Origin of the sequence: Methanobrevibacter intestini, from assembly GCF_047402955.1 — an archaeon.
Lineage (GTDB): Archaea > Methanobacteriota > Methanobacteria > Methanobacteriales > Methanobacteriaceae > Methanocatella > Methanocatella intestini.
Map to the genome: position 1 here is coordinate 1,894,886 of NZ_CP187956.1, position 57,671 is coordinate 1,952,556.

The 57,671-nt window shown below is 29.4% G+C and carries 45 protein-coding genes and 1 pseudogene (2 of these 46 running past the window's edge); 31 read left to right on the forward strand and 15 right to left on the reverse strand.

The annotated features are described in order from the left end of the window. A protein-coding gene (locus ACMC9J_RS08920; RefSeq protein WP_019264025.1) for a YhgE/Pip domain-containing protein crosses the window boundary here: on the forward strand, window positions 1–119 show its 3' portion. The gene continues 1,147 nt to the left of window position 1, outside the view; the window shows 119 of its 1,266 coding nt (coding positions 1,148–1,266); its start codon lies off the left edge, out of view; it ends in the stop codon at window positions 117–119. A 34-nt stretch (window positions 120–153) separates the two neighbouring features. On the opposite strand, the gene ACMC9J_RS08925 is transcribed toward ACMC9J_RS08920, so the two are convergent. From ACMC9J_RS08925 to ACMC9J_RS08945, 5 genes are all read right to left on the reverse strand, one after another. Then, a complete protein-coding gene (locus tag ACMC9J_RS08925) occupies window positions 154–765 on the reverse strand; it encodes an Ig-like domain repeat protein (RefSeq protein ID WP_427003270.1) in 612 nt (203 codons plus the stop codon). A gap of 85 nt (window positions 766–850) precedes the next feature. Then, window positions 851–2,227, reverse strand: a complete 1,377-nt coding sequence (locus ACMC9J_RS08930; RefSeq protein WP_427003271.1) for a 2,3-diphosphoglycerate synthetase — start codon at window positions 2,225–2,227, stop codon at window positions 851–853. Window positions 2,228–2,318: 91 nt separating this feature from the next. After that, entirely contained in the window at window positions 2,319–2,606 is a 288-nt protein-coding gene (locus ACMC9J_RS08935) for a UPF0058 family protein (RefSeq protein ID WP_019264022.1), read from the reverse strand. 131 nt (window positions 2,607–2,737) lie between these two features. Further along, on the reverse strand, window positions 2,738–3,517 hold the full coding sequence (locus tag ACMC9J_RS08940) for a pyrroline-5-carboxylate reductase family protein (RefSeq protein ID WP_250416247.1): 780 nt from the start codon (window positions 3,515–3,517) through the stop codon (window positions 2,738–2,740). 5 nt (window positions 3,518–3,522) lie between these two features. After that, the gene (locus ACMC9J_RS08945) at window positions 3,523–4,239 is read right to left on the reverse strand and encodes a UPF0280 family protein (protein ID WP_427003272.1); all 717 of its coding nucleotides are present in this window, start codon (window positions 4,237–4,239) and stop codon (window positions 3,523–3,525) included. A gap of 116 nt (window positions 4,240–4,355) precedes the next feature. On the opposite strand from ACMC9J_RS08945, the gene comA reads away from it, so the two are divergent. From comA to hdrA, 5 genes are read left to right on the forward strand one after another with little or no spacing between them, the layout of a single operon-like run. After that, on the forward strand, window positions 4,356–5,126 hold the full coding sequence (gene comA, locus ACMC9J_RS08950) for a phosphosulfolactate synthase (RefSeq protein ID WP_019266137.1): 771 nt from the start codon (window positions 4,356–4,358) through the stop codon (window positions 5,124–5,126). A gap of 32 nt (window positions 5,127–5,158) precedes the next feature. After that, a complete protein-coding gene (locus tag ACMC9J_RS08955) occupies window positions 5,159–6,406 on the forward strand; it encodes a methanogenesis marker 16 metalloprotein (RefSeq protein ID WP_427003273.1) in 1,248 nt (415 codons plus the stop codon). A gap of 15 nt (window positions 6,407–6,421) precedes the next feature. Then, entirely contained in the window at window positions 6,422–7,030 is a 609-nt protein-coding gene (hdrC, locus tag ACMC9J_RS08960; RefSeq protein ID WP_019264017.1) for a ferredoxin:CoB-CoM heterodisulfide reductase subunit HdrC, read from the forward strand. Next, entirely contained in the window at window positions 7,011–7,952 is a 942-nt protein-coding gene (gene hdrB, locus ACMC9J_RS08965) for a ferredoxin:CoB-CoM heterodisulfide reductase subunit HdrB (protein WP_427003274.1), read from the forward strand. The genes hdrC and hdrB overlap by 20 nt, the downstream gene beginning before the upstream one ends. Then, window positions 7,952–10,258: a ferredoxin:CoB-CoM heterodisulfide reductase subunit HdrA gene (gene hdrA, locus ACMC9J_RS08970; RefSeq protein WP_019264015.1), complete on the forward strand. Its 2,307-nt coding sequence runs from the start codon at window positions 7,952–7,954 to the stop codon at window positions 10,256–10,258. Before hdrB ends, hdrA begins: the two co-directional genes overlap by 1 nt. An 11-nt stretch (window positions 10,259–10,269) precedes the next feature. Here the strand turns inward: hdrA and comE are convergent, their stop codons facing one another. Both comE and comD read right to left on the reverse strand, forming a co-directional pair. Continuing rightward, entirely contained in the window at window positions 10,270–10,806 is a 537-nt protein-coding gene (gene comE / locus ACMC9J_RS08975; protein ID WP_250416243.1) for a sulfopyruvate decarboxylase subunit beta, read from the reverse strand. A gap of 4 nt (window positions 10,807–10,810) precedes the next feature. Beyond that, entirely contained in the window at window positions 10,811–11,308 is a 498-nt protein-coding gene (comD, locus tag ACMC9J_RS08980; protein WP_019264013.1) for a sulfopyruvate decarboxylase subunit alpha, read from the reverse strand. A gap of 65 nt (window positions 11,309–11,373) precedes the next feature. Between comD and cofH the strand changes: the two genes are divergently transcribed. From cofH to ACMC9J_RS08995, 3 genes are read left to right on the forward strand one after another with little or no spacing between them, the layout of a single operon-like run. After that, window positions 11,374–12,606 carry a 5-amino-6-(D-ribitylamino)uracil--L-tyrosine 4-hydroxyphenyl transferase CofH gene (gene cofH / locus ACMC9J_RS08985; RefSeq protein WP_019264012.1) on the forward strand — a complete coding sequence of 411 codons (1,233 nt, stop codon included), beginning with the start codon at window positions 11,374–11,376 and terminating at the stop codon, window positions 12,604–12,606. Window positions 12,607–12,624: 18 nt separating this feature from the next. Continuing rightward, on the forward strand, window positions 12,625–13,293 hold the full coding sequence (locus ACMC9J_RS08990) for a diacylglycerol/polyprenol kinase family protein (protein WP_019266130.1): 669 nt from the start codon (window positions 12,625–12,627) through the stop codon (window positions 13,291–13,293). 3 nt (window positions 13,294–13,296) lie between these two features. Next, window positions 13,297–13,857, forward strand: coding sequence for a thymidylate kinase (locus tag ACMC9J_RS08995; RefSeq protein WP_019264010.1), 561 nt, complete (start codon window positions 13,297–13,299; stop codon window positions 13,855–13,857). Here the strand turns inward: ACMC9J_RS08995 and ACMC9J_RS09000 are convergent. Then, window positions 13,852–14,109, reverse strand: coding sequence for a hypothetical protein (locus tag ACMC9J_RS09000; protein ID WP_019264009.1), 258 nt, complete (start codon window positions 14,107–14,109; stop codon window positions 13,852–13,854). The genes ACMC9J_RS08995 and ACMC9J_RS09000 overlap by 6 nt on opposite strands. A gap of 5 nt (window positions 14,110–14,114) precedes the next feature. Then, a complete protein-coding gene (gene priS / locus ACMC9J_RS09005; protein WP_019266128.1) occupies window positions 14,115–15,089 on the reverse strand; it encodes a DNA primase catalytic subunit PriS in 975 nt (324 codons plus the stop codon). A gap of 101 nt (window positions 15,090–15,190) precedes the next feature. On the opposite strand from priS, the gene ACMC9J_RS09010 reads away from it, so the two are divergent. Then, entirely contained in the window at window positions 15,191–15,709 is a 519-nt protein-coding gene (locus ACMC9J_RS09010; protein WP_019264006.1) for a hypothetical protein, read from the forward strand. Here the strand turns inward: ACMC9J_RS09010 and priL are convergent. Continuing rightward, entirely contained in the window at window positions 15,706–17,031 is a 1,326-nt protein-coding gene (priL, locus tag ACMC9J_RS09015) for a DNA primase large subunit PriL (RefSeq protein WP_427003275.1), read from the reverse strand. The genes ACMC9J_RS09010 and priL overlap by 4 nt on opposite strands. A gap of 129 nt (window positions 17,032–17,160) precedes the next feature. Here priL and ACMC9J_RS09020 point away from each other — a divergent pair, with 129 nt between their 5' ends. Both ACMC9J_RS09020 and ACMC9J_RS09025 read left to right on the forward strand, forming a co-directional pair. Then, entirely contained in the window at window positions 17,161–18,777 is a 1,617-nt protein-coding gene (locus tag ACMC9J_RS09020; RefSeq protein WP_427003276.1) for an exonuclease SbcC, read from the forward strand. A 95-nt stretch (window positions 18,778–18,872) separates the two neighbouring features. Further along, window positions 18,873–20,501, forward strand: coding sequence for a hypothetical protein (locus ACMC9J_RS09025; RefSeq protein WP_427003277.1), 1,629 nt, complete (start codon window positions 18,873–18,875; stop codon window positions 20,499–20,501). Here the strand turns inward: ACMC9J_RS09025 and ACMC9J_RS09030 are convergent. After that, window positions 20,498–21,061 (reverse strand): zinc ribbon domain-containing protein, encoded by a 564-nt coding sequence (locus tag ACMC9J_RS09030; protein ID WP_303999098.1) that lies wholly within the window; start codon window positions 21,059–21,061, stop codon window positions 20,498–20,500. The two genes, ACMC9J_RS09025 and ACMC9J_RS09030, sit on opposite strands and share 4 nt — an antisense overlap. A 282-nt stretch (window positions 21,062–21,343) precedes the next feature. Here ACMC9J_RS09030 and metG point away from each other — a divergent pair, with 282 nt between their 5' ends. The 4 genes from metG to ACMC9J_RS09050 all read left to right on the forward strand — a co-directional run bounded on the left by metG (window position 21,344) and on the right by ACMC9J_RS09050 (window position 25,792). Then, window positions 21,344–23,326, forward strand: coding sequence for a methionine--tRNA ligase (metG, locus tag ACMC9J_RS09035; protein WP_427003278.1), 1,983 nt, complete (start codon window positions 21,344–21,346; stop codon window positions 23,324–23,326). 24 nt (window positions 23,327–23,350) lie between these two features. Further along, window positions 23,351–24,928: a DUF530 domain-containing protein gene (locus ACMC9J_RS09040; RefSeq protein ID WP_427003279.1), complete on the forward strand. Its 1,578-nt coding sequence runs from the start codon at window positions 23,351–23,353 to the stop codon at window positions 24,926–24,928. Window positions 24,929–24,933: 5 nt separating this feature from the next. After that, complete coding sequence (locus ACMC9J_RS09045; protein WP_094516459.1) at window positions 24,934–25,404, forward strand: hypothetical protein; 471 nt, start codon at window positions 24,934–24,936, stop codon at window positions 25,402–25,404. 256 nt (window positions 25,405–25,660) lie between these two features. Next, a complete protein-coding gene (locus ACMC9J_RS09050; RefSeq protein ID WP_256468734.1) occupies window positions 25,661–25,792 on the forward strand; it encodes a hypothetical protein in 132 nt (43 codons plus the stop codon). 279 nt (window positions 25,793–26,071) lie between these two features. On the opposite strand, the pseudogene ACMC9J_RS09055 reads toward ACMC9J_RS09050, so the two are convergent. Continuing rightward, window positions 26,072–26,947: pseudogene (locus ACMC9J_RS09055) on the reverse strand (hypothetical protein). 270 nt (window positions 26,948–27,217) lie between these two features. Between ACMC9J_RS09055 and ACMC9J_RS09060 the strand changes: the two are divergent. Continuing rightward, window positions 27,218–28,234 carry an MraY family glycosyltransferase gene (locus tag ACMC9J_RS09060; protein ID WP_019266118.1) on the forward strand — a complete coding sequence of 339 codons (1,017 nt, stop codon included), beginning with the start codon at window positions 27,218–27,220 and terminating at the stop codon, window positions 28,232–28,234. A 5-nt stretch (window positions 28,235–28,239) separates the two neighbouring features. After that, window positions 28,240–28,911 (forward strand): 2,5-diamino-6-(ribosylamino)-4(3H)-pyrimidinone 5'-phosphate reductase, encoded by a 672-nt coding sequence (locus tag ACMC9J_RS09065; RefSeq protein WP_019266117.1) that lies wholly within the window; start codon window positions 28,240–28,242, stop codon window positions 28,909–28,911. A gap of 25 nt (window positions 28,912–28,936) precedes the next feature. On the opposite strand, the gene ACMC9J_RS09070 is transcribed toward ACMC9J_RS09065, so the two are convergent. Together ACMC9J_RS09070 and ACMC9J_RS09075 are read right to left on the reverse strand one after the other, a co-directional pair. Then, complete coding sequence (locus ACMC9J_RS09070; RefSeq protein ID WP_019267465.1) at window positions 28,937–29,404, reverse strand: DUF2115 family protein; 468 nt, start codon at window positions 29,402–29,404, stop codon at window positions 28,937–28,939. Further along, window positions 29,401–30,066, reverse strand: coding sequence for a histidinol phosphate phosphatase domain-containing protein (locus ACMC9J_RS09075; RefSeq protein ID WP_019266115.1), 666 nt, complete (start codon window positions 30,064–30,066; stop codon window positions 29,401–29,403). The genes ACMC9J_RS09070 and ACMC9J_RS09075 overlap by 4 nt, the downstream gene beginning before the upstream one ends. A 143-nt stretch (window positions 30,067–30,209) precedes the next feature. On the opposite strand from ACMC9J_RS09075, the gene ACMC9J_RS09080 reads away from it, so the two are divergent. The 11 genes from ACMC9J_RS09080 to ACMC9J_RS09130 all read left to right on the forward strand — a co-directional run bounded on the left by ACMC9J_RS09080 (window position 30,210) and on the right by ACMC9J_RS09130 (window position 46,724). Then, window positions 30,210–30,716: a flavodoxin gene (locus tag ACMC9J_RS09080; RefSeq protein WP_427003280.1), complete on the forward strand. Its 507-nt coding sequence runs from the start codon at window positions 30,210–30,212 to the stop codon at window positions 30,714–30,716. Window positions 30,717–30,939: 223 nt separating this feature from the next. Beyond that, window positions 30,940–32,127 (forward strand): ATP-binding protein, encoded by a 1,188-nt coding sequence (locus ACMC9J_RS09085; protein ID WP_019263991.1) that lies wholly within the window; start codon window positions 30,940–30,942, stop codon window positions 32,125–32,127. 26 nt (window positions 32,128–32,153) lie between these two features. After that, window positions 32,154–33,008: a pantoate kinase gene (locus tag ACMC9J_RS09090; protein ID WP_427003281.1), complete on the forward strand. Its 855-nt coding sequence runs from the start codon at window positions 32,154–32,156 to the stop codon at window positions 33,006–33,008. Then, window positions 32,995–33,534: a class I SAM-dependent methyltransferase gene (locus tag ACMC9J_RS09095; RefSeq protein ID WP_427003282.1), complete on the forward strand. Its 540-nt coding sequence runs from the start codon at window positions 32,995–32,997 to the stop codon at window positions 33,532–33,534. Before ACMC9J_RS09090 ends, ACMC9J_RS09095 begins: the two co-directional genes overlap by 14 nt. 36 nt (window positions 33,535–33,570) lie before the next feature. Further along, complete coding sequence (locus ACMC9J_RS09100) at window positions 33,571–36,558, forward strand: ATP-dependent DNA helicase (protein ID WP_427003283.1); 2,988 nt, start codon at window positions 33,571–33,573, stop codon at window positions 36,556–36,558. 335 nt (window positions 36,559–36,893) lie between these two features. After that, entirely contained in the window at window positions 36,894–37,649 is a 756-nt protein-coding gene (locus ACMC9J_RS09105; protein ID WP_011953652.1) for a hypothetical protein, read from the forward strand. Window positions 37,650–37,804: 155 nt separating this feature from the next. Then, the gene (locus ACMC9J_RS09110; RefSeq protein WP_019263986.1) at window positions 37,805–38,599 is read left to right on the forward strand and encodes a 2-amino-3,7-dideoxy-D-threo-hept-6-ulosonate synthase; all 795 of its coding nucleotides are present in this window, start codon (window positions 37,805–37,807) and stop codon (window positions 38,597–38,599) included. 33 nt (window positions 38,600–38,632) lie between these two features. Then, window positions 38,633–39,739, forward strand: coding sequence for a 3-dehydroquinate synthase II (locus tag ACMC9J_RS09115; RefSeq protein ID WP_019265810.1), 1,107 nt, complete (start codon window positions 38,633–38,635; stop codon window positions 39,737–39,739). A gap of 10 nt (window positions 39,740–39,749) precedes the next feature. Next, window positions 39,750–40,307, forward strand: coding sequence for an RNA 2',3'-cyclic phosphodiesterase (gene thpR / locus ACMC9J_RS09120; RefSeq protein WP_019268858.1), 558 nt, complete (start codon window positions 39,750–39,752; stop codon window positions 40,305–40,307). A gap of 4 nt (window positions 40,308–40,311) precedes the next feature. Then, window positions 40,312–41,682, forward strand: a complete 1,371-nt coding sequence (gene cca, locus ACMC9J_RS09125; protein WP_427003284.1) for a CCA tRNA nucleotidyltransferase — start codon at window positions 40,312–40,314, stop codon at window positions 41,680–41,682. Between the two features lie 191 nt (window positions 41,683–41,873). Next, complete coding sequence (locus ACMC9J_RS09130) at window positions 41,874–46,724, forward strand: Ig-like domain-containing protein (protein ID WP_427003285.1); 4,851 nt, start codon at window positions 41,874–41,876, stop codon at window positions 46,722–46,724. Between the two features lie 249 nt (window positions 46,725–46,973). Here ACMC9J_RS09130 and ACMC9J_RS09135 read toward each other — a convergent pair whose 3' ends face one another. Then, complete coding sequence (locus tag ACMC9J_RS09135) at window positions 46,974–48,506, reverse strand: IS1182 family transposase (protein WP_177812762.1); 1,533 nt, start codon at window positions 48,504–48,506, stop codon at window positions 46,974–46,976. Window positions 48,507–48,566: 60 nt separating this feature from the next. Between ACMC9J_RS09135 and ACMC9J_RS09140 the strand changes: the two genes are divergently transcribed. Beyond that, entirely contained in the window at window positions 48,567–48,983 is a 417-nt protein-coding gene (locus ACMC9J_RS09140; RefSeq protein ID WP_427003286.1) for a helix-turn-helix domain-containing protein, read from the forward strand. 247 nt (window positions 48,984–49,230) lie between these two features. Then, window positions 49,231–57,671 carry the 5' portion of a beta strand repeat-containing protein gene (locus ACMC9J_RS09145; RefSeq protein WP_427003287.1) on the forward strand. 253 nt of this gene lie beyond the right edge of the window, so 8,441 of the gene's 8,694 nt are visible here — the first part of the coding sequence; its start codon is at window positions 49,231–49,233; the stop codon falls past the right edge of the window.

The following is a 57,671-nucleotide window of genomic DNA, read 5'->3' on the forward strand; positions in this document are numbered from 1 at the left end:
TTTATGCAATGATTGGAATGATTATTGGAACATTGATTGTAACAATTATTATTAAAGAAAAATTCGATAAAGTAGCTAATAAATTTGAACAGGCATTAAAAGACTCAGGATTATTCTAATTCCTGAGCTTTATTTTTTTTAAATCTTAAATTTTTATGTATGGTAACATCCTGCATTATAATCATATGGAACATATGCTCCCATATCATTTCCTTCATCATCCATACCTGGAATATAGTGCCATCCTTTAGCAGCTGCTTCTTCACGACTAACTCCTAAACAATCATAATCAGGTCCATATCCAGTTTTATACGAATATCCGTCTTCACTCATTATGCTTTCAGTTTTATCGCTGGAACTACTTTCACTATTACTTAATGATGTGGTTTGGTCAGATATTGTTAATGATTGTGTAGTTTCACTTTTGGAATATTTGTCGTTCCCGTTGTAAATGACTTTTACGGTGTATTGTCCGGCACTGATTCTGTTAAGTTGCAGCACGCCATTGCCCATTTCATCAGTTGTTACTTGTTGATTCTTTTCATTTTCAATTATTATATCTACTTTTTGATCAGCTATGGGATTTCCATTTGAATCTTTTAGTGTAATTGAAATTGTGTCTCCATTTTTTAAAGTATCCTTGCTTATAATATTTATTTCACTGGATTCCTTTCCAAAATTAGTCATTAATGTTATTAGTGTTAAAAGTAGGATAACAACAATTATTAACAGTATGACGATAAGTTTCTTCTTATCTTTTTTCATTTCATTTCCTCAATTATTTTAGTATTAATATATTGTATTAAAGAGGTTATAAATTTAGTTGTAAAAAAAGTAAAAAATAAAGAAATTAATCTTTATTAAAATCTTTGATAGCTTCATCAACTATTTCTAAAACGGATTTGGATAAATCAGGATATTTGTAATTTATTGGAACTGGTATATTGTCACAGTATACCACATCTAAACCAGCTTTTATTGAGTCTTTAGTAGCTACATCAACAGCAGCTGCCTTAAGTTCAGTAAGCATTATATCTGCTTCATCCATGTGTTTTTCTATGTCTTTTTTCAAAAGAGGTCTGTTGGATAAGTGTGGGGTGGTTCCAATGATTTCACAGTTATAATTGGTTTCCAGATAGTCAACTAATTCATGTTCAATACTTTTTGGAGCAGTTGTAGCAAACAGCACTTTTTTACCGGAAATATCTGCTAACGGTTTTGGTCTAAATACAGTTGAGATTACTTTTGCTTTTGGATTTATCTCTTTTATAAAGTGTTCAATGTATTCTCTTTTTTCTTCATTGCACATTGGTTCTTCACACATTGTTAAAATAATTAAATCACCAAGACCAATTCTATAAGGTCCAAAATAATCTATAATATTGTTTAATGGTTGATTTGCACCGATAAGTACAATATTTTTATCTGTTTTAATTGGAGGAATTGCTGCTCCACTACCTTCAAATATAGCAAATTTAGAATCTACCTGATTAGCTAATTTCGCTCCTTTTTTCATATTGGTTAAAAAGACTTCACCTGCCATTCCACCTCCACAACGTCTGCAGCCTATTGTTAAGATTCTGCTCATTAAAGCATCTTCCCAGTGATCACTAGCTGCATGAACTCCTTTTTCAGACTGTTCCAATAAAAATTCAGGGGTTATTTCAAGCTGTTCTCCGTGAACTATTTCCGGTTCTTGAGGCCCGCCTCTTCCCATGGCTATTACACATGGTTCATATCCGTTTTTATCAATTAATCTGGATACAAATCCTGAAACTGCTGTTTTTCCTATTCTTTTTCCAGTTCCGATTATTTTTATTGAAGGTTTTTCCATTATTTCATATTGTGTAACTGGATCAAATTTAAAATCAGGACCCTGATAACTTATCCCTTGTGCAAGTGTTTTACAAGCTATTTTAAATCGTTTAGGATAATCCAGGATAGGTTCATCACTTAAATCCATCACAGCATCTACATCATATTTTTTAATCATTTCTACAATAATATCATAGGGAATATCATCATTTTTTGCAAATTGCACTGGAACACCTAAAACTTCAGAATATGATTCTTCAGAGTCATCTCTTAATTTTTCAGTTCCTCCAATGAAAACAGCAGCTACTATGTCGATATGTTCTAAGTTATTTAAAACATCGATTGATTCTTGGGTGACAGGAAGGTAATGTTCTCCGTCAACTAAACAGAGCATTTTACTAGTACTTTTCATATTAATCACTTTGGATTTTTTTGATTAATTAGTATTATGGTAAGTAATAGTATTAAAAATATTTGAATTTAAAAAAAGAAGAAAATGGGATTTAATCCATTTTTATATCATTTTGAGACCTTTTAACAAGATCTGCTAAAGAGTTACATACATTGTCCGGTATTGAATTTTTATCTTTTTCGTTTATTACCTGTGCAATTATTTTACAGAGAACAAAAATAGCATGTTTGTGTTCTGCTTTTGTTTTATGGATGTGGTGAGGGCTTATTTTAAGGGATATGTATTCGCTACAATCGTTTTTTATTTGATCGTTTTCTGCTAAATATTTTAAAATATAAACTAAAAATTGATGTAATTGTATCATTTCATCTTTGTACATATGTATCTGACCTATTATCTATAATTATATAATTAATTAAGAATTTAAGTAAATTATTTAAATGAAATAAATAATTAGTTTTTAATTATTTATATTATATTATCATTAATCTTATTTAAATATTGCATTGACTATAATAAGTTACATATTAACCTTTTATAAATGGCAGGTAAGTCTTCATCTAAAACATCCAATCCTTTTTGTGTTATTCCGTTTTTTGTTGCAACTTTGTTAATTAATTCATCAGGTGAGTAAATATCTTCATTTAATATGTATGTTGTACTGTTTAATGTTTCTGCAAGTATTTTAAACGTTTCTTCTTTTGACAGATTGCATCTCTCTTCAAGTTTGTTTGCAAAAAGGTCTAAACTAAGAGCTATAAATGCAGGCATACAGCTGGCAGCTATTGTAGCTATTTCCAAATCAAGAGTATTGTCAACAACTTTTATATGGCTGAATTTTGAAAATAGGTCTTCAACAAAATCTTTATTTTCCGCAGAAACATTTTCATCATGCATAATAATGGAAACACCTTTTTTGGGATTGTTTTTATCGTATGTTGATGATATTGTTGGAATGACACAGCTTAAACCGTTATCTTCAAATTTTAAATCTATTCCTGCACAGGTATGTATAATTTGAGTATCTTTATTTAGGTGTGGTTTTATTTGCTCTAAAACATTTATCAAATCGGAGGTTTTTACTGAAATTATTATTTTTTCGCAGTTTCTTGCAACTTCTGTATTATCATCTGTAACTGATATGTGGGGGTCAGTATCTTTCAGGTGATTTATTTTAGAAAGTGTTCTATTTGCAATGTAGAGTTTATTTAAATTATAAAAATCATGATTGATTATGTTTTGACTGATAAGCTCTCCAATATTTCCATATCCAATAATTCCGAGGTTCATATATTTCACATCTTAACATTAAATTCTTCAGTTTCAACAATTTTTGGCAGTTTTCCAACAGTTCCTACATTATCCTGAGAAATAATTAAAACTCCATCAAATAACTCTTTATAGTTTTCACTAGCTTCAAGAGCATTTGATACTTTATCTTCACTATTTTGTCCAACAACTTCATTAGCTATTCTGGTAGCCAGTCCGTCAGCTATTGATGCCTTTTTACTTAGTACTGTAACACTGTCTGATTGACCAAAGCTTATTGAGTGTCCAATTTTACCTGATGATGTGCAGATTCCAAGAGGTGTTTTTCTTGCTTTTAATTTAAATCCAATTTTATTTCCTAATATGGGGTTATTTGAGTAAATGCCACATACTGCTTGTTTACTGTTTATAATAGCTATGTCTCCTCCATTTTCAACAATAGAATATTCTGATTTTCTGGAAATTAAATAATCAAGAGACATTTCAGATATGCATCCGGCAACACAGGCCATAGGACCTACATCACAGTAACTTGAAGCAGTATACATTCTTTTTATTATTTCACTTAAATTCTCTTCACCAGGACTGACCGGTTCCAGAGATAATTGAAAATCTTTATTTTTAGCTATATGATGTTCCAGTTCTTTTCTTAGTTTTAATATGTAATTTTTCAGGTTACTGTTTTTTAAATCAGTTGTTAATCTGATATGGGTCTGATTTAAATCAATATGTTGGAATTCCATAATAGTATTTTATTTAATTATTTTCTTTTATAACTATTGTTAGTGGATAAGTTAAAAAGTATGTAAGTTAATATACTATTAAACTAATAAATAAAAATTATAACAGATGTGATATATTGAAATCTTTTAATTTTTTACTTAAAAAAAGAGAAGAAAAACCAAGAAAAAAAGGTATAACAATGGTTCTAGACAAAGGTTTAGGATTGGAAACTGCTGAAAGTTTAATGAATATCTCTGGAGATTATGTAGATTACTTAAAATTTGGATGGGGAACATCAATTGTACATGAACAGGATATAATCAAAGATAAGGTTGCTATGTATAAATCTCATAACATAACTCCATATACAGGCGGAACTCTTTTTGAATTAGCATATATGAATGATAAATTAGAAGAATTTTTCCAGGAAGCTCATGACTTAGGTTTTGAGGCTATTGAAGTATCTGACGGGTCAACAACAATATCCCATGATAAAAAATTAGAATGTATAGAATCAGCTAAAAAAGACGGTTTTGAAGTATTGTCTGAAGTGGGTAAAAAAGATCCTGGATTAGATAAGGAACTGTCTTTAGATGAAAGAATAGATTATATGCAAAATGAATTGGAATCTGGGTCATCATTAATCATTGTAGAAGCAAGAGAAGGTGGAAAAAACATTGGAATTTATGATAAATCAGGAAATGCAAAAGAAGATGAAATAGATTATATTTTAGATAATTTCGATGGAAATAAAATCCTTTGGGAAGCTCCAAACAAAGACCAGCAAGTATTTTTCATTTTAAAACTTGGAAATGATGTTAATTTAGGTAATGTGTCAACTGATGATATTACTTCCCTTGAAACCTTAAGAAGAGGTTTGAGAGGAGATACCGTAGGAAAAATTTAAACCGTAGGAAAGTTTAAAAGAAGGTATTTAACTTGAAAGAGAGAACAATTGACCAGATTAATAAAAAAATTGAAAATAATGAAGCCAACATATACACAGCAGAAGAGTTCAAAAAACTTATAAAAGAAGATAATGCTCCATGCTTTGAAGAAGTGGATGTAGTAACTACTGGAACATGTGGAGTTATGAGCGGTACTGCAGCTATCTTTAACTTTACAGTATCAAAGCCAGGAGTATTTATGAGGGCAAAAAACATTTATTTAAATGGTGTTCCGGCAAATATCGGCCCATGTCCTAATGAATGGTTAGGTTCTGTAGATTTAATTCTTCATGGAACTTCAAAATCACTAGAAGACCCATCATATGGTGGAGGATTCTTACTGAAAGATATTCTTGAAGGAAAAGATATTGACATTAAAGTTGAAGCAATTAATGGGGATATTATAGAATCAACAACAAACATTGATGAAATTACAAGAGCACAAATGATTGGAACACGTATGGCGTTTAAGAATTACACTGCATTTGTAAATCCATCTGCTGAACCTGTTTCATCAATATTTTCAGCTATTCCTCTGGAAGGAAACTTGAAAGGATTGACATTTTCAGGATGTGGAGATTTAAATCCACTTCAAAATGATCCGAATAATTTAATAATTGGGAATGGAACTAGAGTATTATTAAATGGTGCTGAAGCTATTGTTTTAGGGCAAGGAACAAGAAGTTCACCTGAAAAACCAAATTTAATGGTTTCAGGAAATCTTAAAGATATGGAAGCAAATTATGTTGGAGGATTTAAAACAGGTGAAGGCGGAGAAGTTTATGATACACTGGCTATTCCAATTCCAGTTTTAAACGAAGAAATATACAATAATTTATTAATTAAAAATAGTGATATTCCGTTAACTGTAGCTGATATTAAAGGCCGTCATTTACCTTTAACACAAACTAACTATGGTGCAATGTGGGATAACCATGAGCTAAGACCAAAATATGTCTCAGATAACTGTAATTGTGATATTTGTACAGTTGAGGAAGTATGTCCGACAAATGCTTTTAAAAATAAAAAACTGGATTTATCTAAGTGTTTTGGTTGTGGAATGTGTGTACATTATTGTAAAAACAATAGCTTTACAATGGATGCGGGTAATATTGATTTGGAAATAGAAGGCAAAAAACATAATGTTCCAATTATTTGCAGGCAGTCAGATGCCTTAAGAGCTAATAAATTATCTTTAAAATTGAAGAAAATGATTAAAAATCAGGAATTTAAATTATAATCGAGGTTATGAAATATGCATACTCAAAAAATCAATGAAACACCTCTTGATTTTGCTGAAGCTATAAAAGAAGATATTAAAAGTTCAAAAGATGAAGGTGTTTTAAAATGTGTTCAGTGTGGAATGTGTACATCAACATGTCCTGCAGCACGTCATTCTAATTATAATCCTCGTGAAATAATGGAGAGAGTCTTTGAAGGAGATGAAACGCTTCTGGAAGATGAAGATTTATGGAAATGCTTTTATTGTTATACATGTCATAGTACATGTCCTGTTGGAAACAGTGTCTGTGAAGTTAATCAGATTATTAAGCAATTTGCCATATCAAAAGGAATTGCATATGAACAGTTATATGATTATTTAGGATTTGCAGATAGCTACTTTAATGCAGCTATTGGTGCAATCCCATCTAATTTTTATGAAGAAATCAGCGAAGATGTAGAAGGCTGGTGGGACTTTAGACAGCATTTAAATGAAATTAGAGATGAATTAGGTTTAGGTCCTGTTTCACCACCTCAGGAAGTTGTTGATGAAGTTTCTTTAATTTTAACTAACACGGGCTTTAAAGATAGAATGGATAAAATAAGAAAATCAAAGGGGGGTAATGATGAAACAGGTTCCTGATAAGAATATTCTTTTGTTTAAAAGTTGTCTTGTAAGTGTTGAATATCCTGGAATAGAATCATCTACCAAATTTGTTTTTGATAAAATTGGCATAGATTATGAGATTTCAGATAAACAAACCTGCTGTACAGGTCTTGGACATTACTCTGATGTTTTTGACCAGTTTACAACAACAGCTATTGGAGCACGCAACTTTAAAGTAGCAAGTAATTTAAACAGGCCAAATCTAGTAATGATGTGTGCAACATGCTATGCAATTAATAAAAAAGTAGCTAATATTTTAAATAAAAAAGATAATGTTAGAGATAAGGTAAATGATGTTTTTGATAAATCAGATTTGAAAAATCTAAAATATGAAAAGGGTGATGTTGATTCATCTAAAAATATTTTTCATGTAGTGGATATCTTATATAGCAAACGTGATGAAATCTCTAAAAATATTAAATATGACTTAAGTGATTATACAATAGCTACTCATCATGGCTGCCATTATTGTAAAGTTCATTATGATGATACAATAGGTGGAGTAAGGGATCCTAATATCATTGATGACATAATAGAAGCATGCGGATGTAAAACAATTGGATGGTATGATCATAAACGTCAAACCTGTGGAAGCGGATTCAGACAGAGATACTCCAATAAAGACATTTCTATGGAGGTAACTGAAGATAAATTGCACTCCATAAAAGATGACGGCGTGGAAATTTTAGTTCATTTATGTCCGAATTGTCATGTTCAGTTTGACAGATATCAGAACTTAATATCTGAAAAATGTGGTGAAGAATTTAATACTATTCATTTAAACGTAGCTCAGTTTGTGGCTATTGCAATGGGTGGTGACTTTAATAAGGTTATAGGTGTAAAAGCACATACTGTACCAGTAGATTCAGTCATTAAGGATTTAAGGGAGGTTGACTAATGCCTGAAGATTTAAAAGTGGGAGTTTTCATCTGTGAATGCGGAGGAAATATTTCAGATACTGTAGATATTCAAAAAGTTAAAGATTCGCTAAATGTGGAAGTTGTAGAACAGTTTGTAAATTTATGTTCTTTAAATGGGAGAAAAATCATTAGGGATGCAATTTTTGAACATCATTTGGACCGTGTTGTAATTGCAGCATGTTCTCCAATAAGTCATGAAAAAACTTTTCAGGATTATGTTCAACCGTTAAATCCTTATTTGATGGACATGGCAAATATTCGTGAACAATGTTCATGGGTTCATAAAGATAATGATAAAGCAACTAAAAAAGCTATAACTCTTATTAATGCTTCTATAGAAAAAGTAAAAAAATCAGATGCCGTTAATCCGATTTACTGTCAAACACCAAGTGAAGTAGCAGTGATTGGTGGTGGAATAGCGGGTATGAATGCTGCATTGTCACTAGCTAAACAGGGAACAAAAGTAACTATTATAGAGCAGTCTCCATCTATCGGAGGACACATGGCTAAAATAGGAAAAGTTTTCTCTCCTGTAAAAATAGCTGAAGAATGTGGAATGTGTCTGTTAAATCCTATATTGAATGAAGTTGTTTGGAATGAAAATATTGAGATTATAACAAATGCAAAGGTCGTTGAAGCAGAAAGAAGAGCAGGAACTTATAATCTGATTGTTGAGAAATCTCCAAGATATGTAGATACAGAAAAATGTATTGCATGCGGAAACTGTGCGGAAGTTTGTGAAGTGGAAGTTCCCGATGATTGGAATGACGGATTATCTAATAGAAAAGCTATTTATCGTCCTTTTGGACAGTCCTATCCTGAAGCATATGTTGTAGATATGGAACATTGTGACAGGTGTGGAGATTGTAAAAGACAATGCAGTATGAATGCTATTCGTTTTAAAGTAAAACCTGAAAAGATTCCTGTTTCTGTAGGTTCTATTATTATAGCTACTGGACACAAACTCTTTGATCCGGACTTAAGACCAGAATATGGATATTCAAGATACGACGATGTTATAACTCAAAGTGAATTAGGTCGTATTACAGGAGTAAACGGTCCGACTAAAGGTAAATTAGTAAAATCAAATGGGGAAGTTCCAAAAAGAGTGGTCATGATACAGTGTGTTGGATCCAGAGATGAAAAACCGGACGGGCATTTGTATTGTTCCAAGGTATGTTGCAGTGTTGCTTTGAAAAATGCAAATATTATAAAACACAAACATCCTGAAACAGATGTTGTTATCTGTTATACAGATATGAGAACTCCAAGCATGTATGAAAAGTATTATAAACATACTCAGGCCAATGGAGTAAGATTCATACGTGGAAGACCTGGAGAAGTTGTTAAAAGAAATGGTAACTTTATTGTTCGTGTTGAAGACACTCTTAAAAGGGAATTTTCAGAAATTGAAGCGGATATGGTTGTATTATCTACAGCTATGGAACCTTCTGAAGGTACTAAGGAGATTGCAAAAATCCTGAATGTCGGCACTACTGAAGATGAATTCATTAAAGAGGCACATCCAAAAATCAAACCTGTAACAACTGATATTCAGGGAACTTTTGTTTGTGGAACAGCACAGGACCCAAAAGATATTACAGAATCAATTATGCAAGCTACTGCAGCTGCTTCTAAAGTATCTGAGTATAATTATGGTGGAATAGAAATTGAACCATTCATTGCAGAAATTGATGAAGAAAAATGTATTGTATGTGGTGAATGTGTTGAACGCTGTAAATTCAAATCAATGAGCATTCAGGATGATAAAATCTACATTGACCCAATGAGCTGTACTGGATGTGGAAAATGTTTAGTCGGATGTAAGCAGTTTGCGATTACAGTTAATGGTAATATTGATGAAAAGATAAAAGCTACAATTGATGGGGTATTAGCTAAAAAAGCACCTGGAGAACGTATGATTTTAGTTTTCCTTGATAATATAGGTTATACTGCAGCAGATAATATTGGAGTTAACAGGTTATCCTATCCTGAATCTATTCATATTATTAAAGTACTTTCTGTAAATCGTGTAAGACCTCGTCATATTAAACATGCTCTTGAAAATGGTGCTGACGGAATATTCATTGGTGAATTCCCTGGAGATTTAATGTATGATGAAGTTGAAAGGAAAATAGAAAAAGTCAAAGAAAGAATTAGTGAAGTTAATCAAAATCCGGATAGAATAACATTCTCAAAAGTTTATATTCCATATTATTCCGGATTGGCAAATAAGTTAAATGATTTTGATAAGAAAATTAAGGAATTAAATGAGTCTGAATAGATTCATTTAATTTATATACTTTTCATAAACCTTTTTTTAATTTCTATTGGTGTTAAATCGATAATTGGTGCTGATGAATTTCCAGGTTCTGTATTGAAGCAGATAAAGTTACATTCATTGTTGTTTATTATTTCTTTTAAGTCTATTTCTTCATAATTGTAACAGTTTTTGATACCAACACTTTTAGCCATTTCTTTTAGGTCTAAATGTTTTGCATAAGTTTCCTGATTTCCTGTTGAACCATATGCTTCATTATTAATAACAATCCATGTTAAATTACACGGATTTTGAGCAAAAATAGTAATTACTGATCCTAAATTCATTAAAAATGATCCGTCACCGTCTATAATAACAATCTTTTTATTAGGTTTAGCCAGTGCAAGACCGAGACCTATTGAGGAAACAAGTCCCATAGAACCAATCATGTAAAAGTTTTCATTTCTATCATCTATGTCGTATAATTCTCTTGAAGGAAATCCGATATTGCATAATACTAATTCATTATCGATTGCACCCATTATTTTTGCAATTGCATTTCTTCTTTTCATCAAATCACCAATATTTAATTTCTAATAATACAGATACAGGTTTGCCTTCTTCAATAGACAATTTCCATGCATTTTTAACATCTTCATATGCTGTTTCAGGATTGGTTGGTTCAAAGAAATGGAAATCCATAGCATTTAATAATCTTGGTGTGGATTCTCCCATTGGTATTTGTCCACAGATAGTTTCACCTTCAGTTCCTCTATGGCTAATGATTATTACTAATGGAAATTTATATAACTCTGTTAATGATTTAAGTGCATTAATAGAGTTTCCAAGTCCTGAATTTTGCATTAATATGGCAGGTTTGCGACCGCCCATATATGCTCCTGCACAAATGCCTATTCCTTCTTCTTCTCTTGTAACTGGAACATGCATGATTTCTTCATCTTCATCAACCATTTCCAATAGTTTACTTAAGTTAACACAAGGAACACTAACAACAAAATCAATTTCAGCATCTTTTAATCCGTTATAAATAGCTTCAGTACTATTCATATTCATCCTCTTTATAGTTTTTAATATGTAATGTTGTATTGTTCAATTATATAATTATTTTGGATAAAATATTGAATGAACTTACTATATTTTTATTATGTTTAATTTTCATATGGAAAGATATTTATTTAATTAAGTTATTATATTATTTTATGTTTGATAAACTACCTATATCTTCTAAAACAGAAAAGATTTTAACTAATTCTCTTGATGAACCAATTTCTGTTGAAGATGCAAACTATTTAATAAATATTAAAGGGTCTGACTTGTATCCTTTACTTGCAACTGCTGATTATCTCAGGCAAGAAATTGTTGGAAACAACGTTACATTTATTAATAATTGTAATATTAACTTCACAAATATCTGTACTGTAAGATGTGGTTTCTGTGCATTTGGTAAAGATGCAGATGACCCTGATGCCTATATTTTAGATGATGAAGCTATATTAAAAAAGGCTCAGGGTGCTGTTGACAAAGGAGCACATGAGTTTTGTGTCATGGGAGGAGTTTTACCTGATGCAGATGTTGAATATTATGAACATTTGCTTCAATTATTAAAAGGGGAATTTCCGAATACTTTAATTCATGGTTTTTCACCAACTATGATTAAAGATGCAAGTGTTGTATCAGGCATAAGTGTTGCAGAAGCATTTGAAAGGCTTAAAAGTGCAGGTTTGGATACATTACCTGGAACTGCTGCAGAAATCTTAACTGACAGATCCAGAGAATTGATTTGTCCTGAAAAGGTAACAACACAGGAATGGATTGATATTGTAAAAACAGCTCATGAAGTTGGAATTTCAGGTTCAGCTACAATTATGTATGGGCATGTAGAAACTCCTGAAGAACGTGTAGAACATATTGACATTATCAGAAAAATTCAACAGGAAACTCATGGTTTTACAGAATTTATTCCAATGACATTTATGCATGAGTATTCTCCAATCTTTTTAGAAGGTCAGCAAAACTTAGGAGCTACAGGTACTGAAGATTTAAAATTATATGCAGTAGCTAGATTAATGCTTAAAGATTTAATTCCAAATATTCAGGTATCCTGGGTAAAAATGGGTTTCAGATTTGCACAGGTATCTTTAACAGCTGGAGCAAATGATTTAGGTGGAACTTTAGGAGGAGATGAATTGTCTGAAGCTTCCGGAGCGCCAGATGGAGTTGAAGCATCTATTGATACTTTAAGTAATATGGTTAAGGATTTAGGTAGGAATCCTATCGAGAGAAATTCAAAATACACAGAATTTTATCCAATTGAATCTAAAAGTTCTGATGTGAAAATAGTATCAAAATAAAGTTTTAAAAGGGATAACATGAATATGACAGATATAGGATTATTGGTTTTAGTATATATTTATGTTATCATAATTTTTGTTATTTCAGAGAAGTTTTTAAAAGATAAACCTTCATTTTCCCGCCGTTTTGTTCATATTATGGTAGGAAATTGCATTTTCGTAATGCCTTTTTTCAATGACCCTTATACGATGGTATGGTTTTTAACACTTCCGATTACAATAGCTGCATTTTTATTGACTAAATATTCTCCAATTAAAATTAAAAGCGGAGTTACAGATGCAGGTCATGCTTTAGGTTTAGTTTACTATGCAGGAATATGGACATTTTTAATATTTTTACTTCCTGATAAATTATGGATAGTAGGAGTAGCTATTGGAGCTATGGTTTATGGAGACGGTTTTGCATCTTTAATAGGTCAAAAATATGGAAAACATCATTTTAACTTAACAGGTGATGTAAAATCTGTGGAAGGCTCAATTACCATGTTTATAATGGTTTGTATAATGTGCAGTGCTGTATTTTTAGTTTATGGTGCAATTGGCTATAACATTCCAAATTATAATTTTGCATTTGTGGTATTCATAAGTTTAATAGCTACCGTTTGTGAAGCTGTTACTCCAAAAGGTTTGGATAATTTAAGTGTTTCATCTGTTAGTGCTGTTTTATATTATATTTTAATGGTGTGATTTATGGACAAATTCATAGTTATAGACGGTTTGGACGGTGCCGGAAAAGACACACAGGTTAAATTGCTGGCTGAAATGTATGAAAAACAGGGAAAAAATGTTGTTGTACGTTCTCACCCATGTAAGGATAATAAATATGGTATAAAATCAAAGGAAGCACTTTTAAAAACTGGTAAAATTAATCATTTAAAAGCTACAGTTTATTTTGGATTAGATGCAATCAGATCTCTTCGCAAATATTATTATAATGATAATATTGATGTTTTAATCTTTTCAAGATATATTATGGCAGTTGTTTATCTTCCAAATGTTATTAATGTAATTATTTATAAATTTGTTTCATTTATTCTTCCAACATCAGAGTATATGTTTTTCCTGGATGTAAGTCCTGAAGAATCTTTAAAAAGAATTGATAATCGTAGTGAAGATACTGAAATGTTTGAAAATATGGAAGAACTTAAAAAAGCCAGATTTAAGTCAAAAAAAGTTACTTATGAATGGAATATTATAAATGCAGACAATAGTGTAGCTGAAGTTAATAATGAAATAAAAGAAAAACTATAATACTTCTTTTATTCCTTCAATGGTGTGAATCATTATAGAATTAAGGTTTTCTAAGTTAATTGAACTGATAGGAATATTTTGATTGTCTTCATTCATAAATAAAAGCTCTTTATCCATAAATATAATCCAATTTACTTTATGAAGTACCACTCCATTGATTATTAATTCGCTGTATTGTGGTATAAAACTATTTTCATTTATTTCCTTAAAATAAGGATTTTTACGAAAGATATCTTTTAATACTTTATCCATAAAACTTATTCTCCTCTTTCTTCAACAAATTTAGGAACAGCATCTTGCAGTGGGTCAAATGTTTCCCTATTTTTAACTTCCATACATTTCATACTTACTTTAGAATGAAGTGATGATGGGAGCCTTAATATTCTTTTTAAATCAATAGATACTTTAGCATCAATTGTAGATAAATTAACTCTTGCCATAGCTTCTGTTAAATTTTTATATCTTCTAGGGCCGATATCTCTTTTAAAATATCCCCAGTTATCATTATCTAAATGATGTCTGTATTTTATAATGTCTTTCATTAGTTTGGGATTGATTTCATCTAATTCCTCATTACCTACTAAATGCTGAATATTATATTTTAATTTATCAGTAAAAATTTTTGAGTATCCGATAGGAATGCTGAAATGTTCAAAATTAAAGCTTTTATTGGATATGTCAGGATTAAAAAAGTTGGATTTAGGAACTTCTGCACCGGCTGCATATTTTAAAACTTCTGATCGTAATTCGCTTCCGGAAGTCATCATTTCTTCATCAAGAATTCTAATATGATATCCTCTTCCTGAGTAAACTAAATGAATATTATTTAAACCTAAATCGTCTTGAAGTGTATCAATTAATGAATTGACAATTTCTAAAGCCTGTCCCAAACAGACTTCACAAACACCGTCACACTGACAGGTTCTGATTGGAATATCTTTAGCATCAACATCAAAAATATATTCTGCTTTCTGCCAGTCTTCCCTTCTTCTTGGATTATTATAGAAAGCTACAGAGATATAAGCTGCAAAAGGAGCTTTATATCTTAAAAATTTCTTTAAAGACTCTCTGCCTCTAAATACTTTATATCTATCATTAGGTCCTTTTCCATTATGGTCAAAACCAAACTCTCTTTTCTTTAAATCTTTAAGAATAAAGTCAGGCAAGTCTTTAGTGGACCATTCCTCACGGTAATACTGCCTTCTTTCTTTAAGTGTAGCTTTAGAAAACATAATAATCAGATATATTATGATTATTATTTTAAAGTATTTAATAATAGTTATGGTGTGCAAATGCACAGTATTATATAATAAATTTAACTATAATTCATATTATGAATGATGAAGTAAGAGAAGTAATTGGTGTTGAACATTTAAAAACAGTTTTATCCACTTTAACCCCTGAAGATATTGTTAAACATGCTTATAAAGAATGGTATCCTTGCCAAAGAACAGGGCATACTATTTTAAACCTTGAAAATGGAAAAATATATGGTTTGGGGATAGAATTAAATCAGTTGCCTCTTGTTGATACTGTTTATATAGAACTGTATTCTATTGATTGGGAAGAAGATCCCATTGAAGTTGAAGAGCTGTTTTCACCTCAGGAGTATGAAGAATACCTGGAATTTAAAGATGATGAAGTTTGTGAATACACTCCGGATATTGTTTCTGATTTTTGTCAAAAAAAGGGTATTGATGAAAATGAACGTAAAATTGGTCTTTTAGCTTATAAATTTGAAAAAAATGAACAGAGCAACTACAATCAATGGGAATCAAAAATTTTAAATAAATATTATGATGTTATTATGGATGATTATAATCCGTTTAAACAGATGGATAATGATTTTTAATCTTTTTTATTATCAATTTGATATTTTTTACGCCCATAACATGATAGGGGATTATTAATTCCCTTGCATGAGCTGTCAGGTTTACATAACTGAGGTAAATGAATTTTAATTTTTTCACAGCTCATTGGAGTATACCATTTGGTTTCCCCTTCATGACTGATGTCAACTTCACTGTGCATACCAAAGCCTAATTTTGATATGATGTTGATTTTTTCTTGAGGCTGATCATCAAATAACGGTGGTGAACAGTTATCTGCAGCTTCATAAATCAATGGCAATATTTCATTTTCTGTTATTGATAAATCAGGATCAATATCAGATACTTTAATGCTTTCATCACTTGCAAATATTCTTGGATATAATCTGGCATATGATGCAAAGGAAGTTAATAATAATACAATAGCATCATTACGTCCGCCAGAGGAAACTCCTTCAATAGTATTTCTGATACATGGGGGAAATGCTTCTCTAAGTAATTTTCCACCTTTAACAGTACCGTAAATACCGCCGCTGCCTGCATAGAAAGTGTTGTATTTGCTGATTTCTTCTGGAATAAATTCTTTTAATTCCTCTCCGATTTCAGTAATGGCTGGATGGAGTTCAATTCTGGAAGACATTTCTTTGATTCTTTTGATGTATTCCTCTGTTTTTTGCATAATAAGTCTGGAGAGAATTAATTCCTTAATATTATTTCCGACCAGTATATTATACATCCTGTCGGGGTTTCTATCAGTAAATTCATCAGAATATTCCTCTAAAAATTCATCTTCTTCTAGAATAATATTTCCATGATTAATTAGTAAATCAGTTAAGGATAATCTTTTAGAAGCTATTACATCTTTTAGGGATTTCCATTGAATTGATCCGTCAGTTTTGATATCTCTTAAGATGTCATCGATGATTTCACTTCTGCTTCCTGGAGGAATTTTAGCAAGTCTTTCTTCAATTATTTTTCCTTGAGATTCAATAAAAAGTCTGGTTTCTCTTGAAGTTACATTAAACTGAATGGCTATAGCCTGACATAATATATGGAATGTTACAACATCCTGTCTGTATAAATTACTATTTGTTAAGTACTCAAATTCACTTTGAGCATAATTTTTATTGTTTTTTTTCTCAATTGCCCATTGTATTCTTTTTATAGCTAAATCTTTATATGATTTAGGAATTAAGGAATCGTCGGATATTTTCTGATTTGCAGTATGTATTATTTCATTTACGAGTGTTTCGTCTTCATCAAAGAGTTTATTTAAGTCTCCGTACTCTTTAACAATTTGTCTTCCTTCACTGGACAATGGATTAATAAATGAAACTTCAACCATGTTTTTTATATTTTATTTCATGTTTTAAAAAATTATCTTATTTTTAAGGTCATTATTGCTTTTTTAATAGAAAATTGTTAATATTACTGATTATTAAAATAATAATTAAGATTTTTAAGGGTAGTATATATGGTATGTAGAGGTAATTTAACATTTCAGTCATTTGAATGTGAATATGATGAAGTTTATGAGGCTTATGATGTTGATGGCGACATTAAAAATGATGTTCAGATTTTAGCTGATTATTATACTTATTCTGGTTATTATACTTTTTTAAATAGCTCTTTTTGGAAAAGTCTGTTTGATTGTATTTATTGGGAGGATATAACTGGCAGGGAATTTTCCAAAACTGATTTTGAAAACCTTTATTCTAGATTTTATGAAGATATGATTCCATTCTCATGTAATATTAAAGATATTCAGGAAAGAATTGATATTTTTTCTCAAATAATAACTGTTCAAGCAAATCTTAATGAGCATGCTTTGTTTAATATGGTGAATGTAAAGGAATTAAGTTTATTTGAAGATTTTATGGAAGTTTTTTTCAATAAACAAAATAAAAAAGTCAGAAAATCTTTTCTCCATTCTCACGGTTTTAAATATCTTGATGAATATTATAATGAAGGAAGACGCTATGATTATTTTATCATGTTCAAGAAATATTTTGGTGATAAATTTTCTAAATTCATTGATGATGAACTGGAAAAATATGGAATTAATGAAAAGTTTTCTGCAATGAATGTAGTAAACTCAATTTTTTCCAAAATTTCCAAAGATCAATTATTGTCAATTATTAACAGATTAAATTTAAATAAGGAAAGTTTTAACTCTTTTAACCCATATTTAGCTTTCAATGGCCATGATATGATTTTTGTTTTCATGTGGGATGAATCTAAAAAACACTTTGATGATTTGGAAGTACTTTGGATTGATTTTTTATTAAATTCAGGTTTTGATGTTGAAATTTTTGCTTTTAACAAATCCAATAACTCATTGTCCAGATTTGTAAATAAATTTAAAGAAAATAAAATTAAATTGGAGTTATTTAATCTGGATGAAAATGGACAGGAGAACTTTAAATTAGAAAAATCAGATAAATTAATGATTGATGATTTCAGACAACTGAAAAATGAAATAAACAATTTAAATAATGAAAATGTTGTAATTAAGCTTGATGAAGAAGAAGTAATCTTTGACGATATTTATGATGTATTTTTATGTACTTCAGAAAAAGAAAATAAAGGATTATCTAAAGATTACTGCTGCAGATATGGGGATTCAAATCCCAGCAAATTTCCATGTAAGTATGTTGAGGAATATTTCAGTTCTATTTTTAATGTAACTGACGGATTTGGTCATATTACTGATGATGGAATATGGAAATTCAATAAAGATAAAGTTAGAGATAAGCTTAAGGATTTGTCCAAAACAATGAAAATATGTCCGTTTTTTGATTATATGTCAAATAAAAAAGCTTTAACCAAGTATCTTAAAAATATCAATCCTAAAACTATGCATCAGTGGTGTTTTGTAGATGATGATGGTCATTCCTGGTACTTTTTAAGGAAAGTCTGGTTTAATGATGAAGCTGATTTGGATTTTCCAGGATTTTCTAAAATGGCAGGTGTTAAAAAAACAGATGAAAATGTTAAATCTAAAGCTGTAGCTATTTTAGATGATAAACTTAAAAAACAGAAAAAAAGTATGAAAAAGGATGATACTGAACAGATGCGGTTTGATTTTTAATTTTTAAATTGAAAATATTATTTTTCATTTTTTAAAAAGTTTATATTTGATTTAACATTTCTGTTTAAAAAAATTAATAATTTACAGTGAGTATAATGACACATAGAGGAAATATTACTGTTAAATCTGTAGAATATGAGTATGATGAAATTTTTGAAGCATATAATGTTGGAGATGATATCAAAACTTCTGATAAAATTTTAAGAGATTATTATATCTCTTCTGGTTATTTTGTATTTTTAGATTCTTTTTTTTGGAGGGAATTATTTAAATATCTTTTTTTGGAGGATATAGTTGGGGAAGAACCAAATGAAGAATATTTTGATTTGGTGTCATTTTTTTCAGATGATTTTGATTTGCCTTTTTCTTTTAATAAAGCTAAAATAAAAGATAGGTTTTTAGATGTTTTAGAGATAATTGATGAGGAATATGATTATAGTAATCAGAGTTTATTCAATCTTTTGAATTTGTTTCATTTAAATATGTTTGATGATTTTTTAAAGGTTTTTTTAGATAAACAAGATGAAAAAGTTAAAGAATCATTTTTAGAAGAATGTGAATTTGATAGGGATTTATTCGATTTCAATAAATATCTTTGTTTAGATATGTTTGTAGAATACTTTGATGAAGATTTTATTAAATTTATGACTGTAGAATTGGAAAAGCATGGAATTATTAAAGAATTTTTTGAAATAAATATTCTTTTATTTATCTTTGCTGAATTGTCTTCAAAACAAACATGTTCCATATTGCACAGATTAAATTCAAACAATGAATGTTTTGATTCATTTAGACCATATTTAGCTTATAATGGTGAAGAAATTCTTTTTGTTTTTAAATGGCCGGAATTTAATAAATGGAATAATGAAAAAAGGTTATGGATTGATTTTTTATTATCCAGGGGCTGTAATGTAGAAATATTTGCTTTTAATCAGCCAAATACAATTTTATCAAGATTTATAAATAAATTTAAGGAAAATACTATAAAATTAGAATTATTTGATTTTGATGATGAAGTATTGGACGACCAGGAATTTCCTAAATTTAAAAAAGTGGACAAATTCACCATTGATGATTTTAATCAGTTAAAAGATGAAATGGAGATATTAAGTCAGGAAGATAATAAAAGCTTATTAATTAAAGTTAATGGTGAAGAAGTAAACTTTGAAGATATTTATGATGTATTTTTATGTACTTTAGAAAAAGAAGAAAACTGTTTGTCAAAAGATTACTGTTGTAATTATGAAAATTTCAAATCAACTGATTTTCCATGCAGATATGTAATGGAAGAATTTAATTGTGCATTTACTTGTGAGGATAATTTTGGTCAAATTACGAATAAGGGGATATGGGAATTCAATAAAGATGCTCTTGAAAATAAATTTTATGAATTAGCTAAAACAATGCGAATATGTCCATTTTTTGATTATATGGAAAATAAAAAAGCTTTAACTAAAAATTCTAGAAATGTTAATCCAAAAACTTACAGAAAATGGTGTTTTATAGATGAAGATGGTCATTTCTGGTACTTTTTTAGGAAAATGTGGTTTAATGAAGATGCCAATATAAAATTTCCAGGGTTTTCTAAAATGGTTGGTGTTAAAAAAACAGATTATGAACTTAGATCTAAAGCAGTAGCTATTATGGATGAAAATGTTGATAAAATAAAAAAAGGAAAAATTATTGAGTTTAAGAGTACTCAAAAATCATTATTTGATTTTTAATTCTTAAATTGAAAGCTGTTAGCTATTTGTACAGTATCTTCCACTTCAGGAGTTACAATTTGAATTTGCAGGTTTTTATCATTATTGTCAATTATTGCAATAAATCGTGGTTCTCCGACATATTCTCCCACATTAGCTGTTGAATTGTATATTAATACATTATCAATAACTGATGATGGATATGTTTTAATTTCATTATTAGCTAAACTTAATCCGTAATTATAATAATAGCTTCCCTGAGAAAGATTGAATACCTTTACAGTATATCTTCCATTATCTGCTATATATTCTTTAAAAGGACCATCAGTCTTGTTTAAAGTGAAATTCAATTCATTACTGCAATTAAAAGTTCCCACTCCAACATCCACTACTTTTACAGGTTCTGTAGTGAACATTGAATAACAAATAACACCAATTATAGCTATAATTATTATAATTAAAGCTATTATGATTATATTTTTCTTATCTGTTATGGGTTTCTTTTTCAATTTATGTGAGCAATGTTTACAGTATTCATCATCTGAATCTACTTCATTGCCACATTTAGGACATTTAATCATTTTTTAACCTCTTTACAGATTCTTTCTTTATAAATATTATAATGTATGTCTTAATTTAATTAAATAGTTTCTTTATTCTTTTAAAAAAGTTAACTTAACCTAGTACTTTATTTTTCATAAGTAACAATAATTTAAACTTAATTACATAATTTTGCTTAATTTTATCTTATTTTTAATCTCAACTTATTTTAAAACATTTATAAATTGACTTTGTATATATTAATTTTATATTATATGAATGACAAAATTATTAATGCTTAAAAAAGTTAGGAGAAAAGATTAATGTCTAAAATTTTTATTTCATGTGCGCTTCCTTATGCAAATGGACCCTGTCATTTAGGTCATATTCGTTCTACTTACTTGCCTGCTGATATTTATGCAAGATATAATCGTATGATTGATAATGATGTTCTATTAGTTTGTGCTACTGATGAACACGGTACTCCAATTGCTGTTAAAGCTGATAACGAAAACAAAAAACCGATTGAAATTGCTAAAAGATATCATGATATGATTGTTCGTGATGTAGAGTCAATGAATATTTCCCTAGATAACTTTACAAGAACTACTGATGATTTACATTATGAAATTGCTCAGAATTTCTTTTTAGAATTATATAATAAGGGGTTAATTTATAAAAAGGATATTCAGCAGCTGTACTGTGAAAAGTGTAATAAGTTTTTGCCTGACCGTTATGTTGAAGGTATATGTCCTGTTTGTGGATCTGAAGCACGTGGTGATCACTGTGAAAAATGCGGAAGGGCTTTGGAACCTACTGAACTTGATGAACCTAGATGTTTAACCTGCGGTTCCACTCCAGTTATTAAGGATACTTACCAATATTTCTTTAAGTTAAGCGAGTTTGAAGATGATTTGAAAGATTATATTAACAATAATGAAAATCTTCCGGCTAATGTTAGAAATTATGCCAGAAACTGGCTTAAAGAAGGATTAAATGACTGGGTTTTAACAAGAGATATGGATTGGGGAATACCTATACCTCTTGATGAAGCTAAAGGCAAAGTACTTTATGTTTGGGTTGAAGCATTTTTAGGTTATATCTCATCAGCTGCACAATGGTCAAGGGAAACTGGCATTAAATGGGAAGATTATTGGAATGATACTGTAATCCATTTCATTGGTAAGGATATTATTTATCATCATTCAATCTTTTGGCCGGGACTTCTTAAGGCATATGGCTGTAAATTGCCGGATAACATATATGCTGGAGAATTTTTATCTTTGGAAGGGGAAAAAATGTCTACCAGTAAAAATTGGGTTGTTTGGATAGCAGATTTTGTTAATAAATTTGACCCTGATTTACTTAGATATTACTTAACTATAAATGCACCTTTAAACAAAGATACTGATTTCTCTTGGGATGATTTCCAGAGAAGAAATAATGATGAATTGGCAGATGTTATTGGTAACTTTTTACATAGAACCTTTACATTTACTCATAAATTCTTTGACGGTAAAGTGCCGGAATATAAAAATCCTTCTGCAGAAGATATTAAATTCAAAGAAACTATTGAAAAACTTCCAGATACTGTCGGAGAGTATATTTCAGATTTTGAATTTAGAGACGGATTGCTTGAGATTTATAGAGTAGCTAAAATAGGTAATAAATATTTCAATGATCAGGAACCATGGAAAGCTGTTAAAGAGGATATGCAAAAAGCAGCTAACTGTTTATATTTATCAAATCAACTGGCTAAAACATTAGCTTATGTACTTAAACCTTATATTCCAAATAAAGCTGATGCTATAGCTAAAATTATTAATCTGTCTACTCCTGATGAGTGGAAAGATGCAAAAGTCCCATTAGCTGAAGGACACAAAATAAATAAAGCTAAACCGTTATTTACAAAAATTGAAGATGATGTAATTAACAAACAAAAAGAAGAATTGCAGAAAAACTTAAAAGAAAGTGAGGATGAAAATATGAGTGATTTAATTAGTATTGATGATTTTGACAAAGTAGTTATTAAAATTGGACAGGTAAAAGAAGCTGAAAAAATAGAAAAATCTGATAAATTATTAAAATTACAGGTAGATATTGGAGATGAAACAAGACAAATTGTAGCAGGTCTTGCAAAACAGTATGCTCCTGAAGAATTAATTGACAGAAAAGTGGCTGTTGTTGTTAACTTACAACCTGCAAAATTATTCGGAACCTTATCTGAAGGAATGATTCTTGCAACTGGAGAAAGTGCAGCATTATTGTCTCCAGATGAATGTGAAGTCGGTGAAAGAATACAATAATCTTAATTTAATTCAGTGATTTTAATGGAAGAATCTGCTCTAGTTGCAAAGGCTGAAAAATATCTCAAAGAGATTTCAAATGACCGTATTAGTTTGAATAATATTGAAGAGTTTGAAAATTTCAAAAGATTATACTATAAACTAGATGACAGATTAAACAATCTACAGGAATTAAAAGAAAGTATGGATGCACAGGGATACACCACTCCTTTTACATCCTTAAATAAATATGGTACAAAAGCAATAGCTGAAGTTTCACTTGAGGAAATGAGTGAAAATAGTAGACATAATCAGATGTTTAGAATGAAAGCTAATGCTAAAAAAAATGTTCTAGACAGAGTAAAATCAGCTATTGATGCTCATAAAATTGCAATTGGACATTTGGAACAATGCGGTTATCTTAAATGTGATTCATGTTATAAGAAATATTCTCTAAGCGAGTTCAGACTTAAAGGTGAAAAATGCAGCTGCAGTCATGAAAATTTCTCTTTTAAAATAAACAGGGATGCAACCTACAGGTTGGAAATTATTCCATATTTGCCTTTGTCCGGCAATTATTTAGTGTTAATGAGTGAATTATCCGGTTATGGAAGAAATTCATTTAAAAAAGTATTAAATATTCTTAAACAGGAACGTAAAGGTCTTGTAAAAACTATTTCTTTAGTTATCCGTTTTAGAGATGAAAATGGACGTTGGATTCGTAAGAACGTAACTCTGGATTCAGAATATATCAATAATTATGAAGAGGAAGTTAGGAACAGATACGGAAAAGACGTCAGAATTGAAGTTTTAAGATTTCACAGAACCAAACCAGCTATTATTGACGATAAATATGTCAGAAATGCACTGGCTATCAGTTATGTTAAATATAGTGAAGACATTATTTCCAGCATTAAAGACTCTATTTTAAAAAGGAAACTGTCTGATTTTAAAAGAATTAACAAATATGATGCCATTCGATATAAATATGAAAATGAAATTCCAGGGTTTATTGAAGAATATGATATTGGAGAGTTAGAATCCTGGAGACAGTCAAAGATTACAGAAGAATTTGAAAAGCTTCATTTCATTGATAAATTCGGTAATTACAACCGTTCTTTAAAAAGAGATTTAAAAATAAGGGAAAATATTGAAAAAACCATATTTGAAAATATGGCTCCTACTTTAATGATGTGGGATATTTTCAGATATTACTTAACAACATCACACAATAACCGTAAGATTAGCAATGGTCCATTTCCATATATTAGAGCAGAACTTGACCGTCAACAACGTAAAGTGTTCCAGACTACTTTTAAAAAGGTTATTAAGGTTTTAAATGAGTTTACAGACTTGAAAATAATTTCAATTCCAGATATGGATCTTATTTTATATGAAAAATTCAAGTTTGAAAAACAGTCCAAAAACTCAAATATTTTATTTAACTATCCTGCTTTAGGTGCTGGTTTAATACATGAACATGGTAATATAGAAATAGAAACTATTGGAAATGTATTAAATATTAATGATTCTAAAATTAAAAAGGAACTTAAAAATATTAATCATATCAGAAAACCGAAAAGTGCAAAATCCAAGAAATTTTTAGATTTAATTAAGAAGTGATGCTTATGGATGAGGATGTTACTTCTGTACATATAACAAAAGGATTAACTTCTTCAACTATTTTGGATTTAATTGAAGAATATCCCAATCTGGAAGAGATTACCTGTTGTCCCAGTATTTTTAATAGGATTTCCAAGAATTATATTGATGCTTTGGACCAGCTTGATATTACTGTTTCTAAAAAGTATAACTGGGGAGCTAAACCTAAATACTCATCATTGGAAAAAGATGTATTGGATTTAGCTAAAAAAGGTAAAAAGGCAAAGGAGATTGCAGGTTTATTGGATATTTCTCAAAATAAAGTTTATTATCTCCTTAGAAAAAATAAACAGGGAATTAAATTCAGTAATTATTCTAAAAAACATGATCATGAGGAAGTCAAATCTTTAAAAGAAGAAGGTTTAAAACCAAAGGATATAGCTTCAAAATTAGATATTCCTCTTAGAACAGTTTATTATATTTTAAATAATAAATAGCTATTTTATTTTTTAATAATCGGAAAGGACTTGATGAAGATAAATAATGTTTAAATTATCTTAAAATCAATAGGACAACAATAACTTAATAAATATAAACTTGTTCTTCCATATATAATATTATAAATATCAGTTATGATTATTTTATATTTTGATAATTATGGGGAAATGAAAGGTTATTTAATTGATTAGTTCACAGTTATTTTAATAGATAAATATCCTGAAATAGTTTTTAAACTAATTTAATGGAGGTATTATGATGATTACATGTAATGTTTGTGGCCATCTGAATGATTCATCAAGAGCAATATGTGAAGAATGTGGATCTGACTTATCAGATAGTCTGGATTGGGGGAATGACTTTGATGACAGTGATGATTTTGATTAAGTGATTCATAAGTATATAAAATTATTTTGAGAGTCTGAATTTTTTCAGCAATGAGTATGAATTGGATATACATAATTCATAGAGAAATTTAATAATTAAATTAAAAAATATTTAGATTTTCATTTTACGAAAGTAAGGTAAATGAATATTTTTTTGGTGTAAATATTTGGTAAAGTAGTATAGTAGGTTTTTTTAGTTATTAAAAAAAGTTTTAGGAAAATAAAATCTCCCTTTAAATTAATTTAATTTGATTATTTGTGGATTTAAAAGTTTTTTATTTTATTTTCCGGATTCTTCTTCTATTTGTTTAATTGATTCAATGTTTAATTGTGTTATTTTTGCTATTTGTTTTATGGTGTAATTTTCTTTTAGCATGTTTTTTGCAGTATTTATTTTTTCTTCTTCTTTTCCTTCTTGTTTTCCGTTTTCGTAGTCTTCTTGTCTCCATTCATCTATTATTTTCATGGTATCCCTCAGTATGTTTGTTAATTTTTTGTGTTGTCTTTCATTTTTGATGAATTTTTCTACTATTAATAATTCTATTCCAAATACAAAATCACTGCTGCATTTCATTGATTTTCTTACTTCATCTAGTGTTTTTACGGTTTTTTCTATTTGTTTGTCTAATGGTTTTTTTGAGCTCATAAATGGAGCTAGAGCTAAATTTAGCATTTCATGGCTGGTTATTTTTTGATTGTTTTTTATTTTATTTTCTATATTATTTATAATTTTATCACCATCAAAGTCTTTTAGTGATACGATTGGAATTGTAAAAACACAGTCTTTGTTTATTTTATATTCCTTTATTTTTGTTTTCTCAGCAGTGCTGATGACTATTAGTATTAGTGGTTTATTGTTTCTTTTTGCATAATCCACAAGTGCCGTGTATAACCTGTATCGTTTTTCATCTATTGTTTTTACAATTGTTGACTAGAATTCAGTTAATACAATTAAATGATCTAATTCCAGTTTCATGTCTGTTTTGTATATTTTAGGATCTAATTCTACTAATTCTGTAGGATTATATGTTAAATTTTCGGATTCAAAGTCTATTTCTTTTATATTTGCATTTGATTCTTTAAGAAGTTTCAATAATCCAAAGCCATCTTCTTTTGTAGCATATTTAAATAATTGATCTTCACTTTGATGAACCATTTTTTCACCTCTTATTTTTATTAGTTATATCCAGTATTATGAACTATCTAGTATTTAAAATAGTTAGTTTTTAAAAATAACAATTTTTAGGTCTTAATATAAAATTTTAAAGTCAAATAAATATTATGATTACAATATAAAAGTAAAGGATGTTAAATTATTTGGAGAGAGGTATGTGATTTATTGACTTAGTTGAGAAGTGAACTTTAGCTAGTTTTATCATAAATTTATTATTCTATAAGTGATAAAAATATCTCTTAAGTGATTATTATGATGTTATTCCCACAACTTCCGTTGTACGCAATAGCAATAATTTGCGGCATTTTATCTTTTTTAGTAACAAGATTATCAATGCCCAGAATTATTAGAAAATTAGAAAAGGCAGATATTGTAGGTAAGGATTTGCATAAATCATGGAAGCCTATTGTAGCTGAAATGGGTGGATTCGGTATCCTATTTGGATTTATAATAGGTATTTTTTCAGGAATATGTATGCATGACATTCTTACATTCCCATTATGTATTGTTTTAATTGTAATTCTTCTTGTAGGAATTATAGGTATTGCAGATGATTTACTTGTACTTTCATCAAAAGAAAAGTTATTCTTATTGTTCCTGGCAGGTATTCCTTTAATATGGGCAGCACCTCCAAATGTTGGAATTGTATATCTGATTTGTATTCCGATAGCTATTTCAATCGGATCCAATTTAACCAATATGTTGGCAGGTTTAAATGGAATTGAATCAGGGCTTGGAATAATTGCACTTACCTCTTTAACAATATCTTGTATTATCTTAGGAAAATATGATGTTACAATTATCAGTATGAGTATGCTTGGAGCTTTAATAGCTTTCCTGTACTTTAACAAATATCCTGCAAAGATTTTCCCGGGAGATACAGGAACCTTAATTATTGGAGCAACAATTGTTTCAATAGCTTTTATAGGTCGTGTAAAATTAATTGCTTTAATTGTGCTTTTACCGAATATTATTGATGCGGCCCTTAAATTTTACAGTGCAGGAGTTATGGAAAGGCAACAGTTTAAACCAACTCAACTGGATGAAAATGGAAATCTGGTAAGGCCCGAAGTAGGATTCAAATCTTTAATCAGGCTTGTACTGCGAAAACCGATTCCTGAAAAGCAGGCAGTTAAAATAATTTGGGCTATTGGAATTGTTTGCGGATTAATTGGTATAATTGTTGCAATAGTAATGCCGGGTGTACTTCAAAACCAGACATTGGCTAATTTCATGCAGATTAAGGAATTCTTTTATCAGTTAGGATGATTTGAATGAAACCTTATGTTATTTTAAATGCAGCTATGACATTAGATGGAAAAATAGCTACTAAAACTGGAAGTTCCAATATTTCAGGTGAAAAAGATTTGAAAAGAGTTCATGAACTTAGACGTGAAGTTGATGGAATAATGGTTGGGATCAATACGGTTATTGCAGATAATCCCAGACTGACAGTTCATAAAATCGATGCAAACCCTGAAGACAATCCTGTTCGTGTAGTGGTAGACAGCAAATGCAGAACTCCAATAGCTGCACGTATAACAAATAAAGACGCAAAAACCATAATAGCCGGAGCTAATGACTATAAATTTGATTTTATTGTAAATGACAGATATGCTAATTTCACTAAAAGGGGAATTGACTTCTTTTTCAGCGGAAATAAAAGAGTTGACCTAAAAGCTTTAATGAATTATCTTTATGAAAAAGGTATTAAAACATTGATGCTTGAGGGAGGTTCAACTCTAAACTTTTCAATGATTAAGGAAGGATTAATTGATGAAATAAGAATTTGCATTGCTCCTTTTGTTGTTGGCGGTAAGGATTCACATACTTTATTTGATGGTGAAGGATTTGACACAATGGATGAAGGAGTAAGATTGGAGCTTTTTGATTCTTTTAAATTAGGGGATGATTTAATCCTGCAGTATAAAGTTTTAAATAAGTGATTTTTTTTCATTTATTCTCTTTTTTTTAAAATATAAATGCAAATGGCGGATTTTTACAGATGCAGTATTTGCAAAGGGATCTTCTGTCTTTTATAAATTGTGCTCTTCCTTTACAGTAATAGCTGTTATTTTTCATGTAAACTTCATCTTCTTTAGGATCATTTCCATAAGGATGCAGAGGCTTTTTAGCTATTAGTGCCAGATACAGGGAGATGTATTTTGTAAATTCTTTAGTTTCATTGTCGTTTGGAGCATATTTGTCAAAATAAAAGTTAATGTCTCCTTTTATTTTTTGAATGACTCCATCGTTTATTTTGAAATCATTTTCAAGCTCTTTTTCATAGATTTCATCATAAACTCCAGAATTATATTTGGCAAGTGATTTGGTAAGGGGATCTTTATATCTATCATCAGTTACCTTGTTTTTCAGATAATCAATTGGATAATCCTTTAGGTTTTCTCTTATTTCATTAAGTAATTTTGATGCTTTCATAAAATCCCTTTAGATTTAAGTAATTCCCGAGGATTATCAACAATAGCTGCCATAGCTTCTTTTTTACTTAATCCTGCTCCAAGAGCTATTTCATAAGATTTTTCAAAGGTAATTAGATTATCCGGTGAATGTGTATCTGTATTTACAAGTAATTTATTACCTACTTCACTGGCTATGTTGGCTACATGACCGTTTCCAAGACAATGGCCACTTCTTGCACTTATTTCCAGATAGATTCCATTTTCTTTTGCAATTTGAGCTTCTTCATAGGTAATCAAACCGGGATGGCCTAGAATGTCTACATATTCGCTGTTGACTGCAGCATAATTGGTTCCTTCAATTACAGGTTCATTTAATGTTTCACCATGAACAACAACAATTTGTGCACCTAAATCTTTTGCTTTTTTAGCTACTCCGTCAATAGATTCTGTAGGCACATGAGTTACTTCAGCACCTAAAACAACCTTGATGTTCCAATTGGCATTAATATCGTCAATAGCTTTTTGTATTTGAGGTATCTGCTCAACATTGGAGTAATCAACATGGTCGGTAATAGCTATAACTTCGTGATTTAAATTAGCAGCTCTTCGGGCCAATTCTGAAGGCAATAATTCTCCGTCACTAAATAAACTGTGCATATGTAAATCTATTCTTTTATTCAAAGTTTTTCTCCCCAGTATAATTGTTATATTATTGAGTTATATCAAATATAATAAATAAATATTGCCCAGTATTTTTTTTAAAATGGAATATACTTAATAACTGTTTTTTATATAAATTATATTTAGATAATAAGGAGATATTTATGTCTGGAGATTTGATTTTATATTTTTCCCGTGCAGGTGAAAATTATTATGAGGGGGATTTGAAAGTAGTTGAAAAAGGAAATACTGAAGTAGTTGCAGATTATATTAAAGAGATAACTAATGGGGATGTTTTTAAGGTAGAACCGGAAATCCCCTATCCTGAAGATTATATGGAATGTACTGAAGTAACTAAAAATGAGAAAAATGGCAGAGTATTAAAGGAAACCCTTGAAGATGTTGGAGATTACGAAGGGGTTTATATAGGATTTCCCATTTGGTGGGGAAAAATGCCGATTGTTTTTGAATCTCAGTTAGATAAATTGGATTTTAAAGGTAAAGTTGTAAAACCTTTTGTTACTCATGAGGGTTCAGGTTTTGGAAAATCTAAAAAACAATTAAAAAAACTATGTAAAGGTGCAGATATTAGAAATGGCCTTGAGATTAAGGGCAGTGATGTTTTAGGTTCAAAAGACAAAGTCAAATACTGGATTAATGATAATTTATAATTTTTTTTAAAGTTTTTTTTATTTATTGCTGTTTTATGTAATATTTTTTTATAATTTAAATAATTTTAAATATTTTAAAATACTACTTTTAATTATAAAATTTATATTGTCTAATGAAAAAAAAGAAATTATTTAATAATTTTTTCAGTACAAAGAAAAAATTTCATTTAATTAAATATTTTTTCTATAGGTAAGATTTTTTTATTAGAAATGGTGGTAAAATATGATTAAAAGAGAACATTATTTAAATCAAATAATTGATTTAATTGATAAGGATATTATTAAGATTTTAACAGGAGTTAGGCGTTCTGGCAAATCTGTATTGTTACAACAGGTTGTTAATCATTTAAAAAATAATGGAATAAAAGAGGAAAATATTATTTTCATTGATTTAGAATCACCAGACTTTCTTAGTTATTCAACAATAAATGACTTAAATGAATATATAAAAAGCAAATCTAATAAAACAGATAAATATTACTTGTTTTTTGATGAAATTCAAAGAATTGAAGGTTGGCAAAGACTTGTAAATGCATATTTTTCATTAGATAATTTTGATGTTTATGTTACAGGATCAAATTCTAAATTATTAAGTGGGGAATTTGCAACATATTTGACAGGACGTTATATTAATATTAAAATATTTCCTTTTTCATTTGTTGAATATTTGGAATACAACAAAGATTCTAATTTGTCCGAAAAAGAATTATTCATGGAATATTTAACATTTGGGGGATTTCCAGCATCATTTGAATTGAATAATAAAATCCAATATTTAAAGGACTTATTTGATTCAATTGTATTTAATGATATTATAAAAAGGTTTGATATTAAAAATGTTGATTTGTTAATTAGATTAACTCATTTTTTAGTATCAAATATAGGTCAGTTGGTTTCAGCTAATAGTATTGTTAAATATCTTAAAAAAGATAGGATAAATGTTTCTGTAAATACTGTTTATAATTATATTTCTTATCTTGAAGAGGCTTGTTTGATATATAAGGTGAAAAGAGAGGATTTAATTGGTAAAAAAATATTAAATCATTTGGAAAAATATTATGTTGTGGATTTAGGTTTTAGAGAATCTATTTTAAAAAAAGATTTGGATATAGGTCAGTCTTTAGAAAATATTGTTTATTTTGAGTTACTTAGAAGAGGATATGAAGTTAATATTGGTAAATACAATACTAAAGAAATTGATTTTATTTGCAGAAAAGGTTCTGAAAAAATTTATATTCAGGTAACTTATATTCTAGCTAATGAAGAAATTCATAAAAGAGAATTTGATCCACTTTTAAAGGTAAATGACAATTATCCAAAATATGTTCTTTCATTAGATGATTTTGATATGTCTTATATGGGAGTTAAACATCTTAATATTATAAATTTTTTAACAGGTAATGAGATTTAAATAATATTAAAAAGTAATTTTATAGTATGGATATTTCAGTTTTTGTTCCGGGTCACATTACAGGTTTTTTTAACATTGAAAACAATGTAAATCCTTTAAAAAATGGGTCCTGTGGAGCGGGTTTTTTAGTAAACAGAGGTGTTTTAACAGATATTTCTTCTTGTGATACTTTAGAAATTGAAGTTAATCAGGGAGATTATACAGTTATCAATGAAGTTTTAAAGATTTTAAAGATTGAAAAACCGGTTAAAATCACTCAGGATATTCAGCTTCCAATTGGAGCAGGATTCGGAACGTCAGCTGCATCTGCATTAGGTCTGGCTATTGCTTTAAATGAATTTTTCAGTTTAGGATATACTTTAGAGGAATGCGGTCAGATAGCTCACAGGGCAGAAATTAATTTAGGTTCCGGGTTAGGTGATGTAATAGCTCAAATGGGTAAAGGCATAGTTTTAAGAACAAAGGCTGGAGCTCCGGGGATTGGTGAAATAAAATCTTTTCCTGATGAAGAAATCATAATAGCTACTAAAACATTTGGTGAAATTGACACTGCATCTGTTATTCAGAATCCAGAATATAAAAAAATAATTTCAGATGCAGGTTTGGAGTTAAAAAACAGATTTGTAGAAAATCCGTCAATTGGGAATTTTTTAGACTTTTCTTTTGAATTTTCAAAAAAGACAAATCTGATGTCTGATGAAGTAAGTGAACTTATTGATTATTTTAATTCTTTGGATGATATTTTAGGTTCTTCAATGGCAATGCTTGGAAATACAGTTTTTGCCTTTGCATATAATGAAGATGTTTTCAAAAACTTAAACATTGAAGGTTTAGATATATATGAACTGGATAATATTGGTATAAAGTATGATAAACATTAGCTATGATATAAAAGAATATAGAAAACAGCTATTTGACATAGTCAATGACGGAAATGTTATTGTTGAGCTGGGATGTCATGTAGGAAACACTACAAAACTAATTTTGGATAAATTTGACAATGTAAAAATAATAGCTATTGATAATAGTCCTGAAGCTGTAGGGAAAATGGAAAAACTTGCTGATGATTATTCCAATTTAACATTTATATCTGGTGATGTAAGACGCCATGAGATTCTTTTGGAAGCTTTTAGGTTAACTCAAAGCTGTGATATTTTGTCTGTTGATTTAGGTGGAGGATATCATCCTGACACGGTTTTTAAAGTATTTTACATTTGGTCATCAACATTCAAACCAGTTCATTCAATAATTAGAAATAAGGGATTAGTTGATTTTTGTAATTCTGCTGTTGTAGGCTGTGAAGATTTTAAATCTCATGAAGGCCATCTGGAATCTTACATTGATGAAGGAATTCCTCCTCAGATTAAAGAATTTGAATTATGGACACCTTCTTTAAGGGAAAAATAGCTAATTATAAATAAATTATTAACAAGATTATTAGTTATGTTAAATGAAAATCAACAAAAAGTAGTGGAATATAAAGGAGATAAACCTTTATTGGTAGAAGCAGGTCCGGGTTCCGGTAAAACAAGAGTTATCATTGAAAGGGTTAAATTTTTAATTAATGAGCTAAAAATCAATCCGAGCAGTGTGCTTGTTATTACATTTACCAGAAAAGCTGCAAATGAACTTAAGGAAAGATTATCTGGTGATATTCCTAAAGATATAATTAATCAAATGCAGATATCTACTATTCATTCATTTTGTCTTGACTTTCTTAAAAATAATGGTATTGTAACTAATTTGTTTGATGATGATTCCGGTGAAAAAAAGAGATTAATTATTCAGAAATATAAATCTGTTTTAGGATTTAAAAATGAATTTTATTTGGCAGATTATCAAATCCCTTCTGTTATTAATAAATTTGATGAATACACTACTTTTAAAGTTGATAGTGATGCTTTGATTAATTATATTAAAGAAACAAGGCCTGTCAGTAAAGAATATGTTGATTTTGTTAATTCATTTAAGTTTTTTCCATTGAGAAAAGTAAAGGAAAATAAAGATTTTAAACAGTCATGGTATAATGCAAGATATCTGCAGACTGCAAGGGCTTATCCAATTTATTTGAAATTGCTGGATAAGTATAATGCTGTTGATTATAATACTATTCAGATAAAAGCTTTAAATTTTTTAAAGGAAAATCCCTCAACTCAGTATAAAAATATTTTAGTTGATGAGTTTCAGGATACTGATCCGGTTCAGGCTGAACTGTTTGAGATTTTACTTCAGAATGCAGAGTCATTTACAGCTGTAGGTGATGTTGATCAAAGTATTTATTCTTTTAGAGGTTCTTTTAGAGATTATTTTGAAGAATTTTACAATAAATATAACTGTAAACTGATTAGTTTGGATTATAATTACAGATCAACAGATAACATTATCAAAGCCAGTGAAATGTTTATCAAACCTCAAAGAAAAGAGTATTCTAAAAAACATCTTGTTGGCATGAGAAATGAAAATAATGAATCATATATTTTAGAAAATGCTGATTATAATGAAGAAGCAGATAAAATATTTAATTTAGTTAAAGATTTAAAAGATTCCGGCAAAATTAAACAGTATAGTGATGTAGCTATTTTATATCGTTCTATTGTTTCAAATAAGAATATTCCTATTTTAATAGAAGAATTTAAAAAGAACAATATACCTTATCATATTTCCGGAACTGATGATTTAATAGAAAGTGATGAAGTTAAATCTGTTTTAACATTGATTTATTATATAACCCGTAAGCTTGATAATTCCTATGGGATGTCCAGATTGGAAAGAGACTGGCTGAATTTAAAAGCATTTTGCGGTTATGATTTCAATCCTAAATTTAGGGATTTATCTGGTCAAACTAAAGAATATTTAACTAAATTACAGGATGATTATGAGGAGTCTATTTTAGAAACAGAAAAGGAAGTTTATCTTGAATTAACCGGTAAGAAAAGCAGAATTAAAAAATTAAGTGGTGTTTTCAATAGAACTGAAGATGTTTTAATTGAAATATTTAAAAGAATCAGTAAACCTGCTGTTGATTTAGATTTGATTAAAAACAAAGAAGACAGGGCATTTTTTACTAAACTGGAAAGCTTAAGGGAAGATATTTTCAGGGATGGTGATGACGAGGAAAAACCAACAATATTGGATGTTTATTATGAATTACTGGATTTGTGCGGTTATCTTGATGAATCAGTTATTAATGAAGATGACTATGATTTTGAACTTGAAAATCTGGCTAGAATTTCAGGGATTATTTTTAATTATGAATCAATTATCTCAAAAGATGATGTTAAAGGATTGTTTTTCTTTTTAACTAATATTATTGAAGATTACGGGTCTTTTAATGATGCTGTTGATGGTGTTCAGTTAATGACTATTCATAAAGCTAAAGGATTGGAGTTCCCAGTAACTATTGTATCATCATTAGGTGAAAATAAATTTCCGATGCTTCCAAAAGATCCTGAACGTAAAAAAGATACTGTTAATATGAGAGACACTTTTTACACTCCAAATAACTGTTTAAATTATAAGGATTATACTGAAAATCAGGAAATAGATCTGGAATTGGCTGAGGAAAACAGGGTTATTTATGTAGCTATGACTCGTGCTCAGGATGTTTTAGTTTTATCTATTGTTGGTGAAATGCCTGCAGATATTAAACGAATATCTTCATTTTTTAATGAACATTTGAATTTAAATAATGTTTCTATAAGCAGTATTGGTTCTAAACCGGAAGAAAGTAAACTTAATTTAAGCTATTCCAGTTTTGCAGATTATAACAACTGTCCTTGGAGATATAATTTATTAAACAAGCTGCATTTTAAAGTTTCACAAAAAGAAGTTACAAAAATGGGTTCTATTATTCATGAAGCTCTGGATATTATAAATCAGGAAATTAAGGAGGCTGGAGAAATATCTGAAGGTGACATTCAGAAAATAGCTAAAGATACTTATTACTTACATGGTGGAACAGATGAGGAATTTAATGAGTATATGGATTCAGTATTTGATTATTATGATGAATTCGGATTTAAAATAACTGTTGTTGATTCTGAAGTTCCATTTTCAATTGATAGGAACAATTATCGTTTTAATGGGGCTATTGATTTAATTTATAAAAATCAGAATGGTGAATATGGTATTTTAGATTATAAAAACACGGTTTTCAATGATTATAATCGTAAAAAGTATGCTCAGCAATTATTAACTTATATTTTGGCTCTAAAAAATGATTTCAAGTATTGTGATGTTGAAATTACTGAAGCAAAAATATATGCAATTAAATCCCGAAGTTTAATTGATTTTAATATTGATGAATCCAAATTAGCTACTCAAAAAGAGGAGATTGAAAATACTGCTGATTTAATTAACAGCCATGAATTTAATAAGAATGAGAGCAGCTATTGTAATATCTGTGAGTTTTCAAAATATTGTAATGGTTAATTTTGACTTTATTTGTTTGTGAAAACATTTAATTTTTATTGAATGAAATAATATCATTTTTTCAGTAGCATATATTATTTTTAACTTTTATTTATATTGTGTTTAACTTTGAATATTTTTTCATTTATTTTGCTTTATTTCTTTTAAAATATTAGTTTGGATATTATATGCTATTTATATTGTTAATGGGGTGTTTGTATAAAAATTTTTTAGGATTTATTTGATTATCATAAGATAATTCTGAAATAGATTTACCATAATCTTTATATATTATTTTGACTAATATAAATTATGTATACTTTATGTGTATTTTAATTTTTAGGAGATTTTAAAAAATGAATATGAAATATTTAATAACTGCTTTAATTGTAGCTTTACTTTCATTAAGTACTGTAGGTGCAGTTGATATTGATGCTGTAAATGATGCAATTATAAGCGATAATGATAATAATACTCCAGTTATTCCAGATCATGGAAATGAATCTGTTGTAACTGATAAAAATGCAAGTACTGTAAATAATACTACTAATTCATCAAACAGTACTGATAATGTAAATTCCACTAATATAACAACTGGAAATACAACAAATGTAACTACTAATGGTACTTTAAATGTTACTAATGGAACTAATGGTACAGTAAATATTACAAATCAAAGTAATGTCACTGTAAATATTACAAATTCCTCAAATGTAACTGTTAACACTACCAATTCCTCAAATGTAACTGTTAACACTACAAATTCAACTAATACTACTGTAAATGGTACTAATACTACAAATACTACTGTTAACACTACAAATTCAACTAATACAACTGTTAACAATACAAATACAACCAATACTACAGTAGACACTGGAGATAATTCAACAAACACTACTGTAGATAATGATGATAATTCAAAAGATACAGTTGTGAATACTCCTGATTCAAATAGTGTTCATGTTACTGGTGATGGTGCTGATGATGTAGTATTTAATGATAGTCAAGCTACTACTTCTTCATCTGATTTAGCAAAAACCGGTATTCCAGTAGCTATTCTTATATTAGCATTATTCTCTATTATTGGTGTATCATTTAAAAGAGAATAAATAGAAAGTATCATTAATTTGATACTTTTTTAACTTTTTTTAACTAATGTTTTTTATATTTTTAACCTAAAATTAGCTTTTTTTATATGATGTATTAATGTTTATATAGTGCATTAAAGATAATATTACTCATAGTTATAAATGAGGTATTAAATATGATGATTGGTAAAAAGATTCGTTTAGAAAGAATCATTAACAGACATACCGGTAGAACTGTAATAGCTCCAATGGACCATGGAGTTTCTGATGGCCCAATGAAGGGTATTATAGATATAGACAAAACTGTTGAAAGCATTTCCCAAGGTGGAGCAGATGCAATACTTATGCATAAAGGTATTGTAGAACAGGGCCACAGAGGATACGGTAAAGATATTGGTCTTATTGTACATTTATCTGCAAGTACTTCCTTAGCACCAAATCCAAATAATAAAGTAATAGTTACTTCTGTTGAAAAAGCTATTCAGTTAGGTGCAGATGCAGTATCTGTTCATGTTAATTTAGGCAGTGAAACAGAAAGTGAAATGTTACAGGAATTAGGGGAAATTTCTGAAACCTGCAGCTACTGGGGAATTCCTCTTTTAGCTATGATGTACCCAAGAGGTCAGAAAGTGGAAAATGAACATGATGTAGAGTTAGTTAAACATGCTGCACGTGTAGGTTCAGAACTTGGTGTAGATATTGTAAAAACTAATTATACTGGTGATCCGGATTCATTTAAAGAAGTAGTTGAAGGAGCATTAGTACCTGTAGTAATAGCAGGAGGTCCAAAAGTCGACACTGATGAAGAATTATTGCAGATGGTAAAGGATTCTATTGAAGTTGGTGGAGCAGGTGTAGCATTTGGACGTAATCTTTTCCAGGCTGAAAATCCGGGTAAAATAACCAGAGCTATTTCAGAAGTGGTACATAATAATTTAGAAGTAGATGAAGCTTTAAAATTCTTGAAATAAGGTGATTTTGTGGAAAATAAATTCGCTTGGATAATGACTCCAAATAAGCCATGGGATGATAAAAAAGAAATGATTACAACTGCACTGGAATCAGGTATTAGCTATGTCTTGGATTTGGAAGACTGTGATAAAATCCAAAAATTAGGTAATGTAAAAACAGTAGCTAACAGTGATGATGCAGACATTTATCTTGTTGGAATAAATGGTGAAGGTGATGGATCTTTAATCCTTAGTGAAGATTTGAATCAATCACAAGATTTACAGGAAGCAAAAAAAGCTAAAAGAGAAGGCAAAACTGTTTGTGCTTATGTGGAAATCACAGATAAAAATCATGAGCAATTAGCTGTCAGTTTAGGTTCTGTTGCTGATTACATTATTTTAATAAGTACTGACTGGACAGTTATTCCATTGGAAAATATTATTGCAGACTTGCAAAAAGAGGATGTGGAAATAATAGCTGCAGTAGCAGATGAAGACGGTGCTAAATTAGCTGTTGAAACTTTAGAGCATGGTACTGATGGAGTAATATTTGAAGCAAATGATTTTAATCAGATTAAAAAAATAGCACAGTTAGTTGTAGATGCTTCTAAAATAAAATATGATTTAAAAGTAGCTACTGTTACTAATGTTAAACCATTAGGTTCCGGTGACAGAGTATGTGTTGACACTACTGACATGATGAAACCTGGAGAAGGTATGTTAATTGGATCATATTCCAAATCATTATTTTTAGTACATAGTGAGTCACTTGAAAGTGAATATGTAGCATCAAGACCATTCAGAGTAAATGCAGGTCCTGTTCAGGCATATGTAATGGTTCCAGGCAATAAAACAAGATACTTATCAGAACTTGTTGCTGGAGATGAAGTTTTAATTGTTAATACAAAAGGGGAAACAAGAACTGCCTATGTCGGAAGAAGTAAAATTGAAAGAAGACCTTTAATATTAATTGAAGCAGAATATGAAGGCAAAACAATCAGAACACTTCTTCAGAATGCAGAAACAATTAGAATAGTTGATGCTGATGATAATCCTCTATCAGTAGCTGATATAAAAGTAGGGGATGAAGTTAAAGTATATGTTGAATCAAATGCCAGACATTTTGGTATAGCTATTGATGAAACAATAATTGAACAATAAAGGTGGTTTAATGTCTCAGATCAGGTCTTTTTTAGCTATTGATTTAGATGATGATTTTAAACCTAAAATAAATAAAATCATAAAAGAATTTAAAAAAATTGATGCAAACATTAAATTTGTTGATTTAAATAATTTGCATTTTACTTTAAAATTCTTTGGAGATATAGATACGGAAGGTATAGATTTAATTTCTGACAGGATTGAAAAGGTGGTTAATGATTTCGAACCTTTTAATATTAAAATAACTGGCTGCGGTGCTTTTCCTAATAACAATCATATAAAAGTTATCTGGATTGGAGTTGAAAGTGATGAACTTTTAGTCCAGTTGCATGATAAATTAGATAAAGAATTTGCAGCTATTGGTTTTGATAAGGATAAAAAATTCTCAACACATCTTACTATTGGTCGTATGAAATCAGCTAAAGGAAAGAATCAGGTTAAGGATGTTATTGAAGAGTTTGAAAATGTTGAAATTGGAGAAATGAATGTTTCAGATATTGCTTTTAAGAAAAGTACTTTAAAACCTTCCGGCCCAGTTTATGAAAATTTAAAAACTTACGATTTGTGATTTAATGGATTATAAACATATTTTAAATGAAATTAAACCTTCAAAAGAGGAAAGTAAGGAAATTCTTAAGACTTCAGATAAATTAATCACTTATTTAAATGAAGTTTGTAAAGATGAAGGAATCAATGCCTGTGCTTCACTTGTAGGTTCTGTAGCTAAAAAAACTTATTTAAGTGGAAAATCAGACATTGATATTTTTATTTCCTTTCCTTTAGATGTAGATGTTTTACAGCTTAAGGAAACAGGTTTATATTTAGGATATAAATGCAGTGATTATTTTAATGGAAAAGCTAGTGAACATTATGCATCTCATCCATATGTAACTAGTCAGATTAATGGTTTTGAAGTGGATTTTGTTCCATGTTATGAAATTGAAGACGGAAGTCAGCTGAAATCTGCAGTTGACAGGACAATTTTACATACCAAATATATTAAATCTCATTTAAAACACAATCAAAACGAGGAAGTTCTTCTTTTAAAAAGATTTATGGACATGACTGGAACATACGGCTCTGAATTTAAAGTAGGTGGCTTTGCAGGTTATCTGTGTGAACTGCTGATTTTAAAATATGAAACCTTTGAAAACACTTTAAAAGAAGCTTCAAAATGGAGATATGGTCATACTATTGATTTGGAAGGTTATAATACTGCAGATTTGTTTAATGACCCGTTAATTGTAATAGATCCAACTGACATGAATCGTAATGTTGGGGCTGCATTAAGATTAGATAAAATGGCTGAATTTATCCAGTCTGCAAGAAATTATTTGGCCAGCAATAATAAAAAAGACTATTTTTTCCCGGTAGCTAATAAATTCACTAAGGATGAAATTTTAGATGAATTCCAAAAAAGAGGCAGTGATGTAATAGCTGTTAAATTTAATATTCCTGACATTCCTTTAGATACCCTTCATCCTCAGCTTAGAAAAACAACTGAGTCTTTAGCTGAGAAATTAAATGATGAAGATTTTTCTGTTTACCAATCTGATTACTGGAGTGATGAGGAAAATACAGCAGTTTTATTTTTTGAAATGAGTGTGTCCAGGTTAAACAATACAAAAATCCATTATGGTCCAAAGGTTTTTGTTAAAAAAGGCTCACAAAACTTTATAAATAAACATGGAATTGAAAACTGCTATATTTTAAATGATTTTGTAGTTTCTAAAATCCCTAGGGAATTTATAACAGCTTCTGATTTTATTAATTATGTTTTAACTTATGAGAATATTTCTTTAATAAAAGTAGGTAAAAATCTTTTAGATAATATAATTGATAGCTATGAACTGCTTTCATTAGATGAGCTGGACTTAAATAATGAAAGTTTCGTGACTTTTTTAGATGATTTTTTAAATCCCAACAAATATTTATTCAGATAACTTTTTTTTGTTTACTTTTTTATTATTTATTTAACTGTTTCAGCTATTTTAATTCTGTTTTTATAACAATATTAAAAAGGAAATGATTATATAATTTACAAAACATAAATTTAACCGTTATGAATTTAATTCATTTCAATCAATAATCTTTATTATTATGAAGGTTATTTATTAATATTGGGAGATGAAAAATGTTAGATAAGTTAAATAAACATATATTTTTATTATTAATTGCATCTCTTGTTTTAATTTTAATTCCTGCATCTTTTGCAGAGGATTTAAACGATACTCAAGTAATTATCAATGGTAGTGAAGATACCCAGATAATTACAGATGCTAATTTAGATAATAATATATATGTTTCAACTGAAGGTGATGATGATAATGGTAACGGATCCCAATCCAATCCATATGCATCTGTCTCAAAGGCTGTTGAAAAATATAATTCTTCAGTAAATTCAAATATTTTCATTAAAAATGGAAATTATTCATTTACTGATACTGTAATTTTAAACAAAACAATTAATATCACTGGTGAATCTTCAACTGGTGTTATTTTAAATGGAAATCATCAGAATTATCTTTTTAAAGTTAATAATAAAGCAACTGTATATTTAAGTAATTTAACTTTGATGAATGGTAATTCTACTGATAAAAGCAGTTCATACTCTGATTATCCTGCAGGAGCAATTTATTTGTCTTATGCTAATGCTCTTAATGTAGATAACTGCAGATTTATAGATAATATGCAATCTGCATTGTCTTATTATTCTTCTTTTACTGAAACTGTTGTAACAATTATAAATTCTATATTTGAAAATAACAAAGGAACTTTATGGGGAAAACCAGGTCATGGTGGTGCTATTTATTTCTTTGGTCCGGGTATTTTAAATGTAGCAAATACTACTTTTAAAAATAATTTTGTTAATTCAAGTTTTGGTAATGGTGGAGCTGTTTATCTTGCTGGAAACAGTAAATTAGCTATTTTTGATAATTGTAAATTTATTAACAATTCAGGAGGTAGCGGTGGAGCTATTGGAGCTTATTGTGCTGGCGATATTATTGTTACAAATTCTATTTTTGAAAATAACACTGCATCAGATAACAAAGGAAGCTGTATTTACGATAACCAAGCAAATCTAAAATTTTTAACTTTAAGTGTAGGAAATAACATTTATATTAATAACTCTCCGGCAAACAACACTATTTATACTGAAGGTAAAGTTAATTTTGTTGATTTAGACGGTACTACCAGAATAAATGCAGATAATATTGATATGGATTATGGTGATGATAAAAACTTTACAGTTACTTTAACTGACAGTGAAGGTAATCCTTTAGCTGCTCAACAAATTATTATAACTTTAACTGATTATTACAAAAATGTAACTACTTTTATGGTTAAAACCAATAGTCAGGGTCAAGCTATTTTATCACTTAAAAACCAACATCCTGGAAGATATTCTGTTGTTTCAAAATTTGAAGGAAGTGGAAAATACACTGCAATCGATATAACAAATTCTATTAAAATCATGTCTAAAGAAGACATGTCTCTTATTTTAGATAAAACTCATGTTGTAATGTCTGAAGGTGACTCTGTTATTATAACCGGTTATATGGTTGATTATTACTGGGAACCTTCCAATGCATTTGATGGCAGTGAATTCTATGTAATTTGGAAAACACACACTGGATCTACTCATTCTATACGTGGTGGAATGTTTGTAGAAGATGGTAAAATTGTATTTGATTTGTCTGATTGTCATTTAAGCAGTCAGGATGAATTATATTATGTAACATTTGTAGTAACAACTGATGACTACGGAGATTTCAATGCTACTGTAGAAGTGGATATGTCTAAAATCATGCCGCCTGTACCTGAAGATATTGATGTTATCTATGTTGCTAAAAACGGTAGTGATGTAACAGGTACCGGTAGAGAATCTAATCCATTAGCTAGTGTTCAGATGGCATTATATGTTAATGGTCAGTTAGGTGGTAATAAAACCATTTTTGTAAAAGAAGGAATTTATGATATTTCCATTTACACTCTTTATGATAATGTAACAGTTATCGGACAATATAATAAAACTGTATTTAGACAAACTATGGGTAAAATGGGTATGTTCATGATTGATCAAGGAACCAGAGCTAATTTTACCAATATTACATTTATTAATGGATACACAACACCTAATCCTTATTCCTTACTTACAATAAGATATAATTCTGTAGTTAATATTGATAACTGTATCTTCAGGAATAATACTTGTCTTAGTGGTGGAGCTATAGCAGTATCTCAGGGAGCTATTGCAAATATTAATAATTCAATATTTGAAAATAACAAAGCTATTCTGATAACTTCTGAAGGTGGAGCAATCTGGGTATATGAAGCTACTTTAAATGTTCATAATTCATTATTCTACAATAATACTGCATGTGACGGAGGAGCAATATACTTTGGCCATGGTTCTCTTTCCCGTATTGTAAATACAACCTTTGACAACAATACTGCATATAAAACCACTCTTACTATAGGTGGTGGGGGAGCTATTTATGCAACTTCTCAGGTAGATATTACAATAGACAATTCTACATTTGTAAATAATTACGCTGACTTAAATGCAGGTGCAATTTTCCTTGATGGCTCAAATATGACCATTACCAAATCATACTTTGAAAATAATATGGTTAAAAATGATGGTACTGCAAAAGCTACAGATATTGGTTCTGATCAGACATATCCTGTTTTCTTAAATGTAACTTACAGTGTATTCATCCCTAAAAATTCATATCTTTATCAAATTTCATTATCCGGATATGCTGATGAATATTATGTAGATATTGACGGTAATTATTGGGGAAGTAACTCAAAAGGAAGGTCTAATGAACCTATCCATAATTGGGTAATTATCCAGGCTAGCACTGATGATTCCCTTATTGAAGTTGGAGATAATGCTGTGATAACTGTTGAATTTAAAGGTAAATCTCAGGATGGTATTTTTGATTTAAATGGAAGTGTACATGACTTTAATGTTGATTTAACTCCTAGTTTAAATAATGTAAATCCTGCAGCTGTAACTATTGTTGATAATGTAGCTAAAACCAATTATACAGCTGCTAAAGAGGGATTAGAAAAAATAAACTTTACTGATGTCAATTCTAAAGTAGTTTATGTTTATTCATTTGATGTAGAAAAACACATTGACAGGACTAATTCCACTTTAACTGCTGATAATCTTGTAATGTATTATTTAGATGGTTCTAAATTCATAGCTAAATTAGTAGATGTTAACGGTACTCCAATAGCTGATGCAACTGTTAAATTCATAATTAATGGTGTAACTTATGAAAGGATTACTGATGCAAACGGTACTGCCAGCTTAAACATAAAACTGCTGGACGGTTTGTATAATATAACTTCTGTATTTGAAGGAAACAGATATTCTTACGGATCTTCTGTTAATAACACTATTTCAGTTAAACCGGCAGCTACTTCAATGACTGTATCTGCATCTGACATTTTTGTTGGTGATGAAGCAGTTATTACAGCAAAATTAAATGTAACTGAAGGTATTGTATTATTTAATGTAAATGGAGCTACCCAATATGTAAATGTAACTGATGGTATAGCTACTTTAAGATTAAATAATTTAGCTAACGGTGTATATAATGTAACTGCAAAATATGATAAATTCAAAGGATATTTAGGATGTGAAAATGTCACTTCATTTACTGTAAATAAAGTAAGTAACTATAAATTTAATGCTAATGTAAATGATGTTAAAATAGGTGAGGATGTAACTGTTAATGTAGAATTACCTGTCGATGCAACTGGTGATGTTGTAGCTATTGTAAATGATAAAAATTACACAGCTAAAGCAGTTGATGGTAGTGCTAATATAACTATTTCCGGATTAAGTACTGGTAATTATAATATTGCTATAACTTATAATGGTGACGGTAAATACACTAAAAATACTATTAATAAAACTGTAAATGTTAATAAAAATAATGTTAATTTCACTGTTGCAGATTTGGAAAAATATATGGGAGGCAGTGAAAAATTAGAAGCTATCTTACTTGATGTTAATGGCAAGGCTATTGTTAATGGAACAGTTATATTTAATATTAATGGTAAAGATTATGTTAAATATACTAATGAGAATGGTAGTGCATTTATGAATATTGGTTTAAAAACAGGTATCTATAATGTATCTGTTAAGTTCAACGGAACCAAAGATTATAATTCTGCTGCTGTTAATGCTACTGTAACTGTCAAATCAACTGTTATTGGTCATGATATTGTTAAAATGTTTAGAAATGGAACTCAATATTCTGCACTATTTTTAGATGGCAACGGTAATGCTTTAGTAAACACTACTGTTAAATTTAACATTAACGGTGTTTTCTATACTAAATCTACCAATGATAAAGGTATAGCTACTTTAAACATTCAATTGCTTCCTAAAGAATATATCATAACCAATTATAACCTTGTTACCGGTGAGGAAAACTCAAATAAAGTAACTGTCAAATCTTTACTTGTTGATAACTCTGATTTGGTTAAATATTACTTAAATGAATCCAGCTATACTCTTAAAGTAATTGGTAAAGACGGTAAAGTAGCAGCTGGTCAAGAAGTAACCTTCAACATCAACGGAGTATTCTATCAAAGAGTATCTAATGATGATGGAGTTGTCAGTTTAGGTATTAAGTTACGTCCGGGTACCTACATCGTAACAGCTGAATATGAAGGCTGCTGGGTATCTAACAACATTACAGTATTGCCAACATTGATTACTAAAGATCTTGATATGAAATACTTAGACGGCAGCAACTTCACTGCACAAACATTAGACGGTCAAGGCAAAGCATTAGCTAACCAAAACATATCATTTAATGTAAACGGTGTATTCTACCATAAAACAACAGATGAAAACGGCATAGCTAACTTGAATATACGTTTAAACCCAGGTAAATATATCATCACATCTATCTGGAACGAATACCAAGTTGGAAACAATATTACTATAGCTTAAAAGTAAATAATTTCTACATTATTTACTTCTTTTTTTTATTTTTCGCAGAGGATGGGAAAAAATTAACTTTTTGAGTTGATTTGTTTTTTAATATTTTTTGGTATTTGATTGTTTTACTATCTTAAATTCTTTTATTTTTCGTTAATTGTTTTGTTATTTTTGTATTGGTAAAATAAGTTTATATCAATTGTTATATTTTTATTTGATGGTTGTTTTAGGGTTATTTTTATCCATTGATTATGTTTTTTTTTAATTTTCGGTTATTTTGTTGAATATTTTTTTGAGGTTTATTGCTATTATGAGTAGTGTTAGTTCTGTTTTGACGTTTTGTAGTCCGTATGAGTTTGTTTGTCTGTATTCTAGGTTTTTTATTAGGTTTCCAAAGACTATTTCTATTGTGCTTCTTTTTTTGTAGGTTTCTTTTTCTTTTGGATCTTCGAATTTAATGGCCATGTTTTTTCTTGATTCTGTTCCATATTCGGTTATTGTTTTGTATTGGTTGTATCCTGCACATTTTGTTTGATTGTGACAGTATTTGCATTCTGTTGTGTAATATAATTTTTTAGTTGTGCCATTAGAGAAGTATTCTTTTTGAAATGGGAGTATTTTGTTATTTGGGCATATATAAGTGTCTTCTTCTGCTTTGTATGTGAAGTTTACTTTTCCAAATGGTTTATTTTCTTTGTTTTTTGGTTTTACTTTCATTGATTGTGTTCTATTTGGTATTATTGCTGTTAGATTGTGGTTTTCCATGTAATCAAGTGCATATTCTGAGTAATATCCATTATCTGCTAGTATTACTGTGTTTTTGAGTGTGATGTTTAAATTTTTTTGAACATTGTTTATTTCAGGTATTAATGAGTTTAAATCTATGGGGTCTCGTATTAAGTTTATATCTATTATTATTCCTGTTTTTGTGTCATTTACTGATTGTATGTTGTAATTGAAGTCCGTTCCTCCTTTTTTATTTAGCATCCAAAGTGCTTCTTTGTCTGTTGTGCTTATGCTTGTTTGTTTGCTTTTAGTTAAAATTTGCTCCATTTCATCTAATTCGATTATTGCATGTGTGTAATGATTTATTGATTTTATTGCTTTTGTAAAATAGTTTATACAGCCTTTTCGTACTTTCTTTTTTTGTTTTGAGTTGTTTTTGTTTATTTCTTTTTTAGTTTCAATTAAATATTTTTGTGCTTCTTTTATTAATTTGTCTTTTCTTGAAATAGTGTGTGATTTTTCGATTTGATTGGTGAATTGTTGTGTTTTTTCTTGTTTAAAGATATATTGGAGGAAATAGATGTCTTCCATTTTTAATATTTTTGATTTTGATGCATTGGCCCGTATTTTACTTCCATCAATTGCAATAGTTGATAAATCTAAGAATTGATAATATTGGGCGAATTTAACGCAGTCAACAAATAAATCACTTATGATTTGATGTGATTTTCTTTTGAAATCATTTATCAAATGATAAGATGGTGTTTCATAGTTCATTAGCTTTTGATATCTTGTATCAAATAATAATTTCGTGTTTATTTTTCTTCCACTTGTTATGCCTTCGCTTGATGCCAAAATAAGCACTTTACAAAGTGAAATTTCACTATATCTTGGTCGGCCAATTTTATTGGTTCGTTTTTCAATATCATGATTGTTGAAAAACCAGTTTACAAAGTAATCAATGAAAAATACAAATTTTTCATGCTTTGTTTTTATATCTTCAAAATCTAATAACTTTTTAAGTTCATTTAAATCCATTGAATTATTAATAATGTTATTTAAATACATTATATTAACCTATCTTTTTATACTAATATATTTATACTTCATACTATAAATATTAAACTAATGACAAACCAAGAACAAATACCCATTGGGAGAAAAATAACTCAAAAAGAACTTACACAAAAAATAAAAGATTTAGAAAAAGAATTAAAAGTATTAGAACGCTTAAAATTTATTAATTACAGATATCAAGGAAAAAGTGTAGATGAAGCAGTAGCCCTAATTGGTGTTACTAAACGAGTCGGATACATATGGCAAGAGCGATGGAACAAAGAAGGCATTGAAGGCTTAAAACCAAGATATAAAGGCGGAAAACAATCAAAAATATCTTCAGAACAATTAGAAGAACTAAAAAAATACTTAATAAAAAACAATATAACAAACACAAAAGAAATAAAACAAATAATAGAAGATGAATATCAAGTAAATTTTTCAGAAAAACACGTAAGAACATTAATACACAAAATGAATCTAAAATAAACAAAAAAATAAAAACAAAAGTATGTGAAAAATAAGATCAAATTACTTTCTTCCCACCCTCTCGCAGCATTAATAAGTAAAAATTATATATGTTGTTTGATATAGATTTAAACGTTATGAATTTATGTTCATTTCACTGTAGTTTATTTTAATTAAAAAAATGGATTACTGTAATAATTTTTTAGGAGAAACTAGAGAAATGTCGTTAAAATTCAATAAGCACTTAATACTTTGTTTTTTTGTATTGATGATGCTTATAATAATTCCTACTTCATTTGCAGCTGATGTTACTGATGATGCAGATGATGTAAGTGTGTCAGCAGAAGATACAATTATACAATCTTCTGATGATGTTGTAATAGAAAATACTAGTAATCTGGTTGGTGTTTCAGCTGGACACAATAATGATGTGATATCACAAAACAATAACGACAAAAATGTATTGAGAGGAGCCTATGATTATGAATCAACTCCTTCACCGGACAGTGTTGAATATACTTCTGGTGAAAGTAAAATCATAACTGTTACTGTTGATTCTGAGTATTTGGATTGGATTGGTGGTTCTGATTCTATGTATGTTTACATTAATGGAGCTTCTAATGGTATAGAAATTGATGGAGTTACAGCTGATGCAGACTCTTTTGAGTTTGATTTAAAAACAGTAAGTGACAAATTAGTTAATGGGAGAAATACTCTTGTATTCCATCCTGATGAATATACATTGAGCGAGGCGTATATATCTTCTACTAATTTTAATCCTTTAACTGTTCAAATAGGTCCTGTTGCTGAGAAATTTTTATATGTTGCACCAACTGGTAGTGACACTTCAGGTGACGGATCTAAAGATAAACCTTATGCAACTATAACTAAAGCTATTGATGTAAATTCTGCAAATGGCGGAGGTTATACTGTACTTATAAGTGAAGGTACTTATTCAATTGCTGCTAAATTTATTAATAAAGATATTACTCTTAAAGCTTTAGGAAATGTTATTATTGATGAAAAGAATACAAAGGGAGCTATATCTGCAAGTAGTAGTAATAATATAAATTTAATAGGATTAACTTTTATTAATTGTAAAGATTCTAGTAGTGCTATTAGTATGGGCAGCAGCGGATCAGGTAGTTTAGGAGTATATAATTGTACATTTGCAAATAACACAGGTACTTATAATATTATAAAGTCAGGTGTCAGAACTGTTATTAATGGATGTACTTTTATAGGCAATACTGCTCCAGGTAGTGGTTCAGCTAATTTTTATGGTATAATCTGTGCTGCAGCTTCAGGTAGCTTTGAATTAACTAATAACATATTTTTAAATAATATTTTAACTAGGGGTAAATCCATTATTGATAATGAACGTAGTGCTACTTTAAATGCAAAAGATAATTACTGGGGATCTAATGACGGACTTTCTAAAGATTCCTATTATGGTAAAGTTGATGCATCAAGTTGGGCAGCTTTAGTTACTTCCATTAACAATTCTGATGTTTGTGTTGGTGATAAAGCAACTATAACAACTCAATTTAAATCTACAGCTGACGGTAAAACTTTTACAGATTTATCTGGTGCAATGCCTAATTTAACTGTTGATGCAACTTCCAATCTTGGAACTCTTGATTTTAAAACTTTTACAATAGCTAATAATACTGGAAATATAATTTATACTGCAACTAAAGACGGTAAAGAAAAAGTTAATATTCTTTACAATGGTGAAGTTGTAAGCTCAATTGATTTTAATGTTGATTTAAATATTCCAGGTTCTATTTATGTAGCTACTACTGGTAGTGATACTACTGGTGATGGTTCTAAAACTAATCCTTATGCAACTATAGCTAAAGCTTTAGATGCAAATGACGGAACCAATACTATTATTGTTTCTGGCGGTAATTATGTTCTTAGTGATTATCAATTAAGTAAAAGTGTAACTATTATTGGTAAAGATAATGTTGTTATTACACCTGCTGGTAATAATTATATTCTTAATATTGGTACTGGTGCTAAAAAGGTTAATTTGACTAGATTAACTTTTGCTAATGCTACTAAAGGAGCTATTGGTATGTCTACTTCTGGTTCTGGTACTGATAGTAGAACATTAGCTATTAGTGAATGTAATTTCATTAATAATAAAGGAACTGTTGGTGTTGTGAGTCTTTATGGTGCAACAACAATTAGTAAATGTAATTTCATAAATAATACTGCAACTAGTGCAACTGGTGATTTTAATGGTATTATTAGTGTTCGTCATGGTGCCAGTTTAACTATTTCTTACTCTAATTTCATAGGAAATAAAAATACTGCATCAAGTTCTTCAGCTATTTCATGTATTTATGCAGCACCTGCAAAACAGGACGGTTGGGATGAAATTCCACAGCCTACTGTAATAGCTAACAATAACTTCTGGGGAAGCAATGATAAACCAAATAATAAAATTGTATCTGATGGTATAACTGTTGATAACTGGGTTGTAGTGGTTCCAACTTTAAAAGATGAAGTTGACGGAACAGTAACTGCTGAAAATAATCATGAAATAACTTTAGAATTTAAATCAACTACTGACGGTAAGAATTTCACTGATTTAGCTGATGCAATGCCTGATGCAACCTTTAATTTAGATGCTACTTTAGGAACTATTACACCTACTGTAACATTAAGTAACAACATAGGTAATGGAACTTATAAATCTGATAAAGAAGGTTCTGAAAAAATCAGCATTAAAGCAGCAGACACTGTTACTTCATTAACTTTCACTGTAACTGAAGATGAAACCGGAAGAATTTATGTGGCTACTACTGGTAGTAATACTACTGGTGATGGTTCTAAAGCTAAACCTTTTGCAACTATTGACAAAGCTATAGCTAAAAATGAAGAACTTGGTGGAAATCAGGAAATCATCGTCTATGCTGGAACATATCACTCTAATTCTGCAATTATGATTAAAAAAGGAGTAACTATAACTGCTAGAGATGGTGAAGTTGTACTTACAACTGATAAATATCATTTTTATATTTCTACTAATGATATTGTTAACATAACTTTCAATGACTTGACTTTAATTAACGCACCTGTAGGTACAAGAGGAGATATAGAGGCAAGCGGAAGTTATTATAAAAATGGAATTCTTAATTTAAACAATTGTAAATTTATTAACAATACTGTTGATAGGATAGTTACTGGTTCTTACTTCTCATTTAATATAAATAATTGTAGTTTTATAAATAATGTTGCTAGATCTTATCTTATTTCAGGTAATGCAATAAATATCAATAATTCAATATTTTTAAACAATACTTGTGGTGTTAATTATCTTGTAAGCGGTTCATCCGGAACTGTTGATAATAACTTCTGGGGATCTAATAATAAACCTGCAGTATCATATAGTATTAAATTAAATAACTGGATTGTTCTTGTTCCTACCATGAGTAATGATACTATTTTATCAGGTTCAACTTATGATGTAAATCTTAAATTCATGTTAACTACTGATGGTAAAACATTTACTGATTTAAACACGGTTGTATCTGATTTAACATTTGATTTACAATCTGCTTTAGGAAATACATTTGTCCCTGAAAAAGTTACTGTATCAAATAATGAAGGAACTTTCAAATATCAGGCAAATAAAGATGGTATGGAAAAATTAAGTATTTTAGCAGGAAAAGAGGTTGTTAGCCTCAACTTTGAAGTTATAGACACTGATCCTACTCATATTTATGTAGCTACTACCGGTAGCGATACTACTGGTGACGGATCTAAAATTAATCCATTTAGAAGCATAGCTAAAGCTTTAACTAAAGCTACAAATGGAAAATGCACAATTTTCATATTTGACGGTACTTACTATGAATCAGCTCTTAACTTAACTGCTGATGTAAATATTGTTGGTATGGGAGATAATGTTGTAATTGATGCAAATAATACTAATTATATATTTGCTGTTACAGCTAACAATGTAAACTTTAACATATCCAGATTAACATTAGCTAATGGTAATGCTAATTATGGTGGAGCTATACAAATGGGTACTACCTGGACTGGTTATGATGCTAATGCATATATTGCCAATGTCAGGTTTATAAATAACACTGCAACAACTTCCGGTGGAGCTATTTATAATGCTGGCGGAAAAAGTATTTATGGAAATAATAATTTAACTGTTGTAAATTGTACTTTCATTAATGGAAAAGCTAATTATGCAGCAGCTATTGAAACTCATTCTGATAGTACTATTATAAACTCAGTATTTAGAAATAATACTCTTACTGGTGATTATGGTGATGGGGCAGCTATTAGAATGAATGGTAGAACAACTACAATTGAGGGTTGTGTATTTGAAAATAATAAAGCACCAGCTGATAAAGCTACTATCAGCGTTCAAAGCGGTTCATTAAATGTTACTTATTCTGTATTTTTAGATGAAGGTAAAGCTATTTCAGCTAAGTCTAGTTATTATGATAGAGTACATGTTGACTACAACTTCTGGGGAACTAATGATAAACCTGTTTCAAAAGTAGATAATGGAATCACAATTAATAATTGGATCATTGTTGATTCAAAACTTGATACAGCAGATATTAATGCTAGTGAAAAAGCTCCAATAATCTCTGAATTTAAACTTACTAATGATGGTACAAGCTTTGAAGCATTAAATAAAACAGTGCCTGATGTAACTATTAGTTATGTTCCAACTATTGGTAAAGTTAGTCAGGTTAATGTAACTATGGTCAATAATAAAGCAACTACAACTTATACAGCTACTACAGAAGGTAATGAGACTGTAAAAGTAACTGTAAACGGCAATGTTTTAAGTGAATTGAAATTTGCTGTTGGAAAATCTGTAGAAGGTAAAATTTTTGTATCAGATGCTATTGGTGATGATTACAATGGTCATGATGGATCCAGATTAAAACCTTATAAAACTATTGATAGAGCAATATCTCAGGCTAAAGCTGGAAATACAATTTATGTTTATAGTGGAGTTTATACTTTCACTTCTTATTCATTAATATCTAAAGATTTAACTATTATTGGTCTTGGTGATGTTATAATTAATAGAACTGCTTCAAGTTATAGTCCTTATGTATTTTCAATTAGTGGCAGAATTACTGTTAATTTAATTAATTTAACATTTGCAAATGTTAAATATACTTCTTCATCTAGTTATTCTGCTTCTCCAGGTGTTATATATGTTTCAGGTTATTCAAGTTATAATACTCCAAATATAAATATAACTGACTGTAATTTCATTAATAATTATGCACCAACAGGAATAGTATATGGTTCATATTTAAATCTTAATTTAACCAGATGTAATTTCATTAATAATACTGCTACTGGTACTAACACATATAATCAAGCTTTAATCTTTATTGATAATGGCGGTAGTTTATATATGAACTATTGTAACTTTGCTGATAACACTATAAAAGGCAAATATCTAATTTACTTTGGTAGTACTTCAGTAAAAAGCAATGTTGATTACAACTATTGGGGTTCAAACGATAATCCAAATACAAAATTATACAGAACAACAGCTAATAATTGGGTAGTACTTGATTCATCAATTAACTCAACAGATATTTACACTGGCGATATTAATGATGTAAATCTTAAATTTGAACTTACTGCAGACGGTGAAAACTTCACTGATTTAGCTGGTGTAATGCCTGATTTAACTGTTAATGTTGTACCTACTATTGGAGTTATCGACCCACAAACTGTTACAATAAGCAATAATATAGGTAAAACTACTTACAAGGCTAATGTTAATGGAACTGAAACAATTAATGTTGCTGTAGGAGAAAGTACTCTTGATCAATTAACATTTAATGTTACAAAAACCATTCCAAAAGTTGCTTCTAATATCACAATCTCTGTTGATGATATTAAAGTGGGTGAGGATGCTGTTATTGTAGCTAGTGTTACTTCTGGTGCTACCGGTAATGTTACTTTTACTATTGGTGATATGATTGAAACTGTTGAGATTAAAGATGGTAAAGCTATTTTAACTGTTAAAGATTTGGCTAGTGGTGATTATACAGTTGATGCAACTTATAATGGTGATGCTAAGTATTTAAGTTCAAGTAACAGTACTTCATTTAAAGTTTCTAAAGTTGATTCAACAATTTCAATAGATGTTGGTGATATTAAGGTTGGTGAGGATGCTATTATTAATGTAGTTGTTCCTAATGATGCTACTGGAATTGTTACTATTACAGTTAATGGTGAATCTAAAGATGTGAATATTGTCGATGGTAAAGCTATTTTAACTGTTAAAGATTTAGCTAGTGGTGATTATACAGTTGATGCAACTTATAATGGTGATGTTAAGTATTTAACTTCATCTAACAGTTCTTCATTTAAAGTTTCTAAAGTTGAATCAAAAGTTGATATTTCTGTAGATAATATTGAAATTGGTAAAAATGCTGTTGTGACTGTTAGTGTTACTTCTGGTGCTACTGGTAATGTTACTGTTATTATTAATGGTAAATCACAAGTTGTAGAACTTAAAGACAGTAAAGCTACTGTAACTATTGAAAACATAACTGCAGATAATTATAAAATAGAAGCAACCTATAATGGTGATGCTAAGTATTTAACAAGCAGTGCAGTTTATACATTTAATGTAAATAAACTTCCTTCTTCAATTACTGTATCTGCTGATGATATTAAAGTGGGTGAGGATGCTGTTATTGTAGTTAGCGTTACTTCTGGTGCTACTGGTAATGTTACTTTCACTATTGGTGATATGATTGAAACTGTTGAGATTAAAGATGGTAAAGCTACTTTAACTGTTAAAGATTTGGCTAGTGGTGATTATACAGTTGATGCAACTTATAATGGTGATGCTAAGTATTTAAGTTCAAGTAACAGTACTTCATTTAAAGTTTCTAAAGTTGATTCAACAATTTCAATAGATGTTGGTGATATTAAGGTTGGTGAGGATGCTATTATTAATGTAGTTGTTCCTAATGATGCTACTGGTAATGTAATAATCACAATTGGTGATAAAACTGAAACTGTTGAAATTAAAGATGGTAAAGCTACTTTAACTGTTAAAGACTTACTTGCTGATACTTACACAATCCATGCTACATACAATGGTGATAATAAATACAATAAAGCTAATGCAACTGGATCTATAACAGTTAGCAAAGTATCTGAATTTGATTTCAATGTTGATGTTAAAGTTGATGAAAATGTTACTGTAAATGTTGTTTTACCTAAAGATGCTACTGGTGAAATTACTGTTAAAGTAAACAACAATAATTACACAGCTAAAGTAGAAAATGGTTCTGCTAAAGTTATTATTTCTGATTTAAAACCAGGAAAATATAATATTACTACCAGTTACTCTGGTGATGATAAATACATAACTAAAGAATCAAATACTACAATTGAAATAGCTAAATATAATGCTCCTATTAATGTTACATACAATGGAAACATTAATGTTGGAGATAATGAAACTATTAAAGTTGTACTTCCTGATGATGCAACTGGAACTGTAACTATTATTGTAAATGGTAAAAATCAAACTGTTAATGTCAATAAAAGAATAGCTGACATTGTTTTATCTGATTTGGTAGCTGATAAGTATGTTGTTGCTGTTAAATATAATGGTGATGCTAATTATTTAGCTAATGAAACTTCATTTAACTTCACAGTTAGTAAAGTAGCTAAATATGACATGAATATCACAACTACTGTTGATGGTAATGATGTTATTGTAGATGTTGTTTTACCTAAAGATGCTAATGGTAATGTTACTGTTGGTGTTGACGGTAAAAATCAGACTGTTGGTGTAGTTAATGGTATTGCTTCTGTTAAATTAACTAATTTAACTGCTGGAAATCATACTATTACTGTTTCATATAATGATGATAAATATGATGTTAAGTCTGTTTCAGCTAATGTAACTGTTGTGGATAAGTCTGTTGTTTTAACTGTTCCTAATGTTGTTAAGTATTATATGGGTAATGAAAGTCTTGTTGCTAATTTAGTTGATGCTGAGGGTAATCCTGTTGTTGGTGTGAATGTTACTTTCACTATTAATGGTAAAAATTATACTAAAGTCACTGATAAATATGGTAATGCTTCTATGGGTATTAAATTAGTTCCTGGATTCTATAATCTCACCACTACTTATGGCAACATATCTGTTAGGTCTAATATTACAGTTATGTCTACTATTGTAGGTGATAATCTTGTTAAAATGTTCCAGAATGATACTCATTTCTTTGCTAAATTCCTAGACAGTAACGGAAACCCATTAGCTAACACTACTGTTAGATTCAACATAAACGGAGTATTCTACAACGCTACCACCAATGCTTCCGGTGTAGCTAAACTTGGAATCAAATTATATGCCAAAGAATACATCTTAACAGCATATAATCCAGTAACTGGTGAGGAAAAAGGATTTAACGTAACTGTAAAACCATTAATCACACAAAACCATGACTTAGTCAAATACTACAGAAACGCATCACAATTCAGTGTTAAAGTATACAACAAAGACGGATCTCTAGCTAACGGAACCAACGTAACCTTTAACATAAACGGTGTATTCTACCACAAACAGATAATTAATGGTACAGCTACATTAAACATTAACTTAAGACCTGGAAAATACGTAATAACCTCAATGTATGAAGGATACGCAGTTGGAAACAACATAACAGTATT

Bases quoted from the DNA above. Each gene is read 5' to 3' on its own strand.
- hdrC (WP_019264017.1), top strand. From the start codon at position 6,422: ATGCATACTCAAAAAATCAATGAAACACCTCTTGATTTTGCTGAAGCT.
- ACMC9J_RS09080 (WP_427003280.1), top strand. From the start codon at position 30,210: ATGTCTGGAGATTTGATTTTATATTTTTCCCGTGCAGGTGAAAATTAT.
- ACMC9J_RS08995 (WP_019264010.1), top strand. From the start codon at position 13,297: ATGGACAAATTCATAGTTATAGACGGTTTGGACGGTGCCGGAAAAGAC.
- ACMC9J_RS09110 (WP_019263986.1), top strand. From the start codon at position 37,805: ATGATGATTGGTAAAAAGATTCGTTTAGAAAGAATCATTAACAGACAT.
- thpR (WP_019268858.1), top strand. From the start codon at position 39,750: ATGTCTCAGATCAGGTCTTTTTTAGCTATTGATTTAGATGATGATTTT.
- ACMC9J_RS08935 (WP_019264022.1), bottom strand. From the start codon at position 2,606: ATGTACAAAGATGAAATGATACAATTACATCAATTTTTAGTTTATATT.
- priS (WP_019266128.1), bottom strand. From the start codon at position 15,089: ATGTTTTCTAAAGCTACACTTAAAGAAAGAAGGCAGTATTACCGTGAG.
- ACMC9J_RS08990 (WP_019266130.1), top strand. From the start codon at position 12,625: ATGAATATGACAGATATAGGATTATTGGTTTTAGTATATATTTATGTT.
- ACMC9J_RS09135 (WP_177812762.1), bottom strand. From the start codon at position 48,506: ATGTATTTAAATAACATTATTAATAATTCAATGGATTTAAATGAACTT.
- ACMC9J_RS08940 (WP_250416247.1), bottom strand. From the start codon at position 3,517: ATGAACCTCGGAATTATTGGATATGGAAATATTGGAGAGCTTATCAGT.
- ACMC9J_RS09045 (WP_094516459.1), top strand. From the start codon at position 24,934: ATGGATGAGGATGTTACTTCTGTACATATAACAAAAGGATTAACTTCT.
- ACMC9J_RS09090 (WP_427003281.1), top strand. From the start codon at position 32,154: ATGGATATTTCAGTTTTTGTTCCGGGTCACATTACAGGTTTTTTTAAC.
- cca (WP_427003284.1), top strand. From the start codon at position 40,312: ATGGATTATAAACATATTTTAAATGAAATTAAACCTTCAAAAGAGGAA.
- ACMC9J_RS09030 (WP_303999098.1), bottom strand. From the start codon at position 21,061: ATGATTAAATGTCCTAAATGTGGCAATGAAGTAGATTCAGATGATGAA.
- comD (WP_019264013.1), bottom strand. From the start codon at position 11,308: ATGAATATGAATAGTACTGAAGCTATTTATAACGGATTAAAAGATGCT.
- ACMC9J_RS09040 (WP_427003279.1), top strand. From the start codon at position 23,351: ATGGAAGAATCTGCTCTAGTTGCAAAGGCTGAAAAATATCTCAAAGAG.
- ACMC9J_RS09025 (WP_427003277.1), top strand. From the start codon at position 18,873: ATGACACATAGAGGAAATATTACTGTTAAATCTGTAGAATATGAGTAT.
- ACMC9J_RS09000 (WP_019264009.1), bottom strand. From the start codon at position 14,109: ATGGATAAAGTATTAAAAGATATCTTTCGTAAAAATCCTTATTTTAAG.
- ACMC9J_RS09065 (WP_019266117.1), top strand. From the start codon at position 28,240: ATGAAACCTTATGTTATTTTAAATGCAGCTATGACATTAGATGGAAAA.
- hdrA (WP_019264015.1), top strand. From the start codon at position 7,952: ATGCCTGAAGATTTAAAAGTGGGAGTTTTCATCTGTGAATGCGGAGGA.
- ACMC9J_RS09115 (WP_019265810.1), top strand. From the start codon at position 38,633: ATGACTCCAAATAAGCCATGGGATGATAAAAAAGAAATGATTACAACT.
- ACMC9J_RS09130 (WP_427003285.1), top strand. From the start codon at position 41,874: ATGTTAGATAAGTTAAATAAACATATATTTTTATTATTAATTGCATCT.
- ACMC9J_RS09050 (WP_256468734.1), top strand. From the start codon at position 25,661: ATGATGATTACATGTAATGTTTGTGGCCATCTGAATGATTCATCAAGA.
- hdrB (WP_427003274.1), top strand. From the start codon at position 7,011: ATGATGAAACAGGTTCCTGATAAGAATATTCTTTTGTTTAAAAGTTGT.
- ACMC9J_RS09070 (WP_019267465.1), bottom strand. From the start codon at position 29,404: ATGAAAGCATCAAAATTACTTAATGAAATAAGAGAAAACCTAAAGGAT.
- ACMC9J_RS09085 (WP_019263991.1), top strand. From the start codon at position 30,940: ATGATTAAAAGAGAACATTATTTAAATCAAATAATTGATTTAATTGAT.
- ACMC9J_RS09010 (WP_019264006.1), top strand. From the start codon at position 15,191: ATGAATGATGAAGTAAGAGAAGTAATTGGTGTTGAACATTTAAAAACA.
- ACMC9J_RS09060 (WP_019266118.1), top strand. From the start codon at position 27,218: ATGATGTTATTCCCACAACTTCCGTTGTACGCAATAGCAATAATTTGC.
- ACMC9J_RS08925 (WP_427003270.1), bottom strand. From the start codon at position 765: ATGAAAAAAGATAAGAAGAAACTTATCGTCATACTGTTAATAATTGTT.
- ACMC9J_RS08930 (WP_427003271.1), bottom strand. From the start codon at position 2,227: ATGAAAAGTACTAGTAAAATGCTCTGTTTAGTTGACGGAGAACATTAC.
- priL (WP_427003275.1), bottom strand. From the start codon at position 17,031: ATGGTTGAAGTTTCATTTATTAATCCATTGTCCAGTGAAGGAAGACAA.
- ACMC9J_RS09100 (WP_427003283.1), top strand. From the start codon at position 33,571: ATGTTAAATGAAAATCAACAAAAAGTAGTGGAATATAAAGGAGATAAA.
- ACMC9J_RS09020 (WP_427003276.1), top strand. From the start codon at position 17,161: ATGGTATGTAGAGGTAATTTAACATTTCAGTCATTTGAATGTGAATAT.
- ACMC9J_RS09140 (WP_427003286.1), top strand. From the start codon at position 48,567: ATGACAAACCAAGAACAAATACCCATTGGGAGAAAAATAACTCAAAAA.
- ACMC9J_RS09105 (WP_011953652.1), top strand. From the start codon at position 36,894: ATGAATATGAAATATTTAATAACTGCTTTAATTGTAGCTTTACTTTCA.
- comE (WP_250416243.1), bottom strand. From the start codon at position 10,806: ATGAAAAGAAGAAATGCAATTGCAAAAATAATGGGTGCAATCGATAAT.
- ACMC9J_RS08945 (WP_427003272.1), bottom strand. From the start codon at position 4,239: ATGGAATTCCAACATATTGATTTAAATCAGACCCATATCAGATTAACA.
- ACMC9J_RS09095 (WP_427003282.1), top strand. From the start codon at position 32,995: ATGATAAACATTAGCTATGATATAAAAGAATATAGAAAACAGCTATTT.
- metG (WP_427003278.1), top strand. From the start codon at position 21,344: ATGTCTAAAATTTTTATTTCATGTGCGCTTCCTTATGCAAATGGACCC.